Here is a 57,671-nt window from a genome sequence, read left to right as displayed (position 1 = left end):
CTCTTTGATTATCAGTAATTTAATATTATATTATGCTAGTTTTAGTTTATTAAATATCGTCAGCACAAGACAGCATGACATTTACAACCTCTTTTTAAAACAAAAAATTATCTTATGCGCATAGGCTTTTTAACGATTGATTGGATTGATTTTTTAGATATTTTATTGGTAGCATATATGCTGTATCAGATTTATAAACTGATTCAGGGAAGTATTGCTAACAAGATTTTCTTTGGTTATATTCTTATTTACGGTGTTTACTTGGTGTCTAAAGCACTAGGAATGGAATTCCTGTCTTCTATCTTAGGACAGTTTATGAATATGGGTGTGTTGGCACTGTTGATTATTTTCCAACAAGAAATCCGACGGTTTTTGATGATGCTTGGTCGTTCTACCTCATTTCGTGAGAATCCTTTGCTAAAAAGATTTTACACACCGAAAGTATCCAAAGAAAATTTCTCTACTTTACAGTCGATACTCGATGCTGTAAAAGTAATGGCCACGAATTATACAGGAGCTTTGATTGTGATTGAAAAAGAAGACGATTTGAAAAAATTTATCGAGTCGGGCGATGTATTAGATGCGGAGGTATCAAAGCGATTATTATTGACTATATTTCATAAAAACAGTCCTTTGCATGATGGCGCTGTCATCATCAAAGGCGGAAGACTCGCTGCGGCTCGTTGTATGCTACCCGTTTCTGAAAGTGGTACAATATCTCCAGCTTTAGGTTTCAGACACCGTGCTGCCTTTGGAATGAGTGAACAGACTGACGCCGCCATCATCGTGGTATCAGAAGAAAAAGCAGAAGTATCATTCGTAAATCATGGGGGTATCTTTAGAAATATGTCTATTCAGGATTTAGAAATAAAATTGAAAGATTATATTTTGAAGGAGTAAATTATAAGACGCTAGAAGCAAGACACAAGATATAAGACATAAGAATTTTAAGTGTTTGCATGGCTGTTAAATTTTATTCTTATCCCTAGCGAGGGACTTAAGTCCCTCGCTAGGGATATTCATTTTCTATAATCTTTTCTATAATCCCTTCGGGATTATAGAAAATGTCTAGATTTTTAACCCCGAAGGGGTGGCATAAATTTTAATCTTATACATTTTCACCCGATTGTATCACCCTTTCATGGTTCTGACAATATTCATTAATTATTTGCTATAATCCTTTCATCCCTTCGGGATTATGGTCTAGTAACATATAAGACACTAGAAGCAAGACAAAGATGTAGCTTTAATACCTTTTCTTTAGTCTTATATCTTTAGTCTTGTGTCTTATATCTTTAGTCTACAAACCCCTTCAAAGCCGTTTGATAAACAGGCAACATTCGTTTACGAGCAACGTCGTGATTAACAATAGGCTCAGGATAATCGAAGGTATTTAATTCAGGAATCCATTTTTTGATATATTCCAGTTGCTTATCAAACTTTTGTGTTTGTAACGTCGGATTGAAAACCCTAAAGTATGGTGCCGCATCGCAACCACTGCCAGATGCCCATTGCCAACCGCCATTGTTGGCAGCAAAATCAAAGTCTAATAACTTTTTAGCAAAATAAGCCTCGCCCCAACGCCAATCGATTAGTAAATGTTTGGTCAAAAATGAGGCTACAATCATCCTAACACGGTTGTGCATGAAGCCTGTAGCATTTAATTCACGCATACCAGCATCTACTATGGGATAGCCCGTTTTACCCTCACACCAAAGCTCAAACTCCTTTTCATTATTTCGCCAGATAATTCTGTCATAATCTTTTCTAAAAGCTTGTCCTTCCGAGATATGGGGGAAGTGATAAAGAATATTGAAATAAAAATCTCGCCAGATTAATTCATTCAGCCATGTTTCTGATAACGATTGAGCTTTGCGTGCTAATTCACGGATGCTAACTGTGCCAAACCGTAGATGAACAGAAAGCTTAGATGTGCCTTCGATTGCTGGAAAGTCTCGGTTCTCAGCATAATTACTGATGATGTTATCTCGAATATCTTTACTAGGAAATTTTGTCTCGACTACTTGAAATCCCATCGACGCTAAAGTTGGTATTTCAAAAGGTTTAGTTGGAAGAAAATTATCAAAGTACTTTTCAGTAGGATATAATTTCAAATAAAACCCATTTACCTTCTCTTTCCATTTACGGCTATAGGGTGTAAAAACGGTATAAGGTGTTCCTGCACCCGAAAGGATTTCATTTTTCTCAAAAATGACTTGGTCTTTATAAGTCTTAAAACCAATGCCTTCGCTAGTCACAAATTCACGGACGCTCTCATCTCTTTCATGAGCATACTGTTCATAATCATGATTGGTATAAATCGTATCTATGTCATATTCATTAAGCAAGGCAGGAAAAACATCTTCGGGCGTACCATATTTTACTAAAACACTACTGCCCATAGCTGTTAAAAATGCTTGGATTTCGGTTAACGCCTTGTGAATAAACGCTACTCTGCGGTCCTGTTTATCGTCGAGCTTATCCAAAATATTTTTGTCAAAAATAAAGATTGGCAATACTGGCACACCTTTTTTAAGAGCATGGTATAACCCTGCATTATCGTGTAAGCGGAGGTCGCGACGAAACCAAAAAATTGAAATTTTAGACATTTTAATGGGGAATAAGGAAAATAAAACTTAGTTACTCTGAACTAACCATTTGAATCTAAATTTGTTCGATAGATTTATTGTGTTCAAAACATAAATCAGTGTAAACTTCTATAGAAAAGCTAGAAAACGGATTGAAAACCAAGTAGTTTTGGGATAATTCAGAAAAATATTTCTAAATGTTATTGCTCAAAAAGAGCTATTGTAGAAGCATATACAGGTTTATTTGAAAAATTAACTAAAAGAATCAACTAAAAGTATAATTTATTATCATATTGTATTGACAAGCCCTATCTGGAAATTGTATATTTGCAAGAATCGTATTGAAGTCATTTATCTATAGGGTGGGAGACTTTAGTATAAAACCAAGATTTTTGTTTTGATTTTATACGATAAAAGCCCTAGTAGCAATCATGTTATCAAACAAAACCGAAGATTAAAACCGTAAGAAATGACTCCAGGCGAAAAAACCGCAAACATTATTAGAATGAAATTATCTGAGTTCAGATTCGACCTCCCTAATAACCTCATTGCCTTGTACCCACCAGAGAACAGAGGTGAATCACGATTAATGGTGGTAAACAGAAAAACAAAAACTATTGAACATCGTATGTTCACCGACATTTTGGATTATTTTGATGACGGTGATGTAATGGTTACAAACGACACTAAAGTTTTCCCTGCTCGTTTGTTCGGTCAGAAAGAAAAAACAGGTGCAAAAATTGAAGTATTTTTACTTCGTGAATTAAATAGAGAACACCGTCTTTGGGATGTATTAGTTGATCCTGCTCGTAAAATCAGAGTAGGTAATAAATTATATTTTGGTGATAGTGATTTAGTGGCAGAAGTAATTGATAATACTACTTCGCGTGGGCGTACTATTCGTTTCTTGTACGATGGCGACCACAAAGCTTTGATGAAAGCGATTCACCAATTAGGCGAAACGCCACTACCAGATGAAATCCGTTTTAAACGTAAGGTAGAAGCGGCCGATGAAGAGCGTTACCAAACAATTTATGCTGAACACGTAGGTGCTGTAGCAGCGCCAACGGCAGGTTTGCACTTCAACAAAATCATCATGAAACGTTTAGAGTTGAAAGGTATCAACTTTACACCACTTACACTACATGTTGGTTTAGGAACTTTCCGTCAGGTAGATGTTGAAGATTTGACAAAACATAAAACTGATTCTGAAAATTTTAACATCACAGAAAAAACTTGTGAAGTGGTGAACGAAGGAATTGATAGCAAAAAGAAAATCTGTGCTATTGGAACAACTGTTTTGAAGGCTTTGGAATCGTCTGTATCTGCGGATGGTCACTTAAAACCTATCGAAGGTTGGACTGATAAATTTATTTTCCCTCCATACGATTTCAGAATTCCAAATGCATTATTAACGAATATGCACTTACCAGAGTCAATTTTATTGATGATGACTTCTGCTTTTGGTGGGTATGATTTGATTAAGGAAGCTTATCAAATTGCTATCAAAGAGAAATATAAATTCTTTAGTTATGGCGATGCCATGTTGATTATCTAAGAGGCATAATCAGCACTTTTCAGGCGAAAGACATTAGGCGATATTCATAGCTTAGGTCTTTCGCCTGATTGTTTTATGGGTTTGTATCAATTTTCTTTTTCGTAATTATTCATGAAAAAATATGCCATTATAGTAGCGGGCGGGAGTGGTAGCCGAATGAAAAGTAATTTACCCAAACAGTTTATCGAAATAGGTGGATTACCCGTATTGATGCATACTTTAATCCGTTTTAAAGAAGCTTATTCAGATATTACCCTCATACTGGTATTGCCAGAAAGTCAGTTTGATTTTTGGCAGGAATTATGTCAAAAACACCATTTTGAGGTAGCTCACCAATTAGTGAAAGGAGGACAATCAAGGTTTCAATCTGGCAAAAATGGATTGTCTGTTATAGATACAGATGGCATAGTGGGGGTACATGACGGCGTCCGACCATTTGTAAGTACAGACATCATCCGTAAAAGCTTCGAGGTTGCCCAAACCAAAGGAACAGCCGTAGTCAGTGTGGCTTCTAAAGATTCTGTTCGGGTAAATGGACAAGCGATAGACCGTCAGACTGTTCGACTAATACAAACACCACAAACGTTTCAAGTAGCTATCATCAAAAAAGCCTTTGAAACCGAAGAGTTGAGTACCTTTACGGATGATGCGAGTGTGGTAGAATTTGCAGGCTTTGATATTAATCTTATCGAAGGGTCGTACGAAAATATCAAAATCACTACCCCTGAAGACTTAGAGTGGGCAGAAATTATTTTGAAGCGAAATGCTTAAACGCTTATCCATAAAAGAATATACCGACGGCATTTTGGCTGGCAACAGAATGATTCTCAGCAGAGCAATCACGCTGACAGAAAGCAATTTGCCTGCGGATAAAATATTGGCTCAGGAAGTAATAGAAGCTGTGTTACCCCATACGGGAAATTCAATCAGAATTGGTATTACAGGCGTGCCTGGCGTGGGTAAAAGTACTTTTATAGAGACCTTCGGACAGTATCTGACCAAGCTGTCCAAAAAAGTAGCAGTTTTAGCCATTGACCCAAGCTCGCCCATTAGCAAAGGAAGCATTCTGGGGGATAAAACCCGCATGGAAAAGCTCGTGAATGAGCCATTGGCTTATATCCGTCCTACACCTACCAGTGGAGGTTTGGGAGGCGTAGCCAACAAAACCCGTGAAGCGATGTTGCTTTGTGAAGCCGCAGGCTTTGAAGTAATTATTGTTGAAACAGTAGGAGTGGGGCAATCAGAAACGGTAGTGCATGGCATGGTAGATTTCTTTCTATTGCTCATGTTAGCTGGTGCTGGCGACGAGCTACAAGGAATCAAGAAAGGCATTATGGAAATGGCCGATTTGATTGCCATTACCAAAACAGATTCGGGCAATGAAACCCAAGCTGATTTAGCTAAAGTAGCTTATCAAAATGCCCTGCATTTGTTTCCCCCTAGCCAAACAGGCTGGTATCCCGAAGTACTCACCTGTTCGGCAATTACTGAAAAAGGAATTAAAGAAATATGGGAAGCTATTGAAAAGCACTGTGAACTACTTACGGGAAATGGATATTTTCAACAGAAGCGTAGCCAACAGAATTTAGAATGGATGTATAATTATATAAAGAAGTCGCTAGAAGAGAAATTTTACCAACATCCTAGCGTTAGCCTTTACATGAAAGACATTCAGCAGGAGGTGAGTGAAGGGAAAAAATTGCCGATTAATGCTGCTATGGAATTGCTAAATGTATTTTATGAGAACAAGGGCTTGTAATTTGTGGATAATAGGATTTTTTTTGACAATTATTTCATAATTCATAGCTGTTGTTTAAAATTCAAAAATCGTATCTCAAAATTAATTTCTCAGACGTATCTTTGCGGATGGAAAAACAAACTTCAATATATACTACTCAGTTTTGGTTACTTTGCGTTAGTAATTTTCTTTTTTCTGCGAGTTTTCAAATGATGATTCCCGAACTGCCCGATTATTTAGGTTCAATGGGTGGAAAAGAATACATCGGTTACATCATTGCATTGTTTACGCTTACAGCAGGTTTTGCCCGTCCTTTTTCTGGTAAATTGACTGATACCATCGGTAGAGTACCCGTAATGGCATTTGGCTCACTCGTCTGTTTTGTTTGTGGCGGACTATACCCTTTTGTGCATACCATTGCTGGTTTTTTACTACTTCGTTTTTTGCATGGTTTTTCTACGGGTACTAAACCAACGGCTACCTCAGCTTATGTAGCAGATATTATTCCCGAAAATCGCCGTGGTGAAGCCCAAGGAATGCTAGGTATTTTTACAGCAACGGGGATGTCTATCGGGCCAAGTATCGGTAGTTATCTTACCAGTTGGATATCTATCAATGGGATGTTTTTTACTTCTTCAGCTTTTGCTTTACTCTCTATCTTAATATTGTTGAATATGCGAGAAACGCTTCCAACGATACAAAAAAAGGCTTTTTCTTTTAAATTATTTAGAATAGGATGGCAAGATGTATTTGAACCAAGGGTAATTCCAGCCTTTATTGTGATGATTTTAGTGTCGTTCTCTTCGGGAGTATTGCTTACCTTAGTGCCCGATCAAACCAAACTGTTGGGGATTAGTAATAAAGGACTTTTCTTTACGGTTTATACCGTTGCATCTTTAACAGTAAGGCTATTTTTTGCGAAATCATCTGATAAATATGGTCGAATTCCTATTTTGATGATTTCCTCTATGATATTGGTTATTTCCATGATATTGTGTGCTTTAACTAACTCTTTTTGGATATTTATTTTATCGTCTATCTTATTTGGCTTTTCTTGGGGATTCAATACGCCTACTTTAATGGCGTGGACAGTAGATTTATCTGACGAGCTTTACCGAGGAAGAGCCGTAGCCACTACTTATATTGCCCTTGAAGCAGGGATTGGTTTAGGAGCATTATTTGCAGGACAAATTTATAAAGGCAAAGTAGAGAACATTGTCATTCCATATTTTCTTGCTGCTTTTTTTGCATTTGCTTCTTTGGTATATTTATACTTTAAACAAAAAGAAAGGACTGTTTTGATAGAATCTTAGCAGTTAAGCAGTGATTAGTAAATAGTAATTGGTGATTAGCACACAAATTTTAGGTTATCAGTTATTTACTATAAATGACAACATTGCTTTAATTGTATTGGTTACTTAACTTAGAGTTTTTAATATTTTTTAGGGTTTAAAAATATTTTAATCTGTCTAAAGCTAGCAGAAAAATGCTACCACGACGGCAGACTGTTCACCAATTACTATTTACTAATCACTACTTACCATGGTTTTTGAACAATATCTCGAGCAAAAAAACATAGATTCAGAAAAATTTCTTTGGGCAAATCCCGAGGATTTTCAAAGCCTGAAAGTGGTTTTTAATCAAGTAAATCCAGAGAGTTTTACAGCCCAAAAAAAGTTTTTAATTAACAAACTTCGTAGAAAATATCAGTTAAAAACCTTCTAAGTAAATACACTGACTTCGCTTAAATTAGTATCAATGAAATTTAACTGCAAATCAATAAATAGGAATATTTGTAGTATATTTATGATTATTAAAATAAAATAGTCTCACTCCATTTGCTGAAACTCCTTTCTTTTAAACTTTGCCAAGACAAAAATCTAAATCATTGTACTTTTTTAAGAATTAAAATTCATGTCATCTGTAAAAAACTTAGAAACTTTTTTTCCAACCGAAGCACAAATTCCAGCGGAATATAATCTCACAGAGCCGATTGAGCAACGTGAGTATTTAGTTAACGGCGAGATGCGTCAGTGGGCTGGAAAGACCCAAGATGTTTGGTCTCCTGTTTATGTTCAGACTGCCAACGGTTTAGAACAAAAAAGAATAGGTTCGTATCCTATCACTAATCCGGAAGATGCGATGGAAATTTTGGATGCTGCCGTAAAAGCTTTCGACCACGGTCGTGGCGAGTGGCCTTCAATGTCTGTAGCCCACCGTATAGAATGTGTTGAGAAGTTTACGCAACAGATGATTACGAAACGTGATGAAGTGGTGAAATTATTGATGTGGGAAATCGGTAAATCTTTGGGTGATTCACAAAAAGAATTCGACCGTACCGTTCAATATATTTATGATACTATTGGTGCGTTGAAAGACATCGACCGTAACTCTTCAAGATTTATGATTGAAGAAGGAATCATCGGTCAGGTTCGTCGTTCGCCACTAGGAATTGTTTTGTGTATGGGACCATTCAATTATCCATTGAATGAAACTTTCACTACGTTGATTCCTGCGTTGATTATGGGAAATGTAGTGATGTTCAAGCCACCAAAACATGGTACTTTGTTGCACTACCCATTGTTAGAAGCCTTCCGTACATCATTCCCTGCTGGGGTAATCAATACAATTTACGGTCGTGGAAATTCTGTAGTTCCTCAATTAATGGAATCAGGCAGAATTGATGCTTTAACCTTGATTGGTTCGTCGAAAGTAGCGGATAAGTTGAAAAAAATGCACCCTAAAGTTAACCGTTTGAGAGCTATTTTAGGACTAGATGCTAAAAATGCTGCCATCGTTACTGAAAGTGCAGATTTAGAATTAGCCGTGAAAGAATGTATGTTAGGTTCATTGTCGTTCAACGGTCAGCGTTGTACAGCCTTGAAAATGATGTGGGTACATGAATCATTAGTTGATGCTTTTAACAAACGTATGTCTGAAGAAATCGGTAAATTGAAATTAGGATTGATGTGGGAAAAAGGAGTAAACATTACGCCACTTCCTGAGCCTAACAAACCTGCTTACTTGAAAGAATTAATTGACGATGCTATCGCACACGGAGCAAAAGTTGTGAATGAAGGCGGAGGAGAATCATTCAAATCTATCGTTTACCCAGCATTGGTATATCCTGTAAACAGAGAAATGAAAGTGTGGCATGAAGAGCAATTCGGTCCTCTTGTTCCCGTAGTAGCTTTCAGTGACATTCAAGAGCCAATTAATTATTTAATTGAATCGTCTCATGGTCAGCAAGTATCTATTTTCAGTAAAGATGTTCATCAGATTTCTGAATTAATGGATGTGGCTGTACACCAAGTTTCGCGTGTAAATATTAACTCACAATGTCAGCGTGGACCAGACGGTTTCCCTTTCACTGGTCGTAAAGATTCAGCAGAAGGAACACTTTCAGTAACGGCTGCTTTGCGTTCATTCTCTATCAGAACAGTAGTAGCCACGAAAGAGACTACAGAGAACAAAGCTATCGTCAACCAAATTGTAGAAAACCAAGAATCAACATTCCTTTCTACTCGTTTTATTTGGTAGTTTTTTAGCTTTGAGCTTTCAGTCTTGAGCGATGAGCTTTGATTTTTAGATATAATCTCATCAAAAAAAGTAAACCCCTGCAAAGTGATTTTTGCAGGGGTTTCTTTTTTCATACCGTGGTCTGTGGCACACAGAACACAATTCAATTGTCCGAGTGTTCTGTGTGCCACAGACCACGGTATATTGGAAAAGTTGACAGCTCAAAGCTCATCGCTCAAAGCTCATCGCTCAAAGCTCATCGCTCAAAGCTCCCAGCTAATTAAACTTCAACTCATGTTTCAAGCCAGAATACTTTCTAAGGTCTAGTGCCAAAGCACCAATTTTTAAAGAAACCTCTGCTCTTACTGGAATTTTGTTTTCATCATCCGTTACCCACATTTTTACAGATTCCTCGTCTTGAAAGAAATTGTTTTTAGGTAATTGAGGAGTGATTTTGAAAGTGCTGATTTTGCCAAACTTTGTATTGATAGTTTCTTTACCACGAAACTTCAATCGCATATTATACACTTCTCCTTCAAAAAAGAACGTAACAGGTACAGAGTCGCCGACATTCATTTTTGAAAAGTCAATCGTTCTGATAAAATAATAACCACTTACCACATCCTGAATATACTTAGGCAGATTATAAGTTTTCTTCTCTTGCGAATCATCCATTTCAAACAATTTCGCAGTATTGTTATTATGGTTAAAAATCACTCTTTGCTCTTTTTTATAACTTCCTTCCTGCTTCTTCATATAGAATTGCTGAGGTAAAATCATAGACGCATCAATGTAGGATGTCCAAGTATCACGTACTTTACTAATCCAATCGGTAACCCCCACAGTTCTAGCTACGATGCCAACTTTATAACAAGGCTTACCATTGGCATTTTGTAGTTTGTTATCTACATCCACAATGGCCTCTGCAGCATTCACAAAACCATAATGCACACGATATTCTATATGTTCGCCAGTAGTAAAACTATCTTGTTCGATTACCCTTTCTTGAAATGACGACTTGAAACTCATCGCCGTAATCAAGAGTATTATTATCAAAAATACTTTTTTCATATATGCGCAGATTACTGATTATGTTTTTTTTTCATGGACTTCAAAAAATGTTCGAAGTTCCCTTTAAATTGCCTTTGAAAGATTAACTCAAACTCATTTTGTTTTGAATTATACGTTTTAAATCCTACAAAATAAGCATTGTTTGGTAAATCCTTCCTGTCAATTTTAGGTTTAGATAAAGCCGTTGGTTTTTTAAAAATAGTATCTTGACTTATTTCAATTTCTTCAATTAACGCATACTTCAATGAATCCTTGCGTGTGTCAGAAAGTTTTTTGCCTTCAAAAGTTTTATAGAGACTGTCCAATTTCAAAGTCCCTCTGTTTAAGTGCTTTATATATTTGTCTCGCACTTCTTTAGATTGATTTTTCTTTTGGAACTGCGGAGAATCTTTGCCGTATTTATAAATCAAAAAACGTTTGGCACCATAGTCGCCAACAAAATTGGCAAGATTCTCACTCGTCTCATGATCATCTTTTACAAAAATCGTTCCATGTGTCATTTCGTGGATAATCAGGCTCGCCAATTTGCCATCAGAGTAGTAAAGCATACTGCTTAAGATTGGTTCTGGTAGCCAGCCTAAGGTAGAGTAGGCAGCCCCTTGTCCCATTTCGGTATCATAGCCTTGCAGTTTCCAAACGTTTTCTTCCTGATAAGCGGCCGTAGAATCAAAGAAACCTTTGTAAGTAAAGTTGCCAATAAAAGGGAAATTAAACATCACTGCTTCCATTTTATAACGCTCAGCCACAGTCAGCAAATATACCAAAGGTCGTCCTTGTTGGTCATACATGGTTTGGTATACCTTTGGGTTATCCTGTAAGCCCAAAGAATCAATGGCAAAACGCCTTATTTCACCAATCAATAAAATGCGTTTTTTTAATGAATCAGGCACACTTTTATCTTTTAGTACCTCGTCAAGCGGACGAGTATTGAAGGCAACATCCAACCCTCCGCTGGCTTGTTGGTATAGATAAACCACCCAAACCCTTTGCCAAAAAAGGACAATAACCAACACTACGATAAACAATAACCAAAAATTATATTTACGACGAATCTTTAATGCCATGAATTGTATGTTTTAATTTATGAGTGCAAGCAAAGGCAAATTATTGAAAATATCTTGGAATATACAGATAGTCTACGAATTTGCCCCTTACAAAAGTATCATGATTTGAATAAATGCCTTAAAACAGCTAATCATTTTGTAACTTGCACAAAATTTCGGGAAACCAATAAAGATACAAATCAACAATGAAACAAATCATCTTCACTGAAAAAGCACCCGCAGCCATCGGGCCATATTCGCAGGCAGTACTCTCTAACGGAACTTTGTACATTTCAGGGCAAATTGCCTTTGCTTTGGCAGAAGCTGGAGCAAGTATTCAGGATGAAACACGTCAAGTAATGGAAAACCTAAAAGCCATTTTAGCAGCAGCCGATATGAGTTTCGCTAATGTGGTAAAAGCTTCTATTTTTGTAAAAGACATGAATAATTTTGCAGCCATCAATGCTGTATATGGTGAATATTTTTCAGAGAATCCTCCTGCACGCGAAACTGTAGAAGTGGCACGTTTGCCAAAAGATGTAAATGTAGAGATTTCTTGTATTGCTGTAATTTAATTTTCAAAAAATGTCAAATCAAGTAAGAGTACGTTTTGCACCAAGTCCAACGGGAGCTTTGCACGTAGGTGGTGTAAGAACAGCATTATATAATTATTTACTAGCCAGAAAACTGGGTGGTAAAATGTTACTTCGTATTGAAGATACAGACCAAAATCGTTTTGTAGAAGGTGCAGAAGACTATATCATAGAAGCCTTAGGGTGGGTAGGTATTACGATTGATGAAGGAATAAGCGTAGGCGGTCCGCATGCCCCTTACAGACAGTCGGAACGTAAGGATATTTATATGGATTATGCGATGCAACTCATCAATTCAGGAAAAGCCTATTATGCTTTTGATTCAAGCGAGGAATTGGATGCGATGCGTCAAACTTTTGAAAGTCAAGGTTCGGCTTTTCAATACAATGCCGCTACGCGTAGTCGTTTAAAAAACTCTCTGACGTTTTCAGAAGAAGAAACACAGGCTAAAATAGTCGCAGGCGAGCCTTATGTAATCCGTTTGAAAGTACCAGCGAAAGAAGAAATTCGTTTTAAAGATATCATCCGCGACTGGGTACATGTACATTCATCAACGATGGATGATAAAGTATTGATGAAGTCGGACGGAATGCCAACATATCACCTTGCCAACGTAGTAGATGACCACTTGATGGAAATCACACACGTGATTCGTGGAGAAGAATGGTTGCCTTCAGCACCTTTACACGTATTATTATACCGTGCTTTTGGTTGGGAAGATACTATGCCCTTGTTTGCACACTTACCTTTGTTGCTGAAACCAGAAGGCAATGGAAAGCTTTCAAAACGTGATGCTGATTTAGGTGGATTCCCTGTTTTCCCATTGGAATGGAAAAACCCTGACGGTACTATCGCAAAAGGATTCAGAGAAGAAGGTTATTTGAGTGATGCTGTTGTAAACTTCTTGGCTTTCTTGGGATGGAACCCAGGTACGGAACAAGAGTTATTTTCGATGGAAGAATTGATTGAAAGCTTTAGTTTAGAAAGAATCAATAAAGCAGGAGCTAAATTCGATATTAATAAAGCTAAATGGTTCAATCAGCAGTATATAAAATTACGTTCTGACGAAACGTTAGCCAAAGAATATTTACCTAACTTTGAATCAGACAAAGCCTTGAAAATTGTAAGTTTATTCAAAGAAAGAGTTACTTTCCCACAAGAAATTACAAACGAGGCAGAGGCATTATTCATCGCCCCCGTTACTTATGATGAAGCCGTTATAGCCTCTAAATGGAATGATGATGCCAAGAAAGGTATCACCGCCTTTAAAGATGCTTTACCTACTTTGGATAATTTTGTAGCGAACGACATTAAACACGTTTTGCATGCAGAATTAGAAAAACTAGGCATTAAAATGGGAAAAGTAATGCAGGCTTTGCGTGTGGCTACCACAGGCGTAGGAGCAGGTCCCGACTTGATGTTATCGATGGAAATTATCGGAAAAGAAGCTGTAATTGCACGTTTAGAGAAGGCTTTGGATACCTTGTAAGTGATGAGTAATTAATCTATTGAATGCACTAATTTTGAACCTCCAAATTTTCAAATTCAGACAATGGCAAAGAAAAAAGAAACTCCTAAAAAAGAACTCCCAAAAGTTCATAATGAGCTTGATGGATTCGATATTTCAATTAATTCTTTTGGTGAAATCAATAGAAGTATTGACATTGAAAAAATCAATGAGTTTTTGAACAAACACATGGACGATAAAAAATTGAGAGGGAGAGACGAAGCTTAATCTCTCTCAATACATGATAAAGATGAACATAGATAAAGAATTATTACAAAAGATTGCTCATTTGGCTCGTTTGGAAATGCCAGAATCTGCTGAAAAAGAAATGAGAGAATCGTTGGAGTCTGTACTAAACTGGATGTCGGAGCTAGATGAAATAGATACATCAAATGTAAAGCCGCTGACCCACATGAGTTTGGAAGTCAATGCTTTGCGTGAAGACAAAGTGGTTCAAAGCATCAGTCGTGAAGAAGGTTTAAAAAATGCTCCAAAACAAGACGGAGAATATTTTAGAGTTCCGAAAGTGATGGAATAGTGCCTTTACAGAAAAACTACAAAACTTGTTTGAGGTGGTTCTTCACGTTGATATAACATATTATATCAACGTGAAGAACCACCTCAAAGCGTTAAAAGCTAAGGTTTACTGATAAATGGGCTACCCTTTAAATAAAACCGATAAGGCAATTCAGCTCCTTGCGTAATGCCAATTCTAGTAGTTGTAATAATTTCAGCATTGGAATAATCGCTAATAGGAGGGAGCAATTTTAAATCATCGTCCAAAACATGCCAATCGTTCATGCCTTTATGAATGCCCATTGCCTGAACCAACTTCCCTGGGCCAGAACATAAATTCTTCAAAATAGTAGTATTACGCCTTGCCTCCATCAGTGGAATGCCTTCAATAGGCTCTAAAGCTCTTATCAAAACGGCTTCGCCTATATCTTTTTTGTTGGTGGTAATATTTACACAAAAGTGCATGCCATAAATTTGATATACATATACAGTACCCGGCACGCCAAACATGGGGGCATTACGAACACTTTTTTTTCGATAAGTATGACTCGCAGGGTCATCCTGTAAATATGCTTCGGTTTCTACAATAATTCCTGCGGTTAGCCCTTCTTCATTTTCATGCACTAAGCGATACCCCAAAAGACCTTTAGCAACTGTTAATGTATCTGATGTTAATAAAATCATTGTTTCTAAATGATATACGAATGATTATTTGTAAGTATTTAAAAATGAATAAATTATCACTAGCGAGGGACTTAAGTCCCTCGCTAGTGATAGGTTGAAATCTCTTATATAGTTGGGTTAGGGATAACATTTTAAACCTTATCCCTTACAAGAAAAGTACTTCTAAATGTACTTATTAATCCTAATACAGGGCCTACTGCCAAAATTAAGTAAACGTATTCATTCGTAATATATTTGGTCGCAAATTGTAAAATTTGTAAACTAACAATGGTAATAGCGAAACCAATACAGTTTACAATGGTAATGGAAGATGCTCTATATTCAGGATTGGTATTTTGTGAAATTAAGGCAGAAAATTGCGGTGAGTCACCAGCTACGCTCATTCCCCAAACCAACATGATAGTAATGAAGACAAAAGGGCTGACTTGTAAAAAAGAAACAGAAAAAAGACAACATATTAACGAAAGCAATAAGCAGTAAAAAGCTAATTTGGCACTCCCGAATTTAGCAGAAAACTCACCTGTCAATACACAGGCTATCAACCCAGAGGCAATAATTAAGAATGACCATAACGAAATATTAAAAGAATGGCTACTATGTTGGTTGTATTGCTGAATAATGATAGGTACATAAGCCCAAAAAGTATATACCTCAAACATGTGTCCGAAATAGCCAAATGAATAGGTTTTAAAGGAGGGATTTTTAAAAGATGCTACAATGCTTTTAGGGTTGAATTGCCCTGCTTTTTTACGAAAAGGACCATCTTTAATAAATAAAAACATTAATAAAGCCCCAAATGTAGCAATAATTGATGTTGCAATAATTACAGATTGCCAATGGATGCTAAGAGAGAAAAAAGCAATAAAATGTGGAAATGAAGTGCCCAATACCAAAGACCCTACTAAATATCCTAAGGCTCTTCCTAAACCTTTGTCATACCAATCTGCCATGATTTTCATCCCGACAGGATAGACACCAGCTAAGAAAAAGCCTACAACAAAACGAATGAAGAGCAATGTATTAAATCCAACAGGTATCCAGACAATCAACAAATTAAAGAACGCTGCTAAAAGGGTAGAAATAACAAATACCCTCACAGGCGAAAAGCGGTCGCTGATGGTTAAAATAGCATAGACTGCCGTACCAATTACAAAACCCAGTTGAACTGAGGAGGTCATGCTACTCAGAAAATTGGATGTGTCAGGATATAATTGATGTAAGTCTTTCAACACTGCATTGAGGGCAAACCATAAGGATGTCCCTGAGAACTGTGCGAAAATGACTACTGGAAGTAAATATTTTGGTTTCAATGTAAATAAATCTAAAGGGTTTCAATGACGGCATAGGCTCTGACAGGGAAAGTCCCCATCCCTTTTACTTTGGGAGGTGTTGCCGAAAATTTGAAAGAAGTATTGATTGGAATTTCGCCTAAATTACACAAATGTTCTACAATCAAGATTTCATTTTTGAGTAAAATACTATGTACTGGGCGAGCTTTTCCAGCTACATCATCGATATTATGAGAGTCGATACCGACTAATTTTACTCGTTGACTCACCAGATATTCAGCAGCATCAGCCGTTAAAAAAGGATTTCCACTATAATACTCATCTGTTTTCCATTTTTCATCCCAACGAGTATGTACCAAAACGGCTTTATTTGTTAAATCTAACCCTTCAAAAAATGATTTATCAATGCTCAGTTGTTCGTAGTAGGGAATACTTATCAATACAGCCTCTAATAAAGCTGTTTGTTCAATCAGGATTTGAGATAAATCTTTTCCATCCTCATATCGGTGGAAGGGCGTATCTAGGTAAGTACCCGTATTGGCTACCATTTCAATTTTTCCTATCTGAAAAGATGTTCCTTCTTCGTACCAACTTTTCGATTCTTCACGCGTCCAGAAATCACAAATAACAGGTGCAGGTAGACCTTTGTAAGTGACTACGCCCTCCTCAATAACATGGCTTAAATCGATAAATTTCATTTCTTTCTAGCTTTTATAATCGCAATAACTGCAATAATTACCCAGACTACATTCACAAAAACAGAAGGGTAGGCCTTATGTTCAAGGGTATTAATGATAAAACAGATGGCTCCAAAAAGATTAGCCAATTGGTAATTTATGGAGGTAGACGAAATCTTATTCAAAGCGTTTAAAGCAAATGCTCCGACGATAAGAATGGAACCAATCCAACCAATAATTTCAACAAAGATTAAGTACATCAATTTTAGGTTTTCACAAAGATACATTGATTTATGAAAGCAAGTAAATGATATGAGAATATATCATCACTGCTTTTTAGGGAGAATGATTATACAAATACTATGGTGTATACACACTGTTTAAACCTTCAATAAAACGTTATTAACTTTATATTAAGGTATGTTATTTTGTGAATAATGATAGTATAATTTTAGTGTTTTTGTCTTGATTAGGAGGAATAATTACCAGATGAAAACTAAGTTTTCCATAAAAATTACGACCTTTACCGAAATTTTAAAAAATAATTGATAAAATGGCACAAGCAAAGGCGGGCGATAAAGTAAACGTCCATTACACAGGAAGATTAACGGACGGAACTGTATTTGATAGTTCGGCGGGACGTGAAACTTTAGAGTTTGAATTAGGTACTGGCATGGTTATCCAAGGCTTTGATGAGGGTATCACTGGCATGACTATTGGCGAGAAAAAAACTGTTCATATCCCTGCTGAACAAGCTTATGGACCAGTGAATGCTGATTACTTAGCAGTATTCCCTAAAGCTGAACTTCCTGCTGATATTCCTTATGAAGTAGGAATGCAATTAAATATGCACCAAGATGGTTCTGGACAAGTAATGCCAGTAACAGTAGTTGAAGTAACAGATATAAGTATTACTTTAGATGCTAACCATCCTTTGGCTGGGAAAGATTTGATTTTTGATATTGAATTAGTATCAATTGGATAATAATCATTGCTTAAATGTGAAAGAGGTCATCAATAATTGATGACCTCTTTTATCGTAAAAAAATATCTACAAACTCTTCAAATGTCTTTCTAGCGTTTCTGAATCTTTGATTAATACTTCTCTTGCTTTAGACCCTTCAAATTGACCTACAATTCCTGCGGCTTCTAGTTGGTCAATTAATCTACCAGCACGGTTATATCCTAATTTTAATCTACGCTGAATTAAGGATGTTGAGCCTTGTTGATGCGTAACAATTAAGCGGGCAGCTTCATCAAAAAATTGATCACGATTACTTGGGTCAAAATCACTTTTTTCGTTACCACCGCCATCACTATCACCTTCAAATTCAGGTAACATATAGGCAGAATCATAACCTTGCTGATTGCCGATAAATTCACAGACATCTTCCACTTCTGGTGTATCTACAAAAGCACATTGTAAACGAATGATATCAGAGCCCATTGAAAGTAGCATATCTCCTTGTCCCACCAATTGTTCAGCTCCACCCGTATCTAAAATCGTTCTAGAGTCAATTTTTGACGTAACTTTAAACGAAAGACGAGCAGGAAAGTTTGCCTTGATAGTACCCGTAATTACGTTTACTGATGGACGTTGCGTCGCCACAACCAAGTGAATACCAATGGCACGGGCTAACTGGGCTAAACGAGCAATAGGTTGTTCTACATCTTTTCCTGCAGTCATCATTAAGTCGGCTAACTCATCAATAATTAAGACGATATAAGGCATGAAATAATGCCCTTTGTCTGGATTAAGCCTTCTGTTGACAAACTTCACGTTGTATTCTTTCAAATTTCTACAGCCTGCATCTTTCAAAAGGTTGTAGCGATTGTCCATTTCTATACAAAGTGAATTTAGCGTATGAACCACCTTTTTGGTATCTGTAATGATGGCTTCGGCAGCGTTTGGCAACATTGCCAAGAAATGTCGTTCAATTTTATTGAAAAGCGTTAATTCAACTTTCTTTGGGTCGACCAACACAAATTTTAATTGAGATGGATGCTTTTTGTATAGTAACGAAGTCAGAATCATATTCAACCCAACAGACTTTCCTTGTCCCGTAGCACCAGCCATCAGTAAGTGAGGCATTTTGGCTAAGTCGGTAATGAAAATATCATTGCTAATCGTTTTCCCTAACACAATAGGTAATTCGGCTGTTGATTTCTGGAATTTTTCAGAACCAATTACCATTTTTACAGGCACCATCTCACGGTTTTTATTAGGTACTTCAATACCAATCGTTCCTTTTCCTGGAATCGGAGCAATAATACGAATGCCTAATGCTGCCAATGACAAGGCAATATCATCTTCAAGGTTCTTGATTTTAGAAATCCTTACCCCAGCATCAGGGATAATTTCGTACAACGTAACGGTTGGGCCAATAGTAGCTTTGATAGAGGCAATGCCAATACCATAATTTGCCAATGTCTCCACAATTTTGTCTGAATTGGCTTTCAACTCTTCTTGCGAAACATTAGGCTTACCCATGTCGTACTCTTTCATTAAATCAAGTGTTGGGTACTTGTAATGAGGTAAGTCTAACATTGGGTCGTATAAACCAAATTTTTTCAATAATTCATCATTCACCGAATCATTTACTTCCAATACTGGCGTGTCTTCCTCAGTATCTTCAATGACTTCTGGCACATCCTCAATATTTTCAATGGTCAAAGCCACTGGTCCTTTTACAGTGTTTGCTTTTGGAATAGGCGTAATAGGGGTTTCGATGATAGGAGGAAGGTATGGACGAATATTAGCTTCGTCAAAATTGTCTTCTCGATTTACGACCAAATCATCTTCAGGTTCTTCTTCAGCTACTATCGTTTCAAAGTTTTCTCTAACTCTTTTGATATTCTTGGCGTCTGCAATATTATCTTTATCATCTTCTACTTTACTCACAACTGTGTCGTGTTCTTCATCAGTTGGTTTTGCTACCAAACTAGAGGTATCTACTTTGTAGTAATACACCACAAAAACAATTAGCACAAAAGTGATTACAAAAAAAGAAGCCCAGCCAATGAACCCATACATGTATTCATTGACAAAATATCCGATACCTCCGCAAAGGCTACTCCATTTTTCTTCTGCTTCTAACATAAAAACAAAAAAACCAAGGAAAGCACTTAGCCAAATCATATAGAATAATGATTGCCAAGTTAATTTCTCTAGCGGAATAATTTCTTTTTTAAAGGCAAGTTTATAGCCAGCAGTCAATAAAATAGGGACAAGCAAAAAGGCAGACCAACCGAACAGTCTAAAAATCAACAGATAAGCAAGCTTGGCTCCATATAAGCCAAATGGATTTTTAGGTTGTTTTTTTAAAGGCTCAATCGATGATTGAAGTGGGTCTTCTACTTCACTTTGGTCAGCATCGCCTGTAAAAAGATGTGATGAAAAGGAAAAAAACATAAATACTCCGAGGAGTATAAACAAGATGCCCAAAACGAAATGTAGTTGTTCGCTTTGGATTATTTTTTTTATATTAAAGTCAAACGAAATTTGCGGGGAAGGGTTTCGTTCTTTGGTTCTTTCTGTATTTTTTGGAATATTTCTTGCCATATTAAAATTGGTTCTCGGCGAGTTACAAATGGTTAAGTATTTGAGGATGGATAGTTTCGCTATTGAAGCTCAAATTTTCATAACCATTAGCCTTATGCCAAGTAACTGTATTATTCCAAAGTTCGCAATTTTGAGGTATTTTTTGCGAAAAAAATTAAAAATGTTATTTAAAATCCTGATTAACGCTTTTTAACCATGTATCTCTTCGTTAATTTTATTACTTCCTAAGCAATACTTTTTCGGTAACGATGCCTTTTCCCTCAGCAATTATTCTGATAAAATAAGTACCATTGCTATAATTACTTAAATCGAAAAATACATCTTCGTTCAAACTTGTACTATTTTTTCGAGAGAGCGTTCTGCCTGTAAAGTCGACGAGCTGATATTCTGCTAAATAATTATTTTTGATATAAACAAAATGATTGGTTGGGTTGGGATAAATAACCGCTGTTTTGCTTTCTTCGTTGCCCGTAACAGTAAATTTGGTAGTACCTTTCAAGAATTTTAAACCACCTGCATTGGTGCCAACGATAAAATCGGGAATAACGTCACCATCTAAATCACCTACTGCAATCGAAAGCATACCTCCTAATTTTAAATGGGTATGCTTTCCTGTAAATTCATCTAATACACCTGATGAATCCTCCTTAAAAAGGTCTTGGCTTTGTTCAATGATATTTTTGAAAACCTTGAATGTTCCATCTCTATTGCCCGTAATAAGCTCAACTTTTCCATCACCATTCAAATCAGCTACTGTCAATGATACATTTCCCGAAAGATAATCTGACGTAAGTCCACCCAGTTCGTCCTTTGTTAAAGTATACACTGGACTTGTACTACTTCCCGTATTTTTATAAAACTCAATTCTACCGCTACCTTTTCCGATTAATAAATCTTTTTTGCCGTCGTTGTCCAAATCAAAGAATAGGGGAGAGTCACCATTGGATAAATTATTGATTTTAGGAAGCGTAACTATTTCGGAAAGCTTTAATGAAAAAGCTTGGTTTCTGGCTGCCCTGTTTGGAATATACTGGATAGTCATGCCATTAAAAGTATTTGCAGTAAACCCAAAGTCATCCGTACCATCGCCATTCATATCAGTAACAAATGGTTTGATTTCGAATAATTGTTGCGATTTTGATAAATCCAGAAAGTCAGTTGTTTTCAGTTCAAAAGTATTGTTTCCTTTGTTTTCATAAAGGGTAATATTGGCTCTGTAGCCATTATCGCCACGGTTCCCTGCATTACCAACCAATAAATCTTTATCTCCGTCGCCATCAATATCAACCAAAACTGGGCTAGCGTTCTCTCCTAAATCTACCATGGTATTTTGTAGGAAATTAGCTTGTTGGAAGGTAAGGTTTAGGTTATTGTTTTGCCCATTATTTTTATAAAACCATGCTGCATTCTGATAATCTACTGTTTGGAGTGCATTATCATAGCCATTGGGTGCGGCAATAATGTCTTTTATGCCATCAAAATCTACATCTTCATAAAATATCGCAGGGAAAATAGAGAAGTCAATAGGTTTTAGATTGGGGAAGAAGTAATCTGCTTTCGTAAAAATGGTTTGATTGCTAGTACCATTATTACTCAAAGCAGCTACTCTATTCGCTGAGATGTGTCCATAAAGGGCATCCTTTAAACCATCTCCGTCTAAATCCAATACCAATAAAGCATTTCCTGAGTGTTCAACCTTTTGACCATTCGCTCCATTGTTTGTACTACCGCCCACAGGAACATTCGCCCCACAGTCTTGATTGAAGCGTGCATCATCAAAATGCTCTTTGAAGAAATTTCCCCAACAATCGCCTATTCTTTTGAATTCTAAATGATTATTATCTTTGTAGTTTTCCTGACTGAAATTTTTGTGGAAGAGGAAGAAATTACCAGATGAATCAAACGCTACGATATCATAATCGCCGTCGTTATCAATATCAACAATTGCTGGAATATCAGTTGAAGCCGTATATAAATTTATTTTACCCGAATAACCAGTGCTATACAATGGGTCGGTGATGAGTTCCCATGCTATTTTGTCGGTAGAAACATTTCTGTAAACTTTAATACCCGCAGGGGTATAAGTGAAAATATCTTTTTTGCCGTCAGAATCATAATCTACCAATAACATCCAATGTTGAATAGCTGGAAATGCTGTTTCGTATTCAGGGGCGTATTGCCAATAATATTTACCTGTGTTGTCTTTTTTAGCAAGAAAAGTGCTGAGTTTAGAAGAGGTTCTGTCGAAAACAACTAAGTCTTGAACACCATCATTATCTAAATTACATGTTGAAAATTGCGGAGCATTTAATCCACCCGCAAAGGTATTAGGTAAACTTTGTCCATTTTGGACTACTTTAAAACTATTATTGTATTGAAAGGTAAAATTTTGAGCAAAGCTTTTACCAAGATTTGACAGGAATAAAAGTAAAATTAATTTTTTCATGTAATATTTGTCGAAAAATCATGAATCTCGAATTTGAGACACATACATAACGAATAAAATAATGATTTCGCTTACTGAATTATATCAAAAGTATAAAGAATGTTCTAGTGTATCTACAGATACTCGTAAAATTGGAGAAGGCTCAATGTTTTTTGCTTTGAAAGGCCCTAATTTCAATGCTAATGCTTTTGCAGAACAAGCATTAGCCAAAGGAGCAAAATATGCAGTAGTGGATGATGCCCTTTATGTAAAAAACGAGCAATATCTTTTAGTAGAAGATGGGCTAAAAGCATTACAGCAATTGGCTAACTTTCATCGTAAGCAGCTCAATATTCCCTTTATTGGATTGACTGGCTCAAACGGGAAAACCACAACTAAAGAGTTAATAAATTGCGTTTTATCAAAAAAATATTGTACTTACGCCACATTAGGGAATTTGAATAACCACATTGGTGTTCCGCTAACCATTTTGGCAATTGATGAAACAATTGAAATTGCTATTATTGAAATGGGTGCCAATAAACAAGGAGATATAAAGGAATTAGTAGAAATTGCCGAACCCACTCATGGTTTTATTACTAACATCGGCAAAGCACATTTAGAAGGCTTTGGAGGAATGGAAGGCGTAAAGAAAGGCAAAGGTGAATTGTATGATTGGCTGAGTGCTAATAATGGCACAGTTTTCGTAAATGTGGCGTCTGAACCTACCTACGACATGATTCAGCACTATACGTTTAAAGAAACAATTGTTTATACTTCTAATAAAAACCCAACTTTTGAAAATGTCGTAAATATTCTCGAAGAAAGCCCCTTTGTGATTTTTGAAGATTTATCGGAGAATACCTATACGTCACACTTAACAGGCATTTATAATTTCCAAAATATTTGTGCAGCCATCAGAATCGGGCAATTTTTTAATATTGAAACTTCAATAGCTTGCCAAGCCGTTGCTGATTATGTTCCAAACAATAATCGCTCGCAATTTATTCAAAAAGGCACTAACATGGTTTTGATGGATGCTTATAATGCTAATCCTTCATCAATGTCGGCTGCTATTACTTATTTTAATGACCTGAAAGTGGGGAAAAAGATGGTGATTTTGGGTGATATGTTTGAACTTGGTGAAGAAGCAAGTGCAGAGCATGAAGCCATCGGAAAATTATTATTGGACTGTAACTTCGATTATATCCTTTTGGCAGGGCATTTAATGGAAAATGCAGTAAGAGTATTACCGATTATGAAAGTACATTATTTCCCAGATAAATTTGGTTTACACAATTGGTTACAGGACTATCCCGTTACTGATACTCATATCCTCGTAAAAGGTTCAAGAGGAATGGGCTTAGAAAGCGTCTTACAATTTCTAGGATAATCATTAGTAATGAAATATTTAGTGAAAATGTTGTATTATCTTTGACGGATTTTTAAAAACCACAACATTCTTTTAAAAATTTATCCATTTCATCATGAATAACTTATCAAGCGAAGAATTAACCCCAAAGCCCAATACAAATAATATTTTAAGGGCTGTATTAGCATTGGTAGTTTTGATTGCGGGTTGCTTAGCATACATGCTTTTTGAGTCTAAGGAAACGTCAGCCAACCAACAAGAGGTAATCAATACTAAAGTAATGGAACTGGCCGAAACCCGTGTAAAGCTAGATTCAATTACGACGCAATTGGAAGCTCAGATTGAAGAAGTTGAAAAACTAGGAGGGGATGTTTCTGAGTTACAGAAAGCTAAAGTCGCTTTAGAAAAAGATAAAAGTGAGTTAACTAAACGTTATGCTACTTTAGAGAACATCAAAGAAAATTATGCGGATAAGATAAAAAATTATGAGTCGATACTTACTGCTAAAGAAGCAGAATTAGTTCAGTTAAGAGACGAAAATTCAAGCCTGACTAACGAAAATTCTACGCTTAAAAACGAAAAAAATGGCTTGACGAAGAGCGTTGAAGAAGCGAGAGCTCAGAACAAAGAAGTATCTTCTATCAATAAGATTCTTACTGAAAAGGTTACTCGTGCGGCTGCACTCAGGGCAGAGTCTATCAAAGTAATCGGTATAACCGAAAAAGGCAAGGAGTTTGAAGACGACCGATATAAGTCTAAAAAATTGGGCAAAATCAAAATTGCAGTTCAATTGAATAGAAATGACCTTACCGAAAAAGGTAAAAAAACTGTTTTAATCAGGATTCTTGACCCTGATGGGTATACGCTTTTTGATGCAGATTTAGGGTCTGGAAATTTTGAATACAACGGACAAGACTTGGCTTTTACCATCAGAAGGGATATGACATTTGATAATGAAAATCTACATGCTGAATTTTATTTTGACCGTGGTGCACCTTATCGCCCAGGAAAATATACCGTTGAAGTCTTTACAGAAGGCTTTAAAATCGGAACAGGAGGTTTTGAAGTAAAATAAAAATAGAGAGGCTGGAAATACTTCCAGCCTCTTTTTCTTTAGAGGTCAACAGATAAGTTGTATGCTTTCTTTTTATCTTTCCAGTATAAAGTCATCTGGTTATTTTTGAATGAAACTACTTTGAATACATCATTTTTGATTCCCTTTGCTTTACCTGTTACATATACAAACCCATTTTCCTGATAAAAATCTTCCACCGTAAAGCTTTCAGGTAAAAAAGGATTCCCTTCTACATCTGTACTATTTATTCCTGCATAAAAGTTAGCGTTCACTGCAAAGGTTTTCTTGTTGTTTAGCGTAGCAGTGATGTCTTCTACCTTAGGTATGTTATTGCTATAAACAATGCCCGTAAGGGTAGTTTCAGTAGCTTTGCCAGCCTGAAAATAAGAACCAGCCTGATTGCCAACCGTGTTTTGGTCTAGCATATAAATTACATTTCCTCCTAACAATGCTGCTTGAATTTTTAGCTTTCTAAAAGCTCTTTCTTTCACGGTAGTAATGTTTGATAAGGTAGTAGTTCCCACCGCTTTTGCATATACTTCATCTAGTTTATAAAGTCCTTTGGTTTCAGATTCGAGGTGCGTTAAATTAACTTTATCAAAATCATGCGCATAATTTACTTCATTAAGCGCTAATGATTCTTTGAAAAGCTGTACTCTGCCTGAATTAAATCTGATTTTTTGGACATTATTTTTGTAGATAGAATTAACTAACGTTTCAGTAGGAAAGGAATACTTGATGTAATCAGGAGCGATTTCCTTTACTTCTGCAAGGATCAATCCTTCACTAGTAAAGATAGAATCTAAAGGAGTTTGTTGTGCTAGTGATGCATTGCTAATATATGCAATGACTAAAAGGCTTAAGATTTTTTTTAACATAGCTTTATTTTAATGATTCATATACAAGACAAACTAAAAACTTTTTCCCCTATTATTTATTGTATAAAAACTTTTTAATCAAGCATTTTACGTATTCTTTAAAATGTGTAATCAACTATTAGTGTTTAATTATGTAGATAATATTTCTTCTTATTTAATTTAAAAAGATATATTATCTAATTTTATCGAATAAGCAGATAAATCAAAAAAGTTCTTCTTAATCATTTTTAGAATCAAGCATAAAGATGTTAATTTTGTGTTATTCTAAGAAAAAGACTCGTAAAGAGTAAAAAACGAAATTTAAAACATAAGAAATAAATGTCAACTGGAACACAACAGTACGTGCCATACAAAGTAAAAGACATTGCTTTGGCAGAATGGGGTCGTAAAGAAATACGTTTGGCCGAAGCAGAAATGCCAGGTTTGATGGCACTTCGTGCAGAATACGGTGAAGCTCAACCTTTGAAAGGTGCTAGAATTGCAGGTTGTCTTCACATGACTATCCAAACGGCTGTATTAATTGAAACACTTACTGCGTTGGGTGCTGATGTTACTTGGTCATCATGTAATATTTTCTCTACACAAGACCACGCCGCTGCTGCTATTGCTGCTGCTGGTGTTCCTGTGTATGCTTGGAAAGGCATGAACGAAGAGGAATTCAACTGGTGTATTGAGCAAACACTTTTCTTCGGAGAAGACCGTCAACCTTTGAACATGATTTTGGATGATGGTGGTGACTTAACAAACATGGTATTTGATGAATATCCTGAATTGATTGACGGCATCAAAGGTTTGTCAGAAGAAACTACTACAGGTGTTCACCGTTTGTACGAGCGTTTGAAAAATGGTACTTTATATTTACCAGCTATCAACGTAAACGACTCTGTTACTAAGTCTAAATTTGATAACAAATACGGTTGTAAAGAATCATTAGTAGATGCTATCCGTCGTGCTACTGACTTAATGTTGGCTGGTAAAGTAGCGGTTGTAGCAGGTTATGGTGATGTAGGAAAAGGTTCTGCTGAATCTTTACGTGGTGCAGGTTGCCGTGTATTGGTTACTGAAATCGACCCAATCTGTGCTTTACAAGCTGCAATGGACGGTTTTGAGGTAGTACCAATGGACGAAGCGGCTACGCGTGCAAACATCTTTGTAACGGCTACTGGTAACTTACGTATCATTCGTGAGCGCCACTTCAAAGCGATGAAAGATAAAGCTATCGTTTGTAACATCGGTCACTTCGATAACGAAATCGATATGGCTTGGTTGAACGGAGCTTATGGAGATACTAAAGAGCAAATCAAACCACAAGTAGACTTATACAACATCGACGGTAAAGACGTAATTGTTTTGGCTGAAGGTCGTTTAGTAAACTTAGGTTGTGCAATGGGACACCCGTCATTTGTAATGTCTAACTCTTTCTGTAACCAAACATTGGCACAGTTAGAATTATGGACAAACACAGATAAATACGAGAAGAAATTATATATCCTTCCTAAACATTTGGATGAAAAAGTAGCTCGCCTACACTTATCACACATCGGTGTAAGACTAGAAACTTTGGAAGCTGAACAAGCAGAATATATCGGTGTAACTGTAGATGGACCATACAAAGCGGAACATTATCGTTATTAAAAATTTGGATTTGTTTTAAGATTAAAGCCTCCTCATCAGATTTTTCTGGTGGGGAGTTTTTTTTATTTTTTTGGCGAGAATGCTTTTCGAGATGTTATGCATTGCATCTCGAATGATAGTAAGGATATTAATCCCTCGCTTGGTATATTGTTTACTACTACATAGTTATATTAGGTATTCTTAAAACACAACCTATTTTAGGTCTACACTCAAAAGACTAAAGACCAGAGATTGGACATACAAAATTAGATTAAAAGATATGAAAGATATGGAAGAATTTATTAATAGGTGTTTATTAAACTCCTTTGTTGAAAGTTTTGGTATTTTTCACCAGATACTAACATTAGTATTTAGGACTAATGAAAGTAATGCAAAAGATTATAATTTATATTTTTTAGATGTGATTGTAGAGTCGAATATCAAAGACTTTGATAATTTAAGTAGTGATGAAAGAATTTTGTTAATCTTTCTGAAATTAAATTTAAAAACATTATCAAGTTTTAAGATTGAAGAGAATAATACACTTACACTTTACTTTAATGAGCTTTGGATAAAGCTTAGTGCAGGAAATGAGTATGAATTTTTACAAATTGGAATTGATTCAAATGAAAAGATAGATGTATTATTTGCTAATTCTGATGGTACTTGTACTATTATCGAAAGTGAAAATAAGTAAAATATTATCTAAATTTTTTTACTAAACTACTTTATTTAGGGTTATTACTTTTTCATGCTGTTCTTCCAATTAGAGCTGGTCATATTGTAGGAGGACATATTGAGCTAAAAACAATTGGAAATACACCAGGTAAATATCGCATTATCATGAAATTTCCACTTTTGTTGTTAGATTCATTGACAATTCTTACGTCAGCCAAGGTAAGTCATCTCGAAAGATAGATATTAATCTTTCTTTTTTAATCGAATTAGAATCCCTTTTATCTTTCTTCGACTTATTTTCCCTGAGATGTCTTTTAGAACATCAGAAAAGATAATCATTATTATCATAAGTGAAGATGAAAAGATATTAGAAAAGAACATTTTATCTTAAATTAGAGAATCAATTTTTCTATTTAGTTTTATATCAAAAAAAATAAAGTTTTTAAAGCTTGAACAAACAATCTAATGAAAATCTATATCTGCCTAATTTTACTCTCTTTTATTACTTTTCCTGTATTTTCTTCTCACCTTATAGGTGGAAACATTGAAGTTACTCAAGTAAATAACAAAGATTTAATTTATGATATCACCGTAACAATTTATACTGATTTAAACGCTGGCTTTAGAGCTTCTCTTGATCAGAGAGATGTTAGGATTTGTTTTGGAGATGGGAGCTCTGGAATTGCTCCTAGAGTCAATGGATATGGAGAGCAAATTACTAATAATGTTGGTAGAAGTATTTATAAAATTCAGCATAAATATGCTTTAAATCTTACTGCTTATCGTGTATATGTGGCTATTGGTAATAGAACACAGTCTATACTGAACATAAAAAACTCAATGGATGTGCCTTTCTATATTGAAACAATATTTAAATCAAATGTTATTAATTCAACGCCAACCCTTACTAATGACATAGGTGTTTTATATGCGAAAGTTAAACAAGTATTTATTTATAATCCAAAGGCAATTGATGCAGAAGGCGATAGTTTAGCTTACCGTTTAACAATGGCAAGATATTGTTTTTCAGATGATTGTAAGACTTTTGGTGCCCCTATTGAAAGCTTTAAACAACCCAATGAAGTAAACGAAGTAGGAACATTTAAAATCAATGAACTTACTGGCGATTTAACTTGGAATGCTCCCACTCAAATAGGCATGTATGTTTGTTCTTTTATTGTTGAAGAATGGAGAAAAGGGGTCAATATAAGTCAGACCATAAGAGATATGCAAATTGAAGTAAAAGATGAAGCAGGACAAATCGCTATTATTCCGCCTTATGAAGCTGTTGGAAAATTATCAGATATTAGTGAATTATCTAATCAATCTTTGATTTTATCTACTGAAAATGAAGTGTTTCCAGCTATTGAACTCAAGGTTTATCCAAATCCAAGTGCGGAAGTATTTACAGCAGAAGTCATTGATAATTTACCTTCAAAAGTAGTTTTTCAGCTTTTTGATAATGTAGGGAAGCTTTTGCAAGAATTTAAGCAAAATGATTTACAACAGAAACATAGTCAAGAATTTAATGTAGAAGGATTACCCGAACAAGTGCTGATATTAAAAGTAAATAATGGTAAGCACTCTATTACTAAAAAGGTTTTTAAAAAATAAATTACTCAGTACTTATAACTATCGAAATAAGGATTAATACCCCGTTAATGATTTTAATTAAAATATTCGCCATTGTTGGTATTGTTCACAAGACGTGCGTCAGCAAATCATCAATTATGCATTTTGTCATATTTGGGAGGTCATCTCTAAATACAGATGGTAATAATTTAACCTTTCTTTTTCCGTCGGATTGTAAATCCTTTTATCTTTACTTAGACTTGGCATTCCGAAATGTCTTTCAGAAAATTAAGAAGAACAAGTTTACAACACGATAATAAACAGAAAATGAAAAAAGTAACAGGCATTGGGGGCATTTTTTTCAAATGCAAAGACCCTAAGAAAATGAGAGAGTGGTATAACACTCACCTTGGTTTAAACACGAATGATTATGGCGCAACTTTTGAGTGGAAAGAAGAATCAGACGCTACTAAAAATGGTTCTACACAATGGAGCCCATTTGCCGAAACAACAAAATATTTTGAACCTTCTACAAAAGACTTTATGATTAATTATAGAGTAGCTGATTTGGAAGCACTCGTTGAAGAACTAAAAAAAGAAGGTGTAACAATTCTTGATAGCATAGAAACTTATGATTACGGTAAGTTTGTCCACATTCTTGACATGGAAGGAAATAAAATAGAACTATGGGAGCCTATTGATTAGGACTGTAGACAAAATATAAACTTAAGGATTTAGGTTCTAGCTTTATAATTTATGTTTTAATCTAAAGTCATTCTCAATTTTTCTCAATTGAGGTGCTTATACAAATCCATCCATCTATGTTCCTTGTAAAGTACTTTAAATTCAGGTTGTTTCTTTAATTGGGCCTTGCTTAGCGCTTGTCGTTGGTATAACAAATTCAAAAAATCAAGGGCAATATCTTTATATTGCTGTTCATTATTTTGTGATGATATCTTTGCAAATATAATAGCAGCGTTATAGTTGTCTTTGTTGGACATACCACCCAAAACAGTTGAAGCAGTGTTGTAGTAATTGTAAGTTTTTTGAAAATCACTTTTGGTATAAAAATAATTAGCACTATCTATAAGTTGTTTGGTATAAGCTAAATCGGTAGAATCGTTTGTATGTGCTTGTGTTGCCGTTAGGTTATTGTATTCAAAGCCATAGGTCAAGCTATATATGCTAAGAGGTAACAAACCAATTTCTTTTCTTCTTTTATCAACAATATCTTCATTGATGATAGGTCTAAAACTAGAGGCTTTACCATTATTTACCCAATTGACCTGAGTGCCATAAAGTTGTTTGAAATTGAGATTACATTGAACCCTGTCGTACAGAAAAGCATAATGTTCTAAATTAATTTCATTAGACTTTTTAAGCTTATTCATAGCATTAAGTGCCTTTTGTTGGAAGATAACATCTCCATCAGCGTGTTGAACCATGAGCCAAAAATTATTTTGTCCATCCTTACCTATTTCTGAAAGTTTTGGCCAACCATATTTATTAATAATGGCTTTTGCTTGTACTAAATTGGTAGAGTCTGTTTTATGAATTGCTTGATTAACAAGTTTTCTTTGATTTTTATCTTTTGTTTGTATTCTTTTATACCTAAGTTTTTGGTCATTAATTGCTATTAAATTGATTTGTTTCCGCAAAGCGGGTAATTTTAAAGTTTTTTCATATTCTTTCTCTTTCAGTAAAGCTTGCTGTTTTATTATTTCCCATTTATTGGGTGCAGTGTTTTTTAAATAATCAAAATAATAATCTTCTGCTAACCAATCTGCTTCTGTCCAACCAGTATTCAACGCTAACTCCAAATAAAAAAAGGCTTTATTCGCATTACTATCTAATGAATATACGCCTGCTAATTTGTATGCTGTCAAGGCATCGGGCTGTTCTAATTTAAACGCTTTTTCGTAAGTAATAATAGCTTTTTTATAATCTTTTTGAAGATGCAATAGTCCAGCTTCAGCTAATAAAGTTTGATATAAGGTATTATTTGATTGACCTTTTACGCTGTTAATTAAAAATAATATCGAAAAGAGACTTAGCAGTTGTTTCATTGGTATTCAGATTTATATTTTCGGAATATACTTCTCTTTTGAATTAAAGATATTTTAAAAAGACGACACAAGAAATATCAAAAATATAAATCTAAAGATTTTTCATATTTGTAAGTATAAAAAAATGGAATTATTAATTATCTCTATAACAATTGTTTAATTTTTGCTTTTGTTGGAGTTTACTAAAGAGTTGATTACTCCAACATAAAAGTATATTACGTAACTTGCCAAATATCAAGATGGTTTGTTGCTGCCGCTCATTTCGTTGTGGAGATAATTCCAACCAAGGCGTAGAATAAAAACAGATGTAAATCGACTTAATATAAACCCATATGAACAAACACATTTGTACAAAACTAGCTTTTGGAATATTTACGATTGTAGGATTAATAATAAACTCCTTTGGGCAAGTTAACTCAAAGCCAACCATATCATTTACTTTTGATGATGGTTCAATTGATGATATAGGAGCATATAAGTTAGAGGTCTGGAATCAACTATTGCTTGATAATTTAAAAAAACATAAACTGAAAGCAATTCTATTTTCGGCAGGAGGCAATAAATCAACTGCTAAGGGTAAATATGTATTATCTTCTTGGAATAATGCTGGGCATCTCATCGCTAATCATACCATTTCTCATCCAAATTTCAATAGTAAAAACGTTAGCCTCGAAAGTTTTAAGCTTGAACTCACTCAAAATGATGCAATCATCAATAAGTACTCAAATTACTTACCTTATTTTAGGTTTCCTTATCTGAAAGAAGGCAATACGCCAGAAAAGGTTGATGGCTTTAGGAAATTCTTGAAAGAAAAAGGCTATAAAAATGGACACGTAACAATTGATGCTTCTGATTGGTATGTTGATAGTCGATTGGTTAAACGACTTAAAGAAAATCCTAAGGCTGATATTGTTGGATTTAGAGAGTTTTATAAAGAACACCTCTTTAACAGAGCCGTATTTTATGATTCGTTATCTTATCAGATGACTAATAGGCATATCAATCATGTGATACTATTACACCATAATTTAGCAGGCGCCTTATTTTTGGGCGACCTAATTCAACATTTTAAAGATAAAGGTTGGGAGGTAATTGATGCAGACAAAGCCTATCAAGACACGATTTTTGAAGTGGATGTTGACAATATTCCAGCAGGAGAGAGTTTGATTTGGGCATTAGCAAAAAAATCAGGGAAATTCAATAATGTACTAAGGTATCCTGCCGAAGATGGAGATTACGAAAAACCATTAATGGATAAATTAGGACTTTGATAAAATCAGCTAATCAAGTAGCTATCTAAACTAAAAGCGTTGTAAGTATGATACTCACAACGCTTTTAGTTTAAAAATTTAAATATCTGCTAAATTATAATCTAGCTAATAATTCAGCTTTTTTGGCTGAGAATTCTTCTTCTGTTAAAACACCTTTTTTAAGAAGATCTGCCAAACGATCAATCTTATTGAAGATATCATGGTCTTCTGATGTGGCAATTGGAGGAATTGATGCAGTTGAATCTTTTGTCTCACTCTTTTGTGGTGCTGACTTTTCTTGCGATTGTTCAGTTGCCGCAGAAGTTTTTTCTTTTTTAGCGATGTCCACTCCAGCAATCAGTGGTAGATTCGATATGTCAACTTTCCCTAACTGACTCGTGAATGCAACAGAAAAATCTTTACCTTGTTGTTGAGATACACCAGATATTTGATGATTTAAGGTATCGTAAATCGATAGTTTCCCATTAATTTCAATCGCCAACCTATTGACAGGTGAAGGGAAAAACGCATATTTGATATTATTTTGCGAACCTGATGATGATGGTGAACCTAAGTCTGCGGGCCACCAGTTCCCTGAAGTTGAAAAACTATTAGTCACCGTTTGTGAATCGTCAGTGGCTGTTTCTGAATCAAATAAGGGTACATCTTTATCTAAAATCAGGTTTGCTAAATCCTGACAAAGATTTTGTACGGTATTTTTTAATTTGTTGTTGAATATATCACCAACCATTGTCATGCCCCCACGCATCCATTGTGCACTTCCCCCCAATTCACCAATATTAAATTGAGCCATATTCCCACCACCATTTACAACGGCTTGCAACACGGATAGTACAGTATCCTGACTAAGTTCATAACGTGATGCAATTGAATCAATATGTTGTTTGCCTTCTGGCGTAAGTTTTTTTATCGTGTTATTCATAATATTTGAGTAAGTATACTATAAGTATACTATTTAACCTATGTGTTTAATCATTATTTACTAGTTATCAAAAAAACGTGCAAGTGTGTATTTTACTTGATTTTTGTTGAAATGAGTAGCATAAACTACAATAATGAGTATTAATAACTACAAGGAAAAACAGTTTTCCGCCTTTTTGACATTATTGGAGTTTATTGCTTGGACGTCCAATCCAAGCCAGAGGCTTGAGCCAGTATTTTTTTTTACGCCTCTCACTTATCAGTTTTAGATGCTGATTCCTGCAATTCTTTGATTATTTTACTGTCCTTTGATGTTTCAATAGGGGCATTATAGTATTTCCAAAAATCAGGGTTAAATGGATTTGCTTGTCCTTCTACATTCTTGTTAATATTCATCCGCTGACCTATTGCTGTGTCAATATTATCTTTCACCACATTATTTACAAATAACTCCTTGACAAAGGATTGTCTAATGATAATTTCATTGGTCATTTTGTTGAACAGGTTGTATGAATCTTCCTCACGTTGGTACTTTAAATACATTTTATCATCTAATTTCTGAAATTCAAAGGTCATACCAAAAGATGTTTCTTGCAGTCCGTATGGATCGGGCAGATTAAGAAATCTCCTGTAAAACGCTCCATTGACCATTTGCATTTTTAACTCAAGTTTTAGAATCGAAAAGTCATCGCTGTCTATATACATAACAGTTGACACACGTGGGTTTTTGGTTCCTGATATTTTATAGGCGGTTTGTTTATTATAAGTTAAAACGCTATCAATCACAAACTTCCATCCTTTGATTCCTATAGGGCCAAAGCGGTGTTTTACATAGTTGTCTTCCATCAAGTCGATAATCGAATTTTGCCTGTCATACTTTCCGTTAATTGGATGCCGTTTATTATAGCTTCTCCTTACTTCAATTATTTCTACGTCTTCATAGCCAGGATTATAATCTTTGTACCTGAATCTTAATGCCGCTTCAAGTAATTCCACGGGTTTGTCGTTTTCTCTTTGCATATCACGGAAAAAACCTTCCAAGATAAAGGGTTTCATTGGATAGTTTTCAGGAATCTTTGCAACGGCTTTTTTTACAATGTCTTTTCCTGTCAGTGCCTTTTTGGGAGCCTGCACAGTTATTTCATTCAGCAGTGTAGTGCTTTGTTTCAATGCTATCACAGTTTCCTGTTGTGTCATAATGCTCACGATAGCCTTGAAGTGGTCGTAGCCAATGGCTGATATTATCAGCGTGTCTTTGCTAAATTGGGAGGGCACATGAAACAAAAATTTTCCTTCATCGTTAGTAGCTGTCCCAAACGATTTACCTTTAATAAAAATCGAAGCAAAAGGAACAGGTTCTTTTGACTTATTATCAATAACCTTACCTGTTATTGAAATGAAGCTTTCTTGAGCGTATGTGTTAATTGTCAGAGTAAGGGCAAACAATAGAAGTATTCTCATGATAAGTTAAGAGTTGAGGGTTTAAAGTCTATGAGTTTCCGCCTTCCGCCTTCGTTAGAACTCCAACTAGTGCGAAAATCTAAAAATCAATTCTTTTGGTTATATGAGATATAGTTTTCCCATTGCCAAGGTGTAAAAATATCACCAATAGCATAGCTCAGTAGCTCTTTAAAAATACTTTCTCCATTATCATTATTTGTCATAATAATGATGGCAATTTTTTTGTCAGGAAAACATACAGAATAATGCCCCCAGCCGTCATCGTGTCCTTCTTTAAAGAATGCTTTTCCATAAGGCGTAGAGAACACCCCAACACCTAATCCGTACCCTAATTGTATATTATCGTTTTGGGTACTGTCAACTTTTGAGAAAGGACCAAATTGACTTTTAGATTTAATACGAACCTGTAAAGCCGTCATTTCTTGAAAGCTTTGCTTCGTCAAATTTTTACGATTGATTAAGGCTGTATAAAATTTTGTAAAATCTGCTAAAGTAGTACTCATAGACCCTCCAGCACTTGCCTCTTTCCATTTCATTAACTCATAAGGTTCTCCTTTATCGTTGTGTCCATAACAAATATTTTGGTCGAAGCGACTTTGCCAAACCTGACTTGTATTTGCCATTTCAAAAGGTATAAAAACTTTTTCTTTTGAAATCGTTTCGTAGTCTTTCCCCGTTACTTGCTCTATCACAAATTGTAATAAATACAATCCTTCCCCCGAATAACTATAACGTGTCCCTGGCTCAAATTGTATTTTTAGTTTTTTATCTGCTTCAAACCAACGCCAATTTGGAAAACCCGTTGTATGGGTCAGACACATTCTGGCGGTTATTTTTTTATAACGTTCATCATTTTTTATGTCTTGATACCCTCGTTTCCAACCAATAATTTTGTAGTCTGGCAGTGGCTTTGCAAGGTATTCTACCAAAGGTTTATCAAGGTCGATTGTTTTTTCTTGTACAAACTGCATGACAATATACGCAAAGACCATTTTTGCCAATGAAGCACCATACATGACAGATGTTGTTTGTAAGGGTATGTCTTTTTGAACATTTGCTTTTCCAAATGTCTGGCTAAAAGCAGGTTTGTTATTGTTGAAAACCGAAACAGCTACACCAGAAACATTGGCGACTGACATCAAATGTTCAATCTTTGTCTGTAAACTATCTACACTAGTTTTTGAGCCATCAATTCTTTTTATCTGCTGTCCGAATGATATGATAACAGTGAAGAAAAATAGGATAGTTAATAGAGGTTTGAGGTTCATATGAATTGCTAATTATAGGTCTCTTGGTTATTTATACCGCTAATGTATAGCACAATAAAAAAGACAATCGCTACCAATAGCATAAAATTGGCTATTAATGGAATTTTAGCTTCTTGTAGCTTTTTGGGAATACCCCCTAAGGTAATAATACCAATAAGAAAAAAGTTGATAAGAGTCAATACATGATTAATTGTATTGAATAGTTCTCTGATTTTCAGTGTCATAGTTTTTTATTTAAAGGTATTTAGAATAATCAGATGGTCAAAATTGAAGCTTATTTTTTTGAAATAACATTTTTCTTTTCATTCTCTGCATTTGTCACTTTTGTGGGTATTAGTAATGGTTTCCCCGAAATAACTCTAACAAGGGCGTAAACTCTTTAAAAATCTCCTTTATGCTCAGTACCATTCAGATTGGCCTTCATGGCATTGATTGGTTTTGTTAGCAAGATAGGAGGGTTGTTATGGTCAAAATTAATGGATTCATAGGTTTTCTTTGAGGTACAGACCGTCAGTTGAGCAATCATTGCACCGTCGTAATACGATTTTGTACTGGGTCTTTTCAACATTGAAATACGGCTTAATTTAACTTTCTCAAGCGTTTTTAGTATTTTCTTCCACTGACTAGCCTTGGTTTTATAACCATGCTTTTCGGCATTGATTGTTACAATAGTGCTATCCGCTGAGATGAATAAATGCTTTTGCGTACCTCTTGTTTGGTAGCTAAGTGCTAGTGATTTAATAGTTTCTTTGGGTAAACTATTCATGCCTAGCATGAAAAATATTAAGATGAGTTTGTTCATAGTATCAAAAGTAGTAAAAGGCTTTATGAAATATGAATATGAGTAACTATTATTTGAATTGTACGCTGCGTCTGTACCCTTCACGGAAGGAGTTTATACGATAGATTTAGGCAATTCAAGTAAAATATAAGTGCCATTTTCAGTTGCACCTTTTCCTTTTTCTTCAAATCCTTTCTTTCTATAAAACTCAACGGCATTGACATTGTTTAATAGGCATTTTAATCTGACAGGTAAACCAAATTTGTCAACTACGGCTTTTAGCAATTTACTTCCAACACCTTTATTTTGATGTTTTTCGTCAATATATAAATGATGAATAAAGTTATCTTCTACCCAAACCGAAATAAAGCCGATTACGATGTTTTCTTCAAGAGCGACTAGAATGTATTCTTCTTCGGTTTCTTCTTCAAAATCCGATAGCCTGAATGATGAAGTATCAAGCCAAGTAAAAGTGTTTCTTCGTTCTTTTAAGAATAAATATCTTAATGCATCAGTATCTATTCCCCTTCTTTCTACGATTGTTAGCATTATTCAATATTTTTTTTGAAACTTCGCCCTCGTGGATATTACATAACTCCACCAAGGGCGAAAGCTCTTTACTACTCCACTACAATCTCATCTACAAACAGCCAAGGTTTATCCCCTGCACCTGTTGAATTAGCAGGAATAGTACCAAATGAACGGGCAATAATTTTGAGATACCTAACCGATTTTTGATTGAAAGATAATGTTACTTTAGCAACCCCTTCTTTGGTAGGAATAGCGATATTCTGTGTTGAAATCTCCTCGAAATTTATGCCATCCGACGAGCCTAGTATTTGTACTTGTGAGGGAATCCAAATCCAGCTAGATGGTTTATGGAAGAAACGGAAAGTTGCTTTTTGAATAGCGGTTTCTTTACCAAAATCTACCGTTCCTCCAAAGTCTAGCCCATTCCAGCCCAACCATTCTTCATCGCCAAACTGACTTTCTCCGCCGAACATTCCATTCGTTAATGCCTGAGCACCTCCACGCGTGTAGCGTTTATCAGCAGGTATTGCTAAGTTTATCAATACGCCAGTAGCTTTGTTGTAGGTAATGGTTCGGGTTATTTCGTCAACCAGTTTCCCCTTCATTACTGTCGAGGCCTTTATGGTAGTACTATTGGTAATGCTAATTGGTTCTTTGTAAACATTGGATGCCAATGTCGGGCTACTTCCATCTAAAGTATAATAAATAGGAGCGTTACCATTGTCACAGCTCAATGCCAACTGAATACTATTGTCTTTCCCTTTCAGCATTTTCGTTTTTATTTCAAAGAAATGCTTGGCATAATTTACTTGACGAATATCCATGCGATTAAGATAAGACCCCAGTCGATTTAAAAAGTCATCATAATTACGTGATGCTTTAGGCGACCAGTCTACTTCTGCCAACGCCACCGCTCTTGGAAATGTCATGTATTCAACATGCGAACCCACAGGAACTTGCTCTGTCCACAAATTTGCTTGTCCTCCTAAAATATAGCTTTCTTCTTCTTTGGTCAAGCCTTCAGGAATAGGTTCAAAACTATAAATTTTAGGAAGATTAATAAACCCACTAAATGCCAAAGGTTCGTTGGGGTCTTCCGACTGATAATAATCTAAATAACAATGTGAAGTAGGCGAAATAATAGCATGATGCTTTAATTTAGCGGCTGTTCCTCCACTCTCTATACTTCTCCAAGCCATTACAGTGGCGTTTGGAGCTAACCCACCATCCAAAATTTCATCCCAACCAATAATTTGTCTGCCTTTTTGATTAACGTGTTGTTCGATACTTTTGATAAAGTCACTTTGCAATTCATCAATACTTTTCAGCCCTTTATCTTTCATTCTTTGCTGACAATTTGGGCATTTATGCCAAGCTGTTTTCGAAGCCTCATCGCCACCGATATGAATATACTTACTCGGGAAAATATCCATTACTTCATCCATAATATCGTTTACAAAAGCGATGGATGATTCTTTCGGACAAAATTCTCCTTGTAATAACAATTGTTTGCCTGTGCTATCCAAACAAGCAAACTGAGGATAAGCCACTAAAGCAGCGTTTGAATGTGCAGGTACATCTATTTCTGGAATAATGGTAATGAATCGTTCAGCAGCATATTTTACGATGTCTCGCATTTCAGCTTGCGAATAAAAACCTTCATTGGTTGGCCATTGGGGCGACTTGGCAGTGTGTAACAAGGGATATTTCTTACTTTCAAAACGAAAAGCTTGTCCATCAGTAAGGTGCCAGTGAAAGCGGTTGAGCTTTAATGCCGCTAATTCATCAAGGTATTTTTTGATAAAAGTTACAGGCATAAAATGACGAGAAACATCTAGCATAATCCCTCTGTACGGAAATCGGGGCGCATCGTTGATGGTTAATGACTGCACTTTACAATCAATTGTTGGTATAACAGTACTTTGCTCAATATCAGTAGGTAATAATTGTAGAATACTTTGTACGGCATAAAATACGCCCGAAGCATTCACCGCTTTGATATTTATTTGCGAAGGACTGATTGTTAGGATATAACCTTCGGTATTTTGAAGACTTTTATCAAACTGAACAACAATGCTATTGGTTTTGCTTATTTTTGATTGAAAACCTAACTGAATCCCTGCTGATTTTTGTAGTTTTTCGATAAGTGGTTTTAAGGCTAATCTGGTTTCAGCCTGTTTTGTAAGGTCAATAATTTTTGTTGCTTTATTGATTTGAAAGAAACCTTGCCCTTGAGTAATTTGCTGTGGAGCTGGAATAATGTTAATAGGCTCTTGAGCCATTGTTTTACTAAAAATACAAAAGCACGCAAGTAATAAAATAATACGATTCATTTTTTAATTGGATTGAAGTATTGTTGATTGAACAATTTGGATAATAACTGAATTGAGAAGTAGAAATTATAAAAAAATACTTAAAGAGTTTTTCTTTCAAGCTAAAATTGTTGGCTTCTGACTATTATCTTTAATTAATTAAGATAGAATCGTATTTTTGTAAACTTTATTTTAATTAATCTATATTGAAAACAGACACTTTACATATTTTACCGCAAGTGAAATTTATTTCGCCCAATTTTGATATTAAGAAAATCAATCAATATCAGATTGGATGCGAATTATCGGAAACGCATTTTTATTTTTTTGTAAAAGATTCGCTTGATAAGTCATTAATTGCTTTAGAAAGTTATCACTTTCCTGTTGAACCACATTGCCATTCATTAATTGCTAATTTAGAAATGATTTTCGGACAACACGATTTCTTAAAATCTTTGAAATGGAAATCGATTAGCATTACCATTGATAACCAGTCGTTTACATTGTTGCCAACAGCTTTATACAAAAAGGAATACATCAATAAATATTTACAGTTAGCCAAAGGACAAGTGCTGGAGGCAGATGAAGAAGTAAGAACTAATATTCATTCAGAATTAGCGTTAATCAATATTTATAGTAGCAATCGCCAGTTATTCAACTGGTTTGAAGAGGCTTATCCACTCTTGAATTTACAATATCAACACCTTTCAAGTCAGTTGATTGATTTTGCTCTTACGTCAAGTAGAGCACAAACTGCTTTCTTACATTTTGGCGAAACGGCTTTTACAATGGTGGTTTCTATTAATGGTGTCTTAAAGTTTTGTAATCGCTTTCATTATAAAACTTCTGAAGATTTAGTATATTTTGTGCTTTTCGTGATGAATGAGCTAGAAATAGAACCTGATGAAATATTTATTAGGCTTTATGGCAACATTGATAAAGAATCAGAAGAGTTTCAGTTATTAAATCAATATTTGCCTAAAGTAAAAGTAGGAGATTCATTAAATGAAAATATTGAGGAAAGCCTGATAGAGAAACATCGTTATCTTTGGCTTCTGGTATAATTTTTTCAGACGGAATATTATTAAGCAATAAAAACATTATTGGGTAACTATACATCCGTAATTGTATCCCAATCCCTAAACATAACTCACCAAACCAACAAGATTGTGCAAAAAAAAATCGCTTTCTTTCCTGGCTCATTTGATCCTTTTACAAAAGGACATGAAGATATAGTAGTAAGAGCACTCTCGTTATTTGATGAAGTGATTATTGGAATAGGACATAATAGCAACAAAGCGCGCTATTTTCCTATTGAAAAAATGATTAGTTGGATTGAGGAGACTTTTGAAGGAAACCCCGTAAGAGTAGTTTCCTATAACGGACTAACGGCCAATGTAGCTATTGAAATGGGTGCTAATTTCCTGTTGAGAGGATTGAGAAATACAACTGATTTTGAGTATGAAAACTCAATCGCTCAGGTAAATCGCTACCTAGTAGATGGACTAGAAACTGTATTCCTGATTACTTCTCCACATTTAGCACCCATTAGTTCAACCATTATTCGTGATTTACATCGCTACGGAACTAGCATCGATGCCTTTCTTCCTTATAATATTAATAACTAGAAGGATTAGCATCTGCCAGATTCAATTTCATTAAGCTTTTGTCTGCTGTTGATAGAAAGTTATTCTCGTAATTGGCAACAATAGTGGATAGCGTATCCTTTAGTTGTTCTACTTTTTCAGAACCAATTATTTCAGAAAATTTACTTTCAATATTATTCGTACATTCTTTCCAATGCAACATCGTATTGATGCCTCTATCGCTTAATTTTACAATTAGCGTTCTGGCATCGCTAGGATGTTTTTCAATCGTCACAAAGCCTTCGTCTTGTAATTCTTTTACCAGTTTACTCATCGCCTGCTTGGTTACACCTGCCAAATGAGCCAAATTGTTAATATTAGAACCTTCTAAATCAATATGGATTAAAGCTACCATGTGCCCAACCCTAAAATTTGTATATCCTTTTGCCTGTAAAAACTCACCGGCTAATTCTCGTACTATTCTATGCGACTTTGCAATCAATCGCCCAAGATGACGATTTTTATTTTCCTTGAACTCATTGAGTTCCGACAATTTATTATCCATGATTTCCCCTTCAACACGGATTTAACGTGTTTTTGCTTAATTTTTATAATTTTTTGTATTTTCTGTATGTGTGCTAGTAGAAATAAATCTACTAAATTTTATACAAAGATAATACAAAAAAAATAATTGTCAATAAACTTGACTAATTTAGTAAACTTAGTTTACCTTTGTGGCATCAAACGGCAAAATTGCTTGATTATCAGTAGAATTTTTTTGTAAAAATCAAATTATTCAACGAATTAACATTAATTATTACCCTAAAATTTTTATAAAAGTATGGCAACTCAGAACTCCATCAAAACTTATCTTCCCCGAATAATACTATTATGTGTTGTAGTACTAGGCTTATATTTCGGGTATACAAAATATAAATATGCACAGTCGCATGAAGATACAGACAATGCACAAGTAGAAACGTATTTTGTGCCAGTGTTACCAAGAATGGCAGGTTATGTAAAATCTGTATCAGTAAAAGATTATGATGTTGTAAAAAAGGATGAAGTAATCCTTGAGATTGATAGTGACGAAGCGAAATTAGCTTTAGACGAAATGGAAGCTGATTTATTCCAAGCACAGACAGATGTAGAGAATGCTAAGGCTAACATTACAAACTTGTCTATGAGTGTTAAATCTAATGAAGCCAATTTGAAAGCTACTTATTTACGTAGAGATAAAGCGAAAAAAGATGCTGACCGTGATGCTGCTTTAGTAGCCGAAAATGCCATTACTCGTAAACAAGGCGATGATAGCAAATCAGCATATGAAGTGTTGGTAGCTCAATACGAAGCAGGAATGGCTGACATTTCAGCAACAAAATCAAGAATGCCAATTTTACAAGCAGCCTTACACAAAGCTGAAGCTACTTTGGCTGTAAAAAGAGTAAAGATTGAGCAACAAAAATTAAAACTTACTTATTCAAAGGTGTATGCACCAACATCTGGAAGAATTGGTAAGAAAAGTGTAGAGCCAGGTCAGTTCATCCAAGCTGGACAGCCATTGATGACCATCGTTCAAGATTCTACTTTCTGGGTAGTAGCCAACTTCAAAGAAACACAAGTAGGTCGCTTAAAAATCGGAAGTGAAGCAGAATTAAAATTAGATGCTTATCCAGACAGAGTAATCAAAGGAAAAGTTATTTCTATTGCAGAATCTACAGGTGCTAAAACATCATTGTTGCCTCCTGACAATGCTTCAGGAAACTTTGTAAAAGTTACACAACGTGTACCAGTGAAAATAGAAATCCTTGATTTAGAAAAGAATAAAGACATTCTAAGAGCCGGACTTTCATTAGAGGTAAGTGTTCAAGTTAAATAGTTGTGAATTAGTGAGTTAGTGATTGATTGAGTTGTGATTGAGTGAGTTGAGGAATTGTGAATAAATAAGTTAGTGATTATTAATTTATCTAATAAGTTAATATTTTACTCATCAAGAATTCACAACTAATTCAAACAAAATTGAAATAATCACTCATTCACTAACTCATCACTCACAACTAAGTGACTCACAATTAAAAAAACTAAACATGGCTGCTAAAACAGGATTTGCAAAATATATAATCGTTATCACGACGGTTTCGGCAGCAATTATGGAATTGCTCGACACCACCATCGTGAACGTTGCACTCAATCAAATGGCGGGTTCTTTGGGCTCTACGATTGAGGATGTTGCTTGGGTGATTACTTCTTATGCCATTGCAAACGTAATTATCATTCCCATGACGGGATTTTTAGGAGAATATTTCGGTCGGAAAACCTATTATTTAACTTCCATGGTACTGTTTGGAATAGCCTCTTATTTTTGTGGTGCTTCCGAAGGTTTATGGGAATTGGTATTCTGGCGTTTTATTCAAGGGATAGGCGGAGGAGCATTGCTTTCAACCTCGCAGGCTATCTTATTTGATGCCTTCGAGCCAAAAGATAGAGGTATTGCCTCAGGGCTTTTTGGGATGGGTATCGTACTTGGTCCAACATTAGGACCAGCATTGGGTGGTTATATTTTAGAGACCTATAACTGGTCACAGATTTTCTATGTAAACATCCCGATTTGTGTGATTGCTACCGTACTGACATTAATTTATATTGATAGAAAGGAAGGAGAGGGAGAGCGGAAAAAAGAAATACAGATAGATTACATCGGTATCATGCTGTTGATTATGGGTATTGGTGCGTTGCAATTTGTGTTAGAAAAAGGAGAGTCTGAAGACTGGTTTGAATCAAGAATGATTGTTACTGTAAGCTTAATGGCTGCGATTGGAATCATTGGCTTTGTCTGGCATGAGCTCACTACCGAACACCCCGTAGTAAACCTGAGTATTTTTAAACATAGAATCTTTGCTTTTTCTACTATGTTCAATCTGGTCTCTGGTTTAGGGTTATTTACGTCTGCCTTTGTATATCCCGTGTTAGTGCAAAGAGTAAACGGATTTACGCCCTTTGAAGCAGGGGTTTCGCTAGTAGCACCTACGTTGGCTGCCGTTGTGCTTTTTCCAATTATTGGTAAACGTATGGCTGGTGGAGCATCGCCAATTCCTTTTATGGTGGCAGGTATTCTCTTTTTTGTGTTTTTTGGTTTTTATAGTGGGACGGCCACGCCCGATATGGGTAAATGGGATTTCTTCCCTATGCAAATTTGTAGAACCATCGGGATTTCATTGTTACAATTGCCACTTATCAATCAGGCTGTAGCAGGTTTAAAACCTAAAGAATATCCAGCAGGCATTGCCTTATCGAACATGATTCGTCAGTTAGGAGGAGCTTTCGGGATTGCCTTGGCCAATAACTTTGCTACCAATCGTGCTGCTCAACACCGTTCAGACTTAATGGCGAATATGAGTACTGATAATCCGCTATTTAATGAAAGAGTAGCCAATGCTACCAGAAATATGATAGCTTCAACTGGCGACAGTTTTAATGCAGCAGCAATGGCCTATAAACAGCTTGAAGCCGCTGTGTCTCGTCAGGCTTATTATTTGGCTTATTTAGATACTTTTAGATTAATTTCTATCTTCTTTATCTGCTTACTTCCTTGCGTGTTGTTACTAAGAACCAAAAAACTAACACCAGAAGAAGCCGCAGCAATGGCTAAGGCCGCTGCTGAGAGCCATTAGGAGTGAGGAGTTTGGATTGCGGAGTATTTTCCTTAAATTTTTCTATCATGAACTTGATTAATTTTTGAAACAATGAAAATAAAATATAATTATATCATTTCGCTTTTATTACTTGCCGACCTCTTCGTTGGACAAGAAGTATTAGCTCAAGATAAAACCGACGAGTCGCTTAAACAGTTGGTACGTACTGCCATCGAGTATGCTCCTAAAATTAAGGAACAACAGCAAATGATTACCATTGGTGATTATCGTACTAAAATACAAGAGTCAGCTTTGAAACCTCAGATTCAGTCTGAAATTGGGGTAGTCAGAATCGACCCTGTAGCGAAAGCTTCGTTTGCTTTTGGCTCAACGACTACTAATTTGCAGTTTCAACCCAACATGAATTACAACGCTAACATTGGTGCCAACTATGTATTGTACGATTGGGGCAAGCAAAATATCAATATCGAGAAGTCTAAATTAGAAACAGAACTTTCTAGAACTGGCGTTGAAGGATTGAAAAATATATATGCTTATCAAGTAGCCAATTTGTATTATGGCATCGTGTATACTCAGAAAGCCATTGAAGTACAAAAAGAGCAATTGAAATTAGTAGATGATAACGGAAAAATTATCAGCGACCGCCTAAAGCAAGGTGATGCGTTAGATTATGACCAAGTGTCGATTCAGGTAAGATATAAAAATGCTGAAACTAGATTATCAGACTTACAAAGCCAGTTAGAGCGTCAATACATTTATCTTTCTTCTTTAATTGGTAAAGATGCACACGGGACTATTTCACCTAATGCTGATTTTAATTTAGGACTTACCGCATTGAGTGTAGACGAAGCATTGAATCAAGCACAGACTAGTAATACAGATTTGAAAACCTTGAAGGATAGAGATTTGATTGCTGAGCGTGAAGTGAAAATTGCAAAAATGGGTTCTGCCCCTTATATTGCAGCGAATGCTTCGTTAGGGCTTAAAAATGGATATTTGCCTAGAATTAATGGCGAAATTCCTCCCATTTCTGAAGACTTTAAGTTTGGTAGCACAGTAGGATTAAAGCTTACTATTCCTGTATATTCTGGTAACAAAACGGCTCATCAGACAGAAGTAGCTAGACTAAACCGCGAGATGTTGAAATATACTGCGGAGGTGACGAATCAAAACTTAAAGAGAGATTTAGAAGCCGCTCAGAATGATTACAACGCTGCTAAAAACAAACTAGATTTATCAGAACGCAATGTTTTTCAAGCACAATATGCATTGAAATTAGCAAACGCACGTTTCAAGAATGGCGTAATTACCAATGTGGAAATAGAGGCTTCGCAAACAGCCTTAAGAGAAACACAGTTAACACAATTACAGTATCAATACCAAATGGCCATTGCTCAATTAGAACTTAATCGTTTGACGGGCATTAAGTTTTGGTAAAAAATATGAGGCTGACTACCACGAATAGTCAGCCTCAATCTCAATGAAAAAACAACTACTCTGTTACTTCTTCTTATTATCTTTTTTTCAGAGCCAAGCTGCTGAAACTGATTCTACATCCCTATCTAAAATTTCACAATCCAACATCGTAAAATTCTTTACTGGCCATAAATACCTTGTTTCTCCCTTTGTTTTTTATATGCCTGAAACCAGTTGGGTACTAGGCGGAGGAGTAAAACGCTTTTTTAATGGCGGAGGCGAGGGAGATTCGCTCACTAGGGTTTCTAATACTGCTATTTTCTTACAATATTCCTTGAACAGTCAGATAATGTTTGAGCATAATTATCAGATTTTTACGAACAAGGAAAAATATTATATCGTTGGTTATTATGGTTTTAGTCGCTTTCCTGTGCTTTTTTATGGCGTAGGGGCAGAGGCGAAACCTGAAAACGAAGAGGCTATTACTTTTGATTTAATCAGGTTTGATAATCTGACCTACCGCAAAATTGCTAATCATACCTTTGCAGGGTTAGGCTGGCGATATTTCAAAATGTATAATGTGCATGGTAAAAACAATGGAATATTAGAGACTGGGAAAGATGTTGTCGGTCGCGATGGGTCTACTGTTTCAGGGCTAAATGTCTCAGTACAGTTTGATAATCGAGATAATGTGTTGACTACGTCCAAAGGCTCTTTTGTGCAACTAGAATATTCAGCCCATGAGCAGTGGACAGGCAGTACGCAGTCATTTCATCGTTGGCAACTAGATGCCAGAAAGTTTTTGAAGCCATTTGCCCAACGCAAAGATGTATTGGCTTTTCAAGCCTTTGCCTTTCATTCAAATGGAAATGTTCCTTTTCATGAGCTAGGATTGTTGGGTGGAGATATGATTATGCGAGGATACTATGTGGGTTCACGCAGAGATAAAGATTTACTAGCTTTCCAAACAGAATATCGTTGGCAAGCCTTGAATCGGTGGGGGGTAGTAGGTTTTGGAGGTTTGGGCTGGGTAAACAACAAAATCGGAGACATGAATATCAACAATATTTTGCCAAGTTATGGTGCAGGACTACGCTTTAAAATAAACCGTAAAGAGAATGTAAATGTGAGGGTAGATTACGGTTTTGGGAAAGGTCAGCAAAACTTGTATTTTTTTATTGCAGAGGCTTTTTAGGGAGTTTGGAGTTGAGAGTTTAGAGTGATGAGTTTTCAATTTTAACATAAAAATACTTACTTCTTTATCTTACAAACAAGAGGTATCGTTTAACTGCTTGGTGCGTTGCTTTCGCACGGGTTGTTGGTGAAAAATACCAATAACGGCAAAGTTGTCTAATCTTCTTCGAATCTCCTTTAACTTAAAAAGGATTTCTTAAAATATGTTAAATTACACCTAATATCTACTTACTTTAAAGCTTCCTGCAACGCTTTTTTTCTTTTGTCGGTCATAATGATAAATGATTTTGGATGGTACGTCCATTAAAACACCAATATAACAATCATTAATTATGACCAAATACAAATTAATTTATCCACTATTAGTGCTTAGTACAATCGGATTTGTGACTAGCATCTTGTCTTGTAAGACAGCTTCTGAGGAAGAAGTCATTATCACTCCAGTTATAATTGATGGAGACTTTGATACTAAAACTAAGGATACCACTTTTACCAATGCCATAGTAATCAAGTATTCAGGCACTACTGCAACCGTTACAAATCCATTTGAAAGCTCAGGGGTAAAAGTAAGCGTGACGAATGGAAATGTAGTAGTAACTTCTACCAATACAACTACAGAAGTAAACTATGTACTCTCAGGCTCAACTACCGAGGGTAGTTTGAAACTTTACAGTGATTATAAGTTTAATCTTATCATGAATGGCGTTAGTATTATTCATTCGAGCGGACCTGCTATTAATATTCAGTCGGGCAAGAAAGTATCTGTTAATTTATTGAGCGGAACCAATAACCGTTTGGTAGATGGCACTGCTTATGCTACTAGTACAGAAGACCAGAAAGGAGCTTTCTTTAGTGAAGGACAATTGAATTTTGCAGGTACGGGTGCTTTAACAGTAATTGCAAATTATAAACACGGTATTTGTAGCGACGATTATATCGCTATTAAGGAGGGGACAATCACGATTACACAAGCCGTTTCAGATGGCATACATGCCAATGATTATTTCAAAATGGAAGGTGGAACATTATCAATAACATCATCTGGAGATGGAATTGATTGTGAAGAAGGCTATGTGGCATTGTCAGGAGGAAATATTACTGTAACGAGTGTTGACGATGGAATTACAGCATCTTATGATGGAACAGATACAAGTATAACGCCTTATGTATCTATCACGGGCGGAACGATTAATGTAACAACTACAGGAGAGAAAGGCAATGCGATAAAAAGTGAAGGATACACCATTGTAAACAATAGTAGTGCTATTACCCTCAAAGTATCAGGCAGAGCTTCAAAGGGCTTTAAGACTACAGGAAATTTAACGCTTACTAATGCTAATGCCAGTATCACTACCTCAGGAAATGCCTTTTATGATACTAGCGATTCAGATATAGCTTCGGCAGCAGGAATTAATTGCGACGGCAATTTTGTCATGCAACAAGGAACTGTTACGATTAATAGTACGGGTACGGCAGGAAAAGGAATCACTGTTGATGGTACTTCGACGATTAATGGTGGTACAATCAATATCACTACTACGGGAGCCGCATTTACTAGTAATAACCAAGATAGTGAGGCAAAAGGCATTAAAAGTGATGGTGCTTTGGTCGTAAATGATGGCACGATTACTATCTCGGCAGCGGATGATGGTATCAAGTCGGATGCTTCGATAACTTTTAACAAAGGAAATATTTCTATCACAAAATCAACGGAAGGAATTGAAGCGCCTAAGATTACGGTAAACAACGGTACTATCAATGTATTATCATCCGACGATTGTTTTAATTCAACTAATGGGAACGGTGGAGAATCTAATGATGGTAGCTTGATGACATTTACAGGTGGTTTGGTAATGGTAAGTTCAACAGGAGGAGACCCACTTGATAGTAATGGAAGTATCATCATGACAGGAGGAACTGTAGTGGCTCAAGGTCCACCATCGCAACCAGAAGTAGCGATAGACTATAATGGAACGTTCAATATTTCTGGCGGTTTACTGATTGCATCAGGGCCAAGTGCTAGTAGGATGGCTCAGGCTACCAGCACTACCTCAGCACAAAATGCAGTATTTGTTAAGTTAAATAGTGTACAAGCTTCTGGTACTTTGTTTACCGTTCAAGATGCCTCTGGCAATAATTTGGTGACTTACGCACCTGCTCGTGCAGCAGGATATTTTGTGTTTTCATCGCCTAGTCTTGCTACGAATGCTACGTATAAAGTACTTACAGGCGGTTCTTATAGCAATGGCACAAATACAGGAGGCTATTATTCAGGTGGTAGCTACAGTGGTGGTACACAAAAAGGAACATTTACAGTTTCTAGCAAATTAACTACGGTAACTTATTAGTGAATATACCTTTAAAAGGAAAATCCACTTTTACTTAGTTCAGTTCATCAAGTAAAAGTGGATTTCTTTTTAAAGGCATCTATAAATTATAAAACGCTTTCAAGCGGTGAAAACTCTAAGCCCCAAGCATCTGATACGCCTTTATAAACGATTTTACCAGCTACTACATTCAACCCTTTTTTCAATTCTTCATTATCAGCACAAGCTTTCTTCCAACCTTTATTGGCTAATTGAATAGCATAAGGTAAAGTAGCATTGGTTAATGCCAATGTTGAAGTATAAGGCACTGCACCCGGCATATTAGCAACGCAATAATGTACTACGCCATCGATTTCAAAAGTAGGATTTTCGTGCGTAGTAGGTTCACAAGTTTCAATACAACCACCTTGGTCAACGGCTACGTCAACTAACACTGTACCTTGACGCATTTCTTTCAACATTTCACGAGTAATCAAATGAGGTGCTTTAGCCCCTGGAATCAACACCGCACCTATAATCAAGTCGGATAATTTGATAGCTTCACGAATGTTGTATTCGTTAGACATCACAGTATCTACATTAGCAGGCATTACATCTTCTAAATAACGTAAACGAGGCAAACTAATGTCCATAATCGTAACGTTTGCACCTAAACCTGCTGCCATTTTTGCAGCCTGTGTTCCTACGATTCCACCGCCTAACACTAGTACGTTGGCTGGCTTAACACCTGCAACACCGCCTAATAGAATACCTCTTCCACCCATAGGTTTTTCTAAGTATTTTGCCCCCTCTTGAATTGCCATTCTACCTGCTACTTCCGACATCGGTACTAATAGAGGTAAAGAACGATCTGTTTTTTCTACCGTTTCATAAGCCAAACAAATTGCTTTGCGTTCAATCATCGCATGAGTCAACGGTTCTGAAGAAGCAAAATGAAAATAAGTAAATAACAATTGATTTTCTTTAATCAAAGGATATTCAGAAGCGATTGGCTCTTTTACTTTGCAAATCATCTCTGCAATAGCATATACTTCTTCGATGGTGCCCAAAATGCTAGCACCAGCTTTTACATATTCTTCATCCGAAAAGCCACTGCCTGTACCAGCTTGGGTTTGTATATAAACAGTATGTCCGTTTTTCTTAAATTCTGCTACGCCCGCAGGAGTTAATGCTACACGGTTTTCGTTATTTTTAATTTCTTTAGGGACACCGATAATCATGGCTTGTTGGGGTTTAATACCTGCTTTCCTGTTATTGAAAAATTTTATTCAATAACAGAGCCACAGATAGTGTTTGTAAATGAAGATGTACAAAGTTAGTAAAACAGGAAATAGTTTTAAATTTTAGAAATAAATAAGGAAAACGTATGTATATTTATACTATTAAAGGGAAAAATTCCTGTATTATGTGAATATTACTATTCTGTAAAGTAAATTTTTCTTTATGACCTTAGATGCGACAGATTTGCGGATTCTTCAATTATTACAGGAGAATGCCCAATTAACAATCAAAGAAATCTCTAAGCAGATTAATCTTTCTATGACTCCCACGCACGACCGTATCAAAAGATTGGAACAGGAAGAGATTATCGAGAAATATGTGACTATTCTGAATAAGAAAAAATTGGGTAATCCACTCGTGGTGTATTGTAGCATTACGTTAGATAAGCAACAGAAAAATCATTTTGAAGAATTTGAAGAAGCTATCAAAGAGTTCCCTCAGGTAATAGAATGTAGTGTGGTATCTGGAAGTTATGATTATTTAGTAAAAATCATCGCACGGGATATGGAGGCTTATAATGAATTTTATCAAAAGAAGTTATCAGCCCTTCAAAGTGTAGCGCATATTAGTAGCTCGTTTGTCATGTCGGAAGTGAAGAATACAACTGTTTTACCAATTTGATTGATGAAAAAGCAAAAAAGGTATTTTGAACATGAATCAAATGTTCAAAATACCTTTTTTGCTCATTGACACTATTTTACAAAAGTGCTGCACCAAAAACCCCAGCACTATCACCCAATATTGGTTTTACAATAGGAGTTGATATTTTTTTATTATTAAAAATATACTTTTTGATTCTTTCATAGCCTTCCGTATAAAGCAAATCTATATTTCCAACGCCACCGCCAATAATAATTAAATCAGGATCAAGTACGTTGATTAAAGTAGAAATTCCTTTGCCATAAAACTCCAGAAGTCTATCAATCGTAGCTGTCGCATAAGCATCACTATCAGCTAAATAACGTCCCAATATTTCTTTCAATCCCAAGGCTGTTCCACTAATTTTTTGATAATATTTTTCAAGGGCAGGGCCTGCAATTACTTTTTCCACACAGCCAGCTTTTCCGCAATAGCATGGCTCGCCACCTTCTTCAATAACGTTATGTCCCCACTCACCGCCAATGCCATGATGCCCTGCAATTACTTTACCGTGTACGACCAATCCTCCTCCGACACCCGTTCCCATGATTACCCCAAAAACTAATTCAGCAGTTGGATATTTTTTGCCAGCGCCCATCAATGCTTCAGCCAAAGCAAAGCAATTAGCATCATTTGCTAGTTTTACGGGTACTCCCAAAGCTTTTTCTAAATCTTCATGCATAGGCTGTCCGTTCATACAGACAGTATTACTATTTTTCATCGTAAGCGTGGCGGGGTCTAATACCCCTGGTGTTGCAAAGCCAATCTGAATCGGTTGTTCGCCTATTTCATCTACTACTAATGATACCAACTTAACAATCTGACTGATAATATGTTCATACCCTTTATCGGCCTCAGTAGGGATACGCTTTCTACATATTACAGCTAAGTCATTTTCCTTATCTAATACGGCACATTCAATTTTTGTACCCCCTAAATCAATACCCCAAAGGTGTGTAGGATTTGTAATTGATGGTTTCAAATTTTTGGATTTATTTAATTTACAGTTTACTAATTTTAACCACTGCAAATTAACTATTTATTCTTACTTTTGGAAGGAAATCATCTTTTGCACTTATTTACCCTGAGAACTGAACAATCTTCCCCAAATGAGTATTTTTTTACTCATAATTTAAATTTTTTATTGATTTTTTGAGGAATTAAAATGAATTCCGACTTATTATTCGTGGTATAAGTTTTTTTAAGTTGTAAGAAAGAAAATCTTGTTCAACATTAAACATTTATAACTATGATACGCTGGTCAATCACATTCCTCGTTGTTGCTTTAGTTGCTGCCATTTTTGGTTTTGGTGGTATTGCATCTAGTGCAGCTTATTTTGCTAAAATATTATTTTTTATAGCATTAATACTCGCTGTTTTCAGTTTTCTAAGAGGCGATAGAAACATTTAATTTTAAAGATTACATTTTCAATTATCAGACTATTTTAATCAAATATCTAAACTTAGATTAGAATAAAAGGCTAAAATCATGAGACTTCAAATAAGTTGCCAACTTGATTACGAAGCTTACTCGTCTACCCCATTAATCCTGATGCTCAGGCCAAGAAGTGGCGCTGGGCAATGGATTATTAAGGAAGAGTATATTCTTGAACCAAGTGTACCTATTACTGAATACACCGACATCTATGGAAATTTATGTCAGCGTTTATTAACCCCAGTGGGAAAGTTTACCGTTTTAACTTCATCAATTGTGCAAACGGCTGATGAAATTGATGTGGCTCCTGGTGCTGACTTTGTATTAATTGAAGACTTACCTCCTGAAGAACTTATTTATTTATTACCAAGTAGATACTGCGAGTCTGACCAGTTAGGAAATCTAGCTTTTCAAATTGTTGGAAATGCCTATCCTGGTTATGACCAAGTAGAGGCAATCCGTAAGTGGATTCACCAAAATATATTTTACCAATATGGCTTTAGTAATGCTTCTACTTCTGCTAAGGATACTGCTGCCGCCAAAGTGGGCGTTTGTAGAGATTTCTCTCATTTAGGAATTGCCTTATGTCGAAGTTTAAGTATTCCTGCCAGAATGGTAGTAGGTTATTTACATGAGTTAAATCCGATGGATTTACATGCATGGTTTGAGGCCTTTATTGGTGGAAGATGGTATACTTTTGATGCCACACAAGATACACCAAAAGGTAATAGAGTAGTATTGGCCTATGGTCGAGATGCTGCAGATGTAGCATTAGCAACTCAGTTCGGAAGTATTTATTTATCAGATATGCGTGTTTCGGTGTCGATAGCAGAAGAAGTATCTTCTATTCTTTAGAAGATTATCTTCTGTTATCATCATCGCTCATCATGCTTAAATAACTGTTGTATCGGCTTTCGGCTATTGTTCCCTCAGCTACAGCTTCTAATACCGCACATTTTGGTTCGTTGATATGCTTGCAATTATGATATTTGCATTGACCCAACAATGCTCGCATCTCTGGAAAGAAATGTGATAGCTCTTGTTTTTCAATATCGATTAATCCCAATTCTTTGATGCCTGGTGTATCAATGATAAAAGTGTTTTCCTCTAATTCAAACATGGTTGCAAAAGTAGTGGTGTGCACACCCTTATTAGCAAACGTTGAAATTTCTGTTGTTTTTAAATCTAAGGTAGGGGCAATCTGATTTACTAATGTAGATTTGCCAACGCCTGAATGCCCTGAAACTAACGAAATTTTGTCTTTTAGGATATCATTAAATGCCTTAATACCAATGTTGCCGACTGCCGATGTGAATACGCAGGGATAACCTATTTCTTCGTACATCGCCGCTAAATCGGCTAAGTAATCTTTTTCTTCTTCTGAAAGTAAATCTATTTTATTAAAAACAATCGTCGTAGGAATTCTAAAGGATTCTGCCGAAACCAAAAAACGGTCAATAAATCCTAAGGATGTTCTTGGGTAGTTTAAGGTAACGATAATAACAGCCTGATCAAGATTGGCGGCTAAAATATGTCCGTGGGCAGTTTTATGAACAGATTTACGGATAATATAATTTTCACGGGCATCTATCTTAAAGATGGTTGCCATGTTTTCTGTTTTATCTTCAATCTCAAATTCTACTCTATCTCCAACTGCAATCGGGTTAGAGGTTTTTAACCCTTGAATCTTAAATTTGCCCTTTAAACGACACTGCCATACGTGCTTGTTTTCATCGAGCACCTCATACCATGAGCCTGTTGATCGTAATACTAATCCTTTCATTCGTGTATCAGAATATTGACAATTCCTTGGTAAATGTTATTATTTTGTCTGTCCCCCCCAAATTCTCTTTCACATACTTTTCAATAATTGTTGATTTCTCTTTTCTCAAATCAACATCAAAATATAATGGCTCAAAACTATTTTTAAATTGAGCGGTATCGGCAATGACAAATGCACCGCCAATACTGATTAAATCCATAGCTTCTTGAAATTTCTGATAGTTATTATTACCAAAAAAGATAGGTAAGCCAAAAGTGGCAGCTTCTAGTGTATTATGCAATCCTTTACGATAGGCGCCTCCAACCCAAGCAAAATCTGCATATTGATACAAAGAAGAAAGCATGCCGATATTATCAATAAAAAGTGTATTTGTTGTTGCTATCTCAGTATCCGTCAGCTGTTGAATCTCTGAAAATTTGATAGAGGTCTTTTTCAACACTTTCTGCCAAGTTGTAATTTCCTCGTCATGAATTTCGTGTGGAGCAATGATTACTTTTAAATCATGCTCAAACTCATTCAACATAGGTGCTATTACTTCAAAATCTTGTTGCCAACACGAACCTACAATTAGTAAAGGTTTTTTATCCTTAAATTTTTCGACTACTTCAATTTCTTTTTTTGCATCCGCAATTTGTTTTACCCTATCGAAACGAGTATCTCCACCAATGCTAATTTGTTGAATATTAATACTTTTTAGTAATTCGAAAGATTTTTTATTCTGTACAAATATATGGGTAAAATAAGAAAGGATGTTTCGATAGAAGCCTCCGTAGCTTTTGAAAAATACTTGGTTTGCTCTGAAAATAGTCGAAAATGAAATGACAGGAATTTCTTTTTCAGAAAGTATTCTCAGGTAATTATACCAAAATTCGTATTTCACAAAAAAGGCAACTGAAGGCTGAAACATTTCGATAAACTCGCGTGCATTCTTTGCAGTATCGATAGGTAAATAACAAATAAAGTCTACTCCAGTATAATTTTTACGAATCTCGTAACCAGAAGGTGAAAAAAAAGTAAGTAGGATAAGATGTGACGGAAAGTTTTCTTTATACTTTTCTATGACTGGTCTGGCTTGTTCAAATTCACCCAACGAAGCACTATGAAACCATGCAAGAGGTGCTGATGAAGTACTTCTTTTTATCCAAAACTGATTTGAATAAACTTGATTTTTAAAGTCTTTTCTGCCTTGAATCCAAAGTTTGGCTTTCGTGTTAAAAGGACTCACTAACCAGACAAAAAACTGGTAAGTATAAATTGAAATATGATAAAGTAGCTTTGACAAATGAAATTTGAATTAATTTTGAATCAAAATTACAGCTAATTAGTTTCATATTAAAACAACGTACTACCATTTACATCATCAGAATAAGCGAAAAGACGCTAAATAATTAAAATGAACTGGAATCAATTAACAGATTTATCTCAATTAGAGGTTATAAAAGAGGAATCGAAACAACAACCAATCTTGATTTTGAAACATAGTACAACGTGTTCAATTTCATCAACTGCTTTAAATCGCTTGGAAAGAAATTGGAAACAAGAAAGCGTAGGAGAATTAAAGCCTTATTATTTAGATTTATTAAAGTATCGCCCGATTTCTAGTGCTATTGCTTCAACTTTTGGAGTAGAGCATCAATCTCCGCAGGTATTAATCATTCAAAATGGTGAGTGTATCTATAATGCCTCACACTTTGATATTTCATTTGCCGAACTAGCAGAAACGGTAGGGTAGGGGTTTTGAGTTGTGAGTGATGAGTTTTGAGTTAGTTATTTTTTAGTTGTGAGTT

The 57,671-nt window shown here is 35.7% G+C and carries 52 protein-coding genes; 29 read left to right on the top strand and 23 right to left on the bottom strand.

The genetic code is table 11. From position 1 onward, the window contains the following. Nucleotides 1-114 precede the first annotated feature (114 nt). Nucleotides 115-900, top strand: coding sequence for a diadenylate cyclase CdaA (gene cdaA, locus AC07N0_RS12695; RefSeq protein WP_323248071.1), 786 nt, complete (start codon nt 115-117; stop codon nt 898-900). Nucleotides 901-1,295: 395 nt separating this feature from the next. Here cdaA and AC07N0_RS12690 read toward each other — a convergent pair whose 3' ends face one another. Next, nucleotides 1,296-2,609, bottom strand: coding sequence for a cryptochrome/photolyase family protein (locus tag AC07N0_RS12690; protein ID WP_494589450.1), 1,314 nt, complete (start codon nt 2,607-2,609; stop codon nt 1,296-1,298). Between the two features lie 484 nt (nt 2,610-3,093). On the opposite strand from AC07N0_RS12690, the gene queA reads away from it, so the two are divergent. From queA to AC07N0_RS12665, 5 genes are all read left to right on the top strand, one after another. Continuing rightward, nucleotides 3,094-4,146, top strand: a complete 1,053-nt coding sequence (gene queA, locus AC07N0_RS12685) for a tRNA preQ1(34) S-adenosylmethionine ribosyltransferase-isomerase QueA (RefSeq protein ID WP_492803672.1) — start codon at nt 3,094-3,096, stop codon at nt 4,144-4,146. A 111-nt stretch (nt 4,147-4,257) separates the two neighbouring features. Next, nucleotides 4,258-4,917, top strand: a complete 660-nt coding sequence (locus AC07N0_RS12680) for a 2-C-methyl-D-erythritol 4-phosphate cytidylyltransferase (protein ID WP_494589449.1) — start codon at nt 4,258-4,260, stop codon at nt 4,915-4,917. Further along, nucleotides 4,910-5,905 carry a methylmalonyl Co-A mutase-associated GTPase MeaB gene (gene meaB / locus AC07N0_RS12675; protein WP_494589448.1) on the top strand — a complete coding sequence of 332 codons (996 nt, stop codon included), beginning with the start codon at nt 4,910-4,912 and terminating at the stop codon, nt 5,903-5,905. Before AC07N0_RS12680 ends, meaB begins: the two co-directional genes overlap by 8 nt. Nucleotides 5,906-6,012: 107 nt before the next feature. Further along, entirely contained in the window at nt 6,013-7,197 is a 1,185-nt protein-coding gene (locus AC07N0_RS12670; RefSeq protein WP_494589447.1) for an MFS transporter, read from the top strand. Between the two features lie 601 nt (nt 7,198-7,798). Beyond that, entirely contained in the window at nt 7,799-9,424 is a 1,626-nt protein-coding gene (locus AC07N0_RS12665; RefSeq protein WP_492802844.1) for an NADP-dependent glyceraldehyde-3-phosphate dehydrogenase, read from the top strand. 255 nt (nt 9,425-9,679) lie between these two features. Here the strand turns inward: AC07N0_RS12665 and AC07N0_RS12660 are convergent, their stop codons facing one another. Together AC07N0_RS12660 and AC07N0_RS12655 are read right to left on the bottom strand one after the other, a co-directional pair. Next, nucleotides 9,680-10,474, bottom strand: coding sequence for a DUF3108 domain-containing protein (locus AC07N0_RS12660; protein ID WP_494589446.1), 795 nt, complete (start codon nt 10,472-10,474; stop codon nt 9,680-9,682). Nucleotides 10,475-10,485: 11 nt separating this feature from the next. Then, nucleotides 10,486-11,538, bottom strand: coding sequence for an aminopeptidase (locus AC07N0_RS12655; RefSeq protein WP_494589445.1), 1,053 nt, complete (start codon nt 11,536-11,538; stop codon nt 10,486-10,488). A gap of 185 nt (nt 11,539-11,723) precedes the next feature. On the opposite strand from AC07N0_RS12655, the gene AC07N0_RS12650 reads away from it, so the two are divergent. The 4 genes from AC07N0_RS12650 to gatC all read left to right on the top strand — a co-directional run bounded on the left by AC07N0_RS12650 (nt 11,724) and on the right by gatC (nt 14,155). Next, entirely contained in the window at nt 11,724-12,092 is a 369-nt protein-coding gene (locus tag AC07N0_RS12650; protein ID WP_494589444.1) for a Rid family detoxifying hydrolase, read from the top strand. Nucleotides 12,093-12,102: 10 nt separating this feature from the next. Next, nucleotides 12,103-13,599 carry a glutamate--tRNA ligase gene (gene gltX, locus AC07N0_RS12645; RefSeq protein WP_494589443.1) on the top strand — a complete coding sequence of 499 codons (1,497 nt, stop codon included), beginning with the start codon at nt 12,103-12,105 and terminating at the stop codon, nt 13,597-13,599. Between the two features lie 63 nt (nt 13,600-13,662). After that, nucleotides 13,663-13,845 carry a hypothetical protein gene (locus AC07N0_RS12640; RefSeq protein WP_323248051.1) on the top strand — a complete coding sequence of 61 codons (183 nt, stop codon included), beginning with the start codon at nt 13,663-13,665 and terminating at the stop codon, nt 13,843-13,845. A 22-nt stretch (nt 13,846-13,867) separates the two neighbouring features. Then, on the top strand, nt 13,868-14,155 hold the full coding sequence (gene gatC / locus AC07N0_RS12635; RefSeq protein ID WP_492802852.1) for an Asp-tRNA(Asn)/Glu-tRNA(Gln) amidotransferase subunit GatC: 288 nt from the start codon (nt 13,868-13,870) through the stop codon (nt 14,153-14,155). A 98-nt stretch (nt 14,156-14,253) separates the two neighbouring features. Here gatC and AC07N0_RS12630 read toward each other — a convergent pair whose 3' ends face one another. The 4 genes from AC07N0_RS12630 to AC07N0_RS12615 all read right to left on the bottom strand — a co-directional run bounded on the left by AC07N0_RS12630 (nt 14,254) and on the right by AC07N0_RS12615 (nt 17,043). Continuing rightward, nucleotides 14,254-14,817 carry a DNA-3-methyladenine glycosylase gene (locus AC07N0_RS12630; protein WP_494589442.1) on the bottom strand — a complete coding sequence of 188 codons (564 nt, stop codon included), beginning with the start codon at nt 14,815-14,817 and terminating at the stop codon, nt 14,254-14,256. Between the two features lie 131 nt (nt 14,818-14,948). After that, complete coding sequence (locus tag AC07N0_RS12625) at nt 14,949-16,127, bottom strand: MFS transporter (protein ID WP_494589441.1); 1,179 nt, start codon at nt 16,125-16,127, stop codon at nt 14,949-14,951. A gap of 11 nt (nt 16,128-16,138) precedes the next feature. Further along, nucleotides 16,139-16,804 (bottom strand): cyclase family protein, encoded by a 666-nt coding sequence (locus AC07N0_RS12620; protein ID WP_494589440.1) that lies wholly within the window; start codon nt 16,802-16,804, stop codon nt 16,139-16,141. Beyond that, nucleotides 16,801-17,043 carry a CBU_0592 family membrane protein gene (locus AC07N0_RS12615; RefSeq protein WP_309923085.1) on the bottom strand — a complete coding sequence of 81 codons (243 nt, stop codon included), beginning with the start codon at nt 17,041-17,043 and terminating at the stop codon, nt 16,801-16,803. Before AC07N0_RS12615 ends, AC07N0_RS12620 begins: the two co-directional genes overlap by 4 nt. Nucleotides 17,044-17,336: 293 nt before the next feature. On the opposite strand from AC07N0_RS12615, the gene AC07N0_RS12610 reads away from it, so the two are divergent. Further along, nucleotides 17,337-17,768: an FKBP-type peptidyl-prolyl cis-trans isomerase gene (locus AC07N0_RS12610; protein WP_492802861.1), complete on the top strand. Its 432-nt coding sequence runs from the start codon at nt 17,337-17,339 to the stop codon at nt 17,766-17,768. 66 nt (nt 17,769-17,834) lie between these two features. Here the strand turns inward: AC07N0_RS12610 and AC07N0_RS12605 are convergent, their stop codons facing one another. After that, the gene (locus AC07N0_RS12605) at nt 17,835-20,345 is read right to left on the bottom strand and encodes an FtsK/SpoIIIE family DNA translocase (protein WP_494589439.1); all 2,511 of its coding nucleotides are present in this window, start codon (nt 20,343-20,345) and stop codon (nt 17,835-17,837) included. Between the two features lie 217 nt (nt 20,346-20,562). Next, the gene (locus AC07N0_RS12600; protein ID WP_494589438.1) at nt 20,563-22,791 is read right to left on the bottom strand and encodes an FG-GAP-like repeat-containing protein; all 2,229 of its coding nucleotides are present in this window, start codon (nt 22,789-22,791) and stop codon (nt 20,563-20,565) included. Nucleotides 22,792-22,852: 61 nt separating this feature from the next. On the opposite strand from AC07N0_RS12600, the gene AC07N0_RS12595 reads away from it, so the two are divergent. Next, nucleotides 22,853-24,163 (top strand): UDP-N-acetylmuramoyl-tripeptide--D-alanyl-D-alanine ligase, encoded by a 1,311-nt coding sequence (locus tag AC07N0_RS12595; protein WP_494589437.1) that lies wholly within the window; start codon nt 22,853-22,855, stop codon nt 24,161-24,163. Nucleotides 24,164-24,257: 94 nt separating this feature from the next. Next, nucleotides 24,258-25,217 carry a DUF8428 domain-containing protein gene (locus AC07N0_RS12590; protein ID WP_494589436.1) on the top strand — a complete coding sequence of 320 codons (960 nt, stop codon included), beginning with the start codon at nt 24,258-24,260 and terminating at the stop codon, nt 25,215-25,217. Nucleotides 25,218-25,255: 38 nt separating this feature from the next. Here AC07N0_RS12590 and AC07N0_RS12585 read toward each other — a convergent pair whose 3' ends face one another. Then, the gene (locus tag AC07N0_RS12585; RefSeq protein ID WP_494589435.1) at nt 25,256-26,095 is read right to left on the bottom strand and encodes a hypothetical protein; all 840 of its coding nucleotides are present in this window, start codon (nt 26,093-26,095) and stop codon (nt 25,256-25,258) included. Nucleotides 26,096-26,413: 318 nt separating this feature from the next. On the opposite strand from AC07N0_RS12585, the gene ahcY reads away from it, so the two are divergent. From ahcY to AC07N0_RS12565, 4 genes are all read left to right on the top strand, one after another. Beyond that, the gene (gene ahcY / locus AC07N0_RS12580) at nt 26,414-27,730 is read left to right on the top strand and encodes an adenosylhomocysteinase (protein ID WP_492802872.1); all 1,317 of its coding nucleotides are present in this window, start codon (nt 26,414-26,416) and stop codon (nt 27,728-27,730) included. A 259-nt stretch (nt 27,731-27,989) separates the two neighbouring features. Next, a complete protein-coding gene (locus AC07N0_RS12575; RefSeq protein ID WP_494589434.1) occupies nt 27,990-28,406 on the top strand; it encodes a hypothetical protein in 417 nt (138 codons plus the stop codon). Nucleotides 28,407-28,852: 446 nt separating this feature from the next. Then, nucleotides 28,853-30,001 (top strand): T9SS type A sorting domain-containing protein, encoded by a 1,149-nt coding sequence (locus AC07N0_RS12570; RefSeq protein ID WP_494589433.1) that lies wholly within the window; start codon nt 28,853-28,855, stop codon nt 29,999-30,001. Nucleotides 30,002-30,232: 231 nt separating this feature from the next. Beyond that, nucleotides 30,233-30,664 (top strand): VOC family protein, encoded by a 432-nt coding sequence (locus AC07N0_RS12565; protein ID WP_494589432.1) that lies wholly within the window; start codon nt 30,233-30,235, stop codon nt 30,662-30,664. Nucleotides 30,665-30,747: 83 nt separating this feature from the next. Here AC07N0_RS12565 and AC07N0_RS12560 read toward each other — a convergent pair whose 3' ends face one another. Then, a complete protein-coding gene (locus tag AC07N0_RS12560) occupies nt 30,748-32,025 on the bottom strand; it encodes a DUF6624 domain-containing protein (RefSeq protein ID WP_494589431.1) in 1,278 nt (425 codons plus the stop codon). Nucleotides 32,026-32,357: 332 nt separating this feature from the next. On the opposite strand from AC07N0_RS12560, the gene AC07N0_RS12555 reads away from it, so the two are divergent. Continuing rightward, complete coding sequence (locus tag AC07N0_RS12555; RefSeq protein ID WP_494589430.1) at nt 32,358-33,296, top strand: polysaccharide deacetylase family protein; 939 nt, start codon at nt 32,358-32,360, stop codon at nt 33,294-33,296. Between the two features lie 94 nt (nt 33,297-33,390). Here AC07N0_RS12555 and AC07N0_RS12550 read toward each other — a convergent pair whose 3' ends face one another. The 7 genes from AC07N0_RS12550 to AC07N0_RS12520 form a co-directional block, all read right to left on the bottom strand. Next, nucleotides 33,391-34,218 carry an SHOCT domain-containing protein gene (locus tag AC07N0_RS12550; protein ID WP_494589429.1) on the bottom strand — a complete coding sequence of 276 codons (828 nt, stop codon included), beginning with the start codon at nt 34,216-34,218 and terminating at the stop codon, nt 33,391-33,393. Between the two features lie 251 nt (nt 34,219-34,469). Then, nucleotides 34,470-35,678 carry a carboxypeptidase-like regulatory domain-containing protein gene (locus AC07N0_RS12545; RefSeq protein WP_494589428.1) on the bottom strand — a complete coding sequence of 403 codons (1,209 nt, stop codon included), beginning with the start codon at nt 35,676-35,678 and terminating at the stop codon, nt 34,470-34,472. An 86-nt stretch (nt 35,679-35,764) separates the two neighbouring features. After that, the gene (locus AC07N0_RS12540) at nt 35,765-36,946 is read right to left on the bottom strand and encodes a serine hydrolase domain-containing protein (protein WP_494589427.1); all 1,182 of its coding nucleotides are present in this window, start codon (nt 36,944-36,946) and stop codon (nt 35,765-35,767) included. Between the two features lie 8 nt (nt 36,947-36,954). Further along, nucleotides 36,955-37,170 (bottom strand): hypothetical protein, encoded by a 216-nt coding sequence (locus AC07N0_RS12535; RefSeq protein ID WP_494589426.1) that lies wholly within the window; start codon nt 37,168-37,170, stop codon nt 36,955-36,957. 155 nt (nt 37,171-37,325) lie between these two features. Further along, nucleotides 37,326-37,748 (bottom strand): hypothetical protein, encoded by a 423-nt coding sequence (locus tag AC07N0_RS12530; protein WP_492802888.1) that lies wholly within the window; start codon nt 37,746-37,748, stop codon nt 37,326-37,328. 93 nt (nt 37,749-37,841) lie between these two features. Further along, a complete protein-coding gene (locus AC07N0_RS12525; RefSeq protein WP_494589425.1) occupies nt 37,842-38,276 on the bottom strand; it encodes a GNAT family N-acetyltransferase in 435 nt (144 codons plus the stop codon). Nucleotides 38,277-38,347: 71 nt separating this feature from the next. Further along, the gene (locus AC07N0_RS12520; protein ID WP_494589424.1) at nt 38,348-40,591 is read right to left on the bottom strand and encodes a beta-N-acetylhexosaminidase; all 2,244 of its coding nucleotides are present in this window, start codon (nt 40,589-40,591) and stop codon (nt 38,348-38,350) included. A gap of 185 nt (nt 40,592-40,776) precedes the next feature. On the opposite strand from AC07N0_RS12520, the gene AC07N0_RS12515 reads away from it, so the two are divergent. Together AC07N0_RS12515 and coaD are read left to right on the top strand one after the other, a co-directional pair. Beyond that, nucleotides 40,777-41,634: a DUF3822 family protein gene (locus tag AC07N0_RS12515; protein WP_494589423.1), complete on the top strand. Its 858-nt coding sequence runs from the start codon at nt 40,777-40,779 to the stop codon at nt 41,632-41,634. A gap of 105 nt (nt 41,635-41,739) precedes the next feature. After that, entirely contained in the window at nt 41,740-42,198 is a 459-nt protein-coding gene (gene coaD / locus AC07N0_RS12510; RefSeq protein WP_492802895.1) for a pantetheine-phosphate adenylyltransferase, read from the top strand. Here the strand turns inward: coaD and AC07N0_RS12505 are convergent. After that, nucleotides 42,188-42,721: a MarR family winged helix-turn-helix transcriptional regulator gene (locus AC07N0_RS12505; protein ID WP_494589422.1), complete on the bottom strand. Its 534-nt coding sequence runs from the start codon at nt 42,719-42,721 to the stop codon at nt 42,188-42,190. The two genes, coaD and AC07N0_RS12505, sit on opposite strands and share 11 nt — an antisense overlap. 276 nt (nt 42,722-42,997) lie before the next feature. Here AC07N0_RS12505 and AC07N0_RS12500 point away from each other — a divergent pair, with 276 nt between their 5' ends. From AC07N0_RS12500 to AC07N0_RS12480, 5 genes are all read left to right on the top strand, one after another. Continuing rightward, nucleotides 42,998-44,035, top strand: a complete 1,038-nt coding sequence (locus AC07N0_RS12500) for an HlyD family secretion protein (protein ID WP_494589421.1) — start codon at nt 42,998-43,000, stop codon at nt 44,033-44,035. Nucleotides 44,036-44,243: 208 nt separating this feature from the next. Next, nucleotides 44,244-45,827: a DHA2 family efflux MFS transporter permease subunit gene (locus tag AC07N0_RS12495; protein WP_492802901.1), complete on the top strand. Its 1,584-nt coding sequence runs from the start codon at nt 44,244-44,246 to the stop codon at nt 45,825-45,827. 72 nt (nt 45,828-45,899) lie between these two features. Then, nucleotides 45,900-47,246, top strand: a complete 1,347-nt coding sequence (locus AC07N0_RS12490; RefSeq protein ID WP_494589420.1) for a TolC family protein — start codon at nt 45,900-45,902, stop codon at nt 47,244-47,246. Nucleotides 47,247-47,289: 43 nt separating this feature from the next. Beyond that, nucleotides 47,290-48,420 (top strand): BamA/TamA family outer membrane protein, encoded by a 1,131-nt coding sequence (locus AC07N0_RS12485; protein ID WP_494589419.1) that lies wholly within the window; start codon nt 47,290-47,292, stop codon nt 48,418-48,420. Nucleotides 48,421-48,751: 331 nt separating this feature from the next. Beyond that, entirely contained in the window at nt 48,752-50,767 is a 2,016-nt protein-coding gene (locus tag AC07N0_RS12480) for a carbohydrate-binding domain-containing protein (protein ID WP_494589418.1), read from the top strand. 86 nt (nt 50,768-50,853) lie between these two features. Here AC07N0_RS12480 and ald read toward each other — a convergent pair whose 3' ends face one another. Beyond that, the gene (gene ald, locus AC07N0_RS12475; protein ID WP_494589417.1) at nt 50,854-51,966 is read right to left on the bottom strand and encodes an alanine dehydrogenase; all 1,113 of its coding nucleotides are present in this window, start codon (nt 51,964-51,966) and stop codon (nt 50,854-50,856) included. A gap of 223 nt (nt 51,967-52,189) precedes the next feature. Between ald and AC07N0_RS12470 the strand changes: the two genes are divergently transcribed. Next, entirely contained in the window at nt 52,190-52,648 is a 459-nt protein-coding gene (locus tag AC07N0_RS12470) for an Lrp/AsnC family transcriptional regulator (protein ID WP_309920610.1), read from the top strand. A gap of 76 nt (nt 52,649-52,724) precedes the next feature. On the opposite strand, the gene AC07N0_RS12465 is transcribed toward AC07N0_RS12470, so the two are convergent. Next, nucleotides 52,725-53,648 carry an ROK family protein gene (locus tag AC07N0_RS12465; RefSeq protein WP_494589416.1) on the bottom strand — a complete coding sequence of 308 codons (924 nt, stop codon included), beginning with the start codon at nt 53,646-53,648 and terminating at the stop codon, nt 52,725-52,727. Nucleotides 53,649-53,915: 267 nt separating this feature from the next. Between AC07N0_RS12465 and AC07N0_RS12460 the strand changes: the two genes are divergently transcribed. Both AC07N0_RS12460 and AC07N0_RS12455 read left to right on the top strand, forming a co-directional pair. Then, nucleotides 53,916-54,077, top strand: coding sequence for a DUF1328 domain-containing protein (locus AC07N0_RS12460; protein ID WP_492802911.1), 162 nt, complete (start codon nt 53,916-53,918; stop codon nt 54,075-54,077). A gap of 78 nt (nt 54,078-54,155) precedes the next feature. After that, nucleotides 54,156-54,956 (top strand): transglutaminase domain-containing protein, encoded by an 801-nt coding sequence (locus AC07N0_RS12455; protein WP_492802913.1) that lies wholly within the window; start codon nt 54,156-54,158, stop codon nt 54,954-54,956. Nucleotides 54,957-54,960: 4 nt separating this feature from the next. Here AC07N0_RS12455 and rsgA read toward each other — a convergent pair whose 3' ends face one another. After that, the gene (rsgA, locus tag AC07N0_RS12450; RefSeq protein ID WP_492802915.1) at nt 54,961-55,884 is read right to left on the bottom strand and encodes a ribosome small subunit-dependent GTPase A; all 924 of its coding nucleotides are present in this window, start codon (nt 55,882-55,884) and stop codon (nt 54,961-54,963) included. Nucleotides 55,885-55,891: 7 nt separating this feature from the next. Then, nucleotides 55,892-57,166, bottom strand: coding sequence for a 3-deoxy-D-manno-octulosonic acid transferase (locus tag AC07N0_RS12445; RefSeq protein WP_494589415.1), 1,275 nt, complete (start codon nt 57,164-57,166; stop codon nt 55,892-55,894). Between the two features lie 111 nt (nt 57,167-57,277). On the opposite strand from AC07N0_RS12445, the gene ytxJ reads away from it, so the two are divergent. Beyond that, nucleotides 57,278-57,616 (top strand): bacillithiol system redox-active protein YtxJ, encoded by a 339-nt coding sequence (ytxJ, locus tag AC07N0_RS12440; protein WP_494589414.1) that lies wholly within the window; start codon nt 57,278-57,280, stop codon nt 57,614-57,616. Nucleotides 57,617-57,671: the final 55 nt, after the last annotated feature.

The sequence above is a fragment of the Arcicella sp. GW821-FHT09D11 genome, assembly GCF_059416265.1.
This window is presented reverse-complemented; position numbering and strand designations above follow the sequence as displayed.

What these genes read in the sequence shown, in the direction of transcription:
- AC07N0_RS12500 (WP_494589421.1), top strand. Translation starts at nt 42,998, where the DNA reads ATGGCAACTCAGAACTCCATCAAAACTTATCTTCCCCGAATAATACTA.
- AC07N0_RS12555 (WP_494589430.1), top strand. Translation starts at nt 32,358, where the DNA reads ATGAACAAACACATTTGTACAAAACTAGCTTTTGGAATATTTACGATT.
- AC07N0_RS12495 (WP_492802901.1), top strand. Translation starts at nt 44,244, where the DNA reads ATGGCTGCTAAAACAGGATTTGCAAAATATATAATCGTTATCACGACG.
- rsgA (WP_492802915.1), bottom strand. Translation starts at nt 55,884, where the DNA reads ATGAAAGGATTAGTATTACGATCAACAGGCTCATGGTATGAGGTGCTC.
- AC07N0_RS12575 (WP_494589434.1), top strand. Translation starts at nt 27,990, where the DNA reads ATGAAAGATATGGAAGAATTTATTAATAGGTGTTTATTAAACTCCTTT.
- cdaA (WP_323248071.1), top strand. Translation starts at nt 115, where the DNA reads ATGCGCATAGGCTTTTTAACGATTGATTGGATTGATTTTTTAGATATT.
- AC07N0_RS12620 (WP_494589440.1), bottom strand. Translation starts at nt 16,804, where the DNA reads ATGAAATTTATCGATTTAAGCCATGTTATTGAGGAGGGCGTAGTCACT.
- AC07N0_RS12670 (WP_494589447.1), top strand. Translation starts at nt 6,013, where the DNA reads ATGGAAAAACAAACTTCAATATATACTACTCAGTTTTGGTTACTTTGC.
- AC07N0_RS12660 (WP_494589446.1), bottom strand. Translation starts at nt 10,474, where the DNA reads ATGAAAAAAGTATTTTTGATAATAATACTCTTGATTACGGCGATGAGT.
- AC07N0_RS12525 (WP_494589425.1), bottom strand. Translation starts at nt 38,276, where the DNA reads ATGCTAACAATCGTAGAAAGAAGGGGAATAGATACTGATGCATTAAGA.
- AC07N0_RS12605 (WP_494589439.1), bottom strand. Translation starts at nt 20,345, where the DNA reads ATGGCAAGAAATATTCCAAAAAATACAGAAAGAACCAAAGAACGAAAC.
- AC07N0_RS12480 (WP_494589418.1), top strand. Translation starts at nt 48,752, where the DNA reads ATGACCAAATACAAATTAATTTATCCACTATTAGTGCTTAGTACAATC.
- AC07N0_RS12520 (WP_494589424.1), bottom strand. Translation starts at nt 40,591, where the DNA reads ATGAATCGTATTATTTTATTACTTGCGTGCTTTTGTATTTTTAGTAAA.
- AC07N0_RS12610 (WP_492802861.1), top strand. Translation starts at nt 17,337, where the DNA reads ATGGCACAAGCAAAGGCGGGCGATAAAGTAAACGTCCATTACACAGGA.
- AC07N0_RS12570 (WP_494589433.1), top strand. Translation starts at nt 28,853, where the DNA reads ATGAAAATCTATATCTGCCTAATTTTACTCTCTTTTATTACTTTTCCT.
- AC07N0_RS12490 (WP_494589420.1), top strand. Translation starts at nt 45,900, where the DNA reads ATGAAAATAAAATATAATTATATCATTTCGCTTTTATTACTTGCCGAC.
- AC07N0_RS12590 (WP_494589436.1), top strand. Translation starts at nt 24,258, where the DNA reads ATGAATAACTTATCAAGCGAAGAATTAACCCCAAAGCCCAATACAAAT.
- AC07N0_RS12530 (WP_492802888.1), bottom strand. Translation starts at nt 37,748, where the DNA reads ATGAACAAACTCATCTTAATATTTTTCATGCTAGGCATGAATAGTTTA.
- AC07N0_RS12470 (WP_309920610.1), top strand. Translation starts at nt 52,190, where the DNA reads ATGACCTTAGATGCGACAGATTTGCGGATTCTTCAATTATTACAGGAG.
- AC07N0_RS12455 (WP_492802913.1), top strand. Translation starts at nt 54,156, where the DNA reads ATGAGACTTCAAATAAGTTGCCAACTTGATTACGAAGCTTACTCGTCT.
- AC07N0_RS12560 (WP_494589431.1), bottom strand. Translation starts at nt 32,025, where the DNA reads ATGAAACAACTGCTAAGTCTCTTTTCGATATTATTTTTAATTAACAGC.
- AC07N0_RS12690 (WP_494589450.1), bottom strand. Translation starts at nt 2,609, where the DNA reads ATGTCTAAAATTTCAATTTTTTGGTTTCGTCGCGACCTCCGCTTACAC.
- AC07N0_RS12485 (WP_494589419.1), top strand. Translation starts at nt 47,290, where the DNA reads ATGAAAAAACAACTACTCTGTTACTTCTTCTTATTATCTTTTTTTCAG.
- AC07N0_RS12665 (WP_492802844.1), top strand. Translation starts at nt 7,799, where the DNA reads ATGTCATCTGTAAAAAACTTAGAAACTTTTTTTCCAACCGAAGCACAA.
- ytxJ (WP_494589414.1), top strand. Translation starts at nt 57,278, where the DNA reads ATGAACTGGAATCAATTAACAGATTTATCTCAATTAGAGGTTATAAAA.
- AC07N0_RS12460 (WP_492802911.1), top strand. Translation starts at nt 53,916, where the DNA reads ATGATACGCTGGTCAATCACATTCCTCGTTGTTGCTTTAGTTGCTGCC.
- AC07N0_RS12535 (WP_494589426.1), bottom strand. Translation starts at nt 37,170, where the DNA reads ATGACACTGAAAATCAGAGAACTATTCAATACAATTAATCATGTATTG.
- AC07N0_RS12540 (WP_494589427.1), bottom strand. Translation starts at nt 36,946, where the DNA reads ATGAACCTCAAACCTCTATTAACTATCCTATTTTTCTTCACTGTTATC.
- AC07N0_RS12550 (WP_494589429.1), bottom strand. Translation starts at nt 34,218, where the DNA reads ATGAATAACACGATAAAAAAACTTACGCCAGAAGGCAAACAACATATT.
- AC07N0_RS12545 (WP_494589428.1), bottom strand. Translation starts at nt 35,678, where the DNA reads ATGAGAATACTTCTATTGTTTGCCCTTACTCTGACAATTAACACATAC.
- AC07N0_RS12640 (WP_323248051.1), top strand. Translation starts at nt 13,663, where the DNA reads ATGGCAAAGAAAAAAGAAACTCCTAAAAAAGAACTCCCAAAAGTTCAT.
- AC07N0_RS12505 (WP_494589422.1), bottom strand. Translation starts at nt 42,721, where the DNA reads ATGGATAATAAATTGTCGGAACTCAATGAGTTCAAGGAAAATAAAAAT.
- gltX (WP_494589443.1), top strand. Translation starts at nt 12,103, where the DNA reads ATGTCAAATCAAGTAAGAGTACGTTTTGCACCAAGTCCAACGGGAGCT.
- meaB (WP_494589448.1), top strand. Translation starts at nt 4,910, where the DNA reads ATGCTTAAACGCTTATCCATAAAAGAATATACCGACGGCATTTTGGCT.
- AC07N0_RS12565 (WP_494589432.1), top strand. Translation starts at nt 30,233, where the DNA reads ATGTCTTTCAGAAAATTAAGAAGAACAAGTTTACAACACGATAATAAA.
- AC07N0_RS12650 (WP_494589444.1), top strand. Translation starts at nt 11,724, where the DNA reads ATGAAACAAATCATCTTCACTGAAAAAGCACCCGCAGCCATCGGGCCA.
- AC07N0_RS12595 (WP_494589437.1), top strand. Translation starts at nt 22,853, where the DNA reads ATGATTTCGCTTACTGAATTATATCAAAAGTATAAAGAATGTTCTAGT.
- ald (WP_494589417.1), bottom strand. Translation starts at nt 51,966, where the DNA reads ATGATTATCGGTGTCCCTAAAGAAATTAAAAATAACGAAAACCGTGTA.
- AC07N0_RS12680 (WP_494589449.1), top strand. Translation starts at nt 4,258, where the DNA reads ATGAAAAAATATGCCATTATAGTAGCGGGCGGGAGTGGTAGCCGAATG.
- queA (WP_492803672.1), top strand. Translation starts at nt 3,094, where the DNA reads ATGAAATTATCTGAGTTCAGATTCGACCTCCCTAATAACCTCATTGCC.
- AC07N0_RS12655 (WP_494589445.1), bottom strand. Translation starts at nt 11,538, where the DNA reads ATGGCATTAAAGATTCGTCGTAAATATAATTTTTGGTTATTGTTTATC.
- gatC (WP_492802852.1), top strand. Translation starts at nt 13,868, where the DNA reads ATGAACATAGATAAAGAATTATTACAAAAGATTGCTCATTTGGCTCGT.
- AC07N0_RS12615 (WP_309923085.1), bottom strand. Translation starts at nt 17,043, where the DNA reads ATGTACTTAATCTTTGTTGAAATTATTGGTTGGATTGGTTCCATTCTT.
- AC07N0_RS12585 (WP_494589435.1), bottom strand. Translation starts at nt 26,095, where the DNA reads ATGTTAAAAAAAATCTTAAGCCTTTTAGTCATTGCATATATTAGCAAT.
- AC07N0_RS12600 (WP_494589438.1), bottom strand. Translation starts at nt 22,791, where the DNA reads ATGAAAAAATTAATTTTACTTTTATTCCTGTCAAATCTTGGTAAAAGC.
- AC07N0_RS12630 (WP_494589442.1), bottom strand. Translation starts at nt 14,817, where the DNA reads ATGATTTTATTAACATCAGATACATTAACAGTTGCTAAAGGTCTTTTG.
- ahcY (WP_492802872.1), top strand. Translation starts at nt 26,414, where the DNA reads ATGTCAACTGGAACACAACAGTACGTGCCATACAAAGTAAAAGACATT.